At 55.8% G+C, this 43,884-nt stretch carries 40 protein-coding genes and 1 tRNA gene; 3 read left to right on the forward strand and 38 right to left on the reverse strand.

Translation table 11 applies throughout. From position 1 onward, the window contains the following. Positions 1-169 precede the first annotated feature (169 nt). A complete protein-coding gene (locus NUV48_10430; protein MCR4442555.1) occupies positions 170-910 on the forward strand; it encodes a FadR family transcriptional regulator in 741 nt (246 codons plus the stop codon). Between the two features lie 79 nt (positions 911-989). Then, positions 990-1,265, forward strand: a complete 276-nt coding sequence (locus tag NUV48_10435; protein ID MCR4442556.1) for a hypothetical protein — start codon at positions 990-992, stop codon at positions 1,263-1,265. 54 nt (positions 1,266-1,319) lie between these two features. Here NUV48_10435 and NUV48_10440 read toward each other — a convergent pair whose 3' ends face one another. From NUV48_10440 to NUV48_10605, 34 genes are all read right to left on the reverse strand, one after another. Continuing rightward, complete coding sequence (locus tag NUV48_10440) at positions 1,320-3,017, reverse strand: EAL domain-containing protein (GenBank protein ID MCR4442557.1); 1,698 nt, start codon at positions 3,015-3,017, stop codon at positions 1,320-1,322. Positions 3,018-3,211: 194 nt separating this feature from the next. Further along, entirely contained in the window at positions 3,212-3,964 is a 753-nt protein-coding gene (locus NUV48_10445; protein MCR4442558.1) for a hypothetical protein, read from the reverse strand. A gap of 24 nt (positions 3,965-3,988) precedes the next feature. Next, complete coding sequence (gene gatB, locus NUV48_10450; protein ID MCR4442559.1) at positions 3,989-5,431, reverse strand: Asp-tRNA(Asn)/Glu-tRNA(Gln) amidotransferase subunit GatB; 1,443 nt, start codon at positions 5,429-5,431, stop codon at positions 3,989-3,991. Beyond that, positions 5,428-6,900, reverse strand: coding sequence for an Asp-tRNA(Asn)/Glu-tRNA(Gln) amidotransferase subunit GatA (gene gatA / locus NUV48_10455; protein ID MCR4442560.1), 1,473 nt, complete (start codon positions 6,898-6,900; stop codon positions 5,428-5,430). The genes gatB and gatA overlap by 4 nt, the downstream gene beginning before the upstream one ends. A gap of 34 nt (positions 6,901-6,934) precedes the next feature. Beyond that, the gene (gatC, locus tag NUV48_10460; GenBank protein MCR4442561.1) at positions 6,935-7,219 is read right to left on the reverse strand and encodes an Asp-tRNA(Asn)/Glu-tRNA(Gln) amidotransferase subunit GatC; all 285 of its coding nucleotides are present in this window, start codon (positions 7,217-7,219) and stop codon (positions 6,935-6,937) included. Between the two features lie 45 nt (positions 7,220-7,264). After that, positions 7,265-7,597, reverse strand: coding sequence for a cupin domain-containing protein (locus NUV48_10465; protein ID MCR4442562.1), 333 nt, complete (start codon positions 7,595-7,597; stop codon positions 7,265-7,267). A gap of 47 nt (positions 7,598-7,644) precedes the next feature. Then, complete coding sequence (gene ligA / locus NUV48_10470) at positions 7,645-9,657, reverse strand: NAD-dependent DNA ligase LigA (protein MCR4442563.1); 2,013 nt, start codon at positions 9,655-9,657, stop codon at positions 7,645-7,647. A gap of 42 nt (positions 9,658-9,699) precedes the next feature. Then, on the reverse strand, positions 9,700-12,042 hold the full coding sequence (locus NUV48_10475; GenBank protein MCR4442564.1) for a UvrD-helicase domain-containing protein: 2,343 nt from the start codon (positions 12,040-12,042) through the stop codon (positions 9,700-9,702). A 197-nt stretch (positions 12,043-12,239) separates the two neighbouring features. Further along, positions 12,240-12,902: a bifunctional phosphoribosyl-AMP cyclohydrolase/phosphoribosyl-ATP diphosphatase HisIE gene (gene hisIE, locus NUV48_10480; protein MCR4442565.1), complete on the reverse strand. Its 663-nt coding sequence runs from the start codon at positions 12,900-12,902 to the stop codon at positions 12,240-12,242. A 2-nt stretch (positions 12,903-12,904) separates the two neighbouring features. After that, entirely contained in the window at positions 12,905-13,663 is a 759-nt protein-coding gene (gene hisF / locus NUV48_10485) for an imidazole glycerol phosphate synthase subunit HisF (GenBank protein MCR4442566.1), read from the reverse strand. Positions 13,664-13,668: 5 nt separating this feature from the next. After that, positions 13,669-14,394, reverse strand: a complete 726-nt coding sequence (gene hisA / locus NUV48_10490; protein ID MCR4442567.1) for a 1-(5-phosphoribosyl)-5-[(5-phosphoribosylamino)methylideneamino]imidazole-4-carboxamide isomerase — start codon at positions 14,392-14,394, stop codon at positions 13,669-13,671. Beyond that, positions 14,385-15,002, reverse strand: coding sequence for an imidazole glycerol phosphate synthase subunit HisH (gene hisH / locus NUV48_10495; protein MCR4442568.1), 618 nt, complete (start codon positions 15,000-15,002; stop codon positions 14,385-14,387). The genes hisA and hisH overlap by 10 nt, the downstream gene beginning before the upstream one ends. Next, on the reverse strand, positions 15,002-15,586 hold the full coding sequence (gene hisB, locus NUV48_10500) for an imidazoleglycerol-phosphate dehydratase HisB (GenBank protein MCR4442569.1): 585 nt from the start codon (positions 15,584-15,586) through the stop codon (positions 15,002-15,004). Before hisB ends, hisH begins: the two co-directional genes overlap by 1 nt. 19 nt (positions 15,587-15,605) lie before the next feature. Then, positions 15,606-16,247 carry an ATP phosphoribosyltransferase gene (hisG, locus tag NUV48_10505; GenBank protein MCR4442570.1) on the reverse strand — a complete coding sequence of 214 codons (642 nt, stop codon included), beginning with the start codon at positions 16,245-16,247 and terminating at the stop codon, positions 15,606-15,608. Continuing rightward, on the reverse strand, positions 16,237-17,430 hold the full coding sequence (gene hisZ / locus NUV48_10510) for an ATP phosphoribosyltransferase regulatory subunit (protein MCR4442571.1): 1,194 nt from the start codon (positions 17,428-17,430) through the stop codon (positions 16,237-16,239). The genes hisG and hisZ overlap by 11 nt, the downstream gene beginning before the upstream one ends. A 134-nt stretch (positions 17,431-17,564) precedes the next feature. Then, positions 17,565-17,867 (reverse strand): YerC/YecD family TrpR-related protein, encoded by a 303-nt coding sequence (locus tag NUV48_10515; GenBank protein ID MCR4442572.1) that lies wholly within the window; start codon positions 17,865-17,867, stop codon positions 17,565-17,567. 68 nt (positions 17,868-17,935) lie between these two features. After that, on the reverse strand, positions 17,936-19,702 hold the full coding sequence (gene pyk / locus NUV48_10520; GenBank protein ID MCR4442573.1) for a pyruvate kinase: 1,767 nt from the start codon (positions 19,700-19,702) through the stop codon (positions 17,936-17,938). 18 nt (positions 19,703-19,720) lie between these two features. After that, positions 19,721-19,921: a DUF2007 domain-containing protein gene (locus tag NUV48_10525; protein MCR4442574.1), complete on the reverse strand. Its 201-nt coding sequence runs from the start codon at positions 19,919-19,921 to the stop codon at positions 19,721-19,723. A 55-nt stretch (positions 19,922-19,976) separates the two neighbouring features. Beyond that, entirely contained in the window at positions 19,977-20,213 is a 237-nt protein-coding gene (gene mtrB / locus NUV48_10530) for a trp RNA-binding attenuation protein MtrB (protein ID MCR4442575.1), read from the reverse strand. A 22-nt stretch (positions 20,214-20,235) separates the two neighbouring features. After that, positions 20,236-20,721: a pantetheine-phosphate adenylyltransferase gene (coaD, locus tag NUV48_10535; GenBank protein ID MCR4442576.1), complete on the reverse strand. Its 486-nt coding sequence runs from the start codon at positions 20,719-20,721 to the stop codon at positions 20,236-20,238. Between the two features lie 150 nt (positions 20,722-20,871). Continuing rightward, entirely contained in the window at positions 20,872-21,069 is a 198-nt protein-coding gene (locus tag NUV48_10540; protein MCR4442577.1) for a twin-arginine translocase TatA/TatE family subunit, read from the reverse strand. Between the two features lie 84 nt (positions 21,070-21,153). Further along, positions 21,154-24,570, reverse strand: coding sequence for a DNA polymerase III subunit alpha (locus tag NUV48_10545; protein ID MCR4442578.1), 3,417 nt, complete (start codon positions 24,568-24,570; stop codon positions 21,154-21,156). Positions 24,571-24,649: 79 nt separating this feature from the next. Beyond that, entirely contained in the window at positions 24,650-25,981 is a 1,332-nt protein-coding gene (locus NUV48_10550) for a DRTGG domain-containing protein (protein ID MCR4442579.1), read from the reverse strand. Positions 25,982-26,083: 102 nt separating this feature from the next. Then, complete coding sequence (locus NUV48_10555) at positions 26,084-27,364, reverse strand: FAD-dependent oxidoreductase (GenBank protein MCR4442580.1); 1,281 nt, start codon at positions 27,362-27,364, stop codon at positions 26,084-26,086. 4 nt (positions 27,365-27,368) lie between these two features. Then, positions 27,369-28,349 (reverse strand): sulfide/dihydroorotate dehydrogenase-like FAD/NAD-binding protein, encoded by a 981-nt coding sequence (locus NUV48_10560; GenBank protein ID MCR4442581.1) that lies wholly within the window; start codon positions 28,347-28,349, stop codon positions 27,369-27,371. Positions 28,350-28,515: 166 nt separating this feature from the next. Further along, positions 28,516-29,100: a hypothetical protein gene (locus NUV48_10565; GenBank protein ID MCR4442582.1), complete on the reverse strand. Its 585-nt coding sequence runs from the start codon at positions 29,098-29,100 to the stop codon at positions 28,516-28,518. Positions 29,101-29,301: 201 nt separating this feature from the next. Continuing rightward, positions 29,302-29,378, reverse strand: a tRNA-Pro gene (locus tag NUV48_10570). Positions 29,379-29,469: 91 nt separating this feature from the next. Then, on the reverse strand, positions 29,470-31,020 hold the full coding sequence (locus NUV48_10575) for a stalk domain-containing protein (protein ID MCR4442583.1): 1,551 nt from the start codon (positions 31,018-31,020) through the stop codon (positions 29,470-29,472). A gap of 54 nt (positions 31,021-31,074) precedes the next feature. Further along, positions 31,075-31,359, reverse strand: a complete 285-nt coding sequence (locus NUV48_10580) for a hypothetical protein (GenBank protein ID MCR4442584.1) — start codon at positions 31,357-31,359, stop codon at positions 31,075-31,077. Positions 31,360-31,484: 125 nt separating this feature from the next. Next, positions 31,485-32,168 (reverse strand): hypothetical protein, encoded by a 684-nt coding sequence (locus tag NUV48_10585; protein ID MCR4442585.1) that lies wholly within the window; start codon positions 32,166-32,168, stop codon positions 31,485-31,487. Continuing rightward, positions 32,165-33,505: a DUF58 domain-containing protein gene (locus NUV48_10590; protein MCR4442586.1), complete on the reverse strand. Its 1,341-nt coding sequence runs from the start codon at positions 33,503-33,505 to the stop codon at positions 32,165-32,167. The genes NUV48_10585 and NUV48_10590 overlap by 4 nt, the downstream gene beginning before the upstream one ends. Before the next feature lie 6 nt (positions 33,506-33,511). Further along, the gene (locus tag NUV48_10595; protein MCR4442587.1) at positions 33,512-34,531 is read right to left on the reverse strand and encodes a MoxR family ATPase; all 1,020 of its coding nucleotides are present in this window, start codon (positions 34,529-34,531) and stop codon (positions 33,512-33,514) included. Further along, complete coding sequence (locus NUV48_10600; protein MCR4442588.1) at positions 34,531-35,631, reverse strand: hypothetical protein; 1,101 nt, start codon at positions 35,629-35,631, stop codon at positions 34,531-34,533. Before NUV48_10600 ends, NUV48_10595 begins: the two co-directional genes overlap by 1 nt. After that, a complete protein-coding gene (locus NUV48_10605) occupies positions 35,628-38,036 on the reverse strand; it encodes a transglutaminase-like domain-containing protein (GenBank protein ID MCR4442589.1) in 2,409 nt (802 codons plus the stop codon). The genes NUV48_10600 and NUV48_10605 overlap by 4 nt, the downstream gene beginning before the upstream one ends. A gap of 299 nt (positions 38,037-38,335) precedes the next feature. On the opposite strand from NUV48_10605, the gene NUV48_10610 reads away from it, so the two are divergent. Further along, positions 38,336-38,539, forward strand: a complete 204-nt coding sequence (locus NUV48_10610; protein MCR4442590.1) for a hypothetical protein — start codon at positions 38,336-38,338, stop codon at positions 38,537-38,539. 103 nt (positions 38,540-38,642) lie between these two features. On the opposite strand, the gene NUV48_10615 is transcribed toward NUV48_10610, so the two are convergent. The 4 genes from NUV48_10615 to nifS all read right to left on the reverse strand — a co-directional run bounded on the left by NUV48_10615 (position 38,643) and on the right by nifS (position 43,412). Beyond that, positions 38,643-39,125, reverse strand: coding sequence for a hypothetical protein (locus tag NUV48_10615; GenBank protein ID MCR4442591.1), 483 nt, complete (start codon positions 39,123-39,125; stop codon positions 38,643-38,645). Continuing rightward, entirely contained in the window at positions 39,122-39,505 is a 384-nt protein-coding gene (locus NUV48_10620) for a nucleotidyltransferase domain-containing protein (protein MCR4442592.1), read from the reverse strand. The genes NUV48_10615 and NUV48_10620 overlap by 4 nt, the downstream gene beginning before the upstream one ends. Before the next feature lie 441 nt (positions 39,506-39,946). Further along, entirely contained in the window at positions 39,947-42,178 is a 2,232-nt protein-coding gene (locus NUV48_10625; protein ID MCR4442593.1) for a heavy metal translocating P-type ATPase, read from the reverse strand. Positions 42,179-42,215: 37 nt separating this feature from the next. After that, the gene (gene nifS / locus NUV48_10630) at positions 42,216-43,412 is read right to left on the reverse strand and encodes a cysteine desulfurase NifS (GenBank protein MCR4442594.1); all 1,197 of its coding nucleotides are present in this window, start codon (positions 43,410-43,412) and stop codon (positions 42,216-42,218) included. Between the last annotated feature and the right edge of the window lie 472 nt (positions 43,413-43,884).

Consider the following 43,884-nt stretch of genomic DNA (forward strand, 5'->3'; position numbering starts at 1 on the left):
TATGCTTGATTTGCGATTAGAAAATCATAAAAATAGCTTACATCGCAAAAAGCTCGGTTTTTATTGGCCTTGACAAGAGTAAGAAAAGAATGCACAATTTAAATGGTCTATCCTATTTAAATCTATCCTAAATTTAATATCAGGTTAAAAAGGAATGTGATACCTCAAAATGCCGGAATTATTTGGTCCGATCAAAAGAATGAGAGTTGCGGAAGAGCTGGCGGCGCAAATCAAGCAAAGCATATACAATGGAACGCTTAAACCAGGGGATAAACTGCCAAGTGAAAGGGCCCTGGCCAAACGGTGCTCAACCAGCAGGGTCTCTGTGCGCGAAGCTTTTCGAATACTCGAAAAAGAAGGATTATTACTGATAAAACGAGGGGTTGAGGGCGGAGCTTTTATTATCGAGGTCAACAACAAAACGGTAGAAGACTCTTTGGGCGTCTTTTACCGGTACGGAGACGTTTCCTTTCATCACATTTCGGAAACCCGCTTGATTATCGAACCGGAAATTGCCAGGCTGGCCGCCGCAAACAGAACGGCCGAAGACCTGGAAAAAATAGAAGATGTGATTGAGCACGGCCAGCGGTTAATAGACCAGGGCGTATACGACGTGGACGCTCAGCTCAGGTTTCACTACATACTCGCCCAGACTTCCAGGAACCCGGTCTTGATAGCAATTTTAAATTCCGTGATATCCTACCTGGAAAAAAACGTGCCGCTATTGAATCCCAACCCGAACATTCAGAAGCACGTCAAAGACCAACAGGCCCATCAAAAAATATTTAACGCCATTGAATGCGGGGATGAGGAAGCGGCATTCCGTCAAATGAAAGAACACATCCTAACATTCGGGCTGATTTCTGCTGTTAACCAGGAGGTCCGGAACGGGAAACGAAAAGGCCGGTAACCCCCGGCCCGCAGACCCTCCAGCCTCAAGCGGTCACCGGTCCGGAAATTTTCCGGTGAGCAGGAAGGAGGAAAGTGAATTGGGATTTTTCTTTTATAATATGGGAGTTTTGGACGGCATCCCCAGCAAAATGCGCATTGAAACGGACAACATCACGGTCCGGCAGTTCATCCGGCACCTTTCCGCAACAGGCAAACCAAATGCGGCTGATATCATCCTCGACAATGCAAGCCGTGTAAAACCCGGATTTCTACTCATCCTTAATGGGACAAATATATTTGATCGCCAGGGCTTGGACACTATCATACCTAGCGAAGGGCAGCTACTATTGACAGTCGAGTTGTATGGAGGCTAAGAAACAAAACAAATAAGCGCCCATGCCGGGCGCCGGTTGAACAGCACGGGGCGTTCATTCCCCGTGCATCAGTTTATAAAAAGCATCCCAGGGCATCGGTTTATTGAACAGATACCCCTGCCCGTATCCGCAGCCCAGGCCTTTTATTATTTCCAGCTGCCGCTCGGTTTCAATGCCCTCGGCCACTACCTGGATGTCCAAGTCCTGGGCTATAGCCAGTACGGCCTTGACGATCTTTTTCTCTTTTTCGTTTTCTATCCGCTGGATGAATGACTTGTCGATCTTCAGCTTGTCAATGCTGAAACTCACCAGCCTTTTAAGAGAAGAAAAACCCGTCCCGAAATCGTCCAGTGCTAAAGGAATGCCGATTTTTTTCAGCTGTTCAATGTTCTCGTTCACAATAGCCAAATCGCCGGCCAAAGCGCTTTCTGTGATTTCAAATTCCAGTTCCCCTTCCTTCAGGCCATAATGGTCGATATGCCATTTTACCCTGGCCGCGAAGTTGCTGGCCTCCAGTTGTTTGGACGAAACATTCACCGCAATAGGCAGGCTGGAGTCCCCCGCTTTTTTGCACCTGATTATGGCTTCACACGCTTTGCGGAGAACGGCCTCTCCCAAAGCATGGATCAGCCCCATCTCTTCCGCCGCAGGGATAAACCTGTCCGGCGGCACGCTCCCCAGCAGCCTGCCATTCCACCTCAGCAGGGCCTCTGCAGCAACGATCCTCATGCTTCCCAGATCGATGACCGGCTGAAAAAACAGTTGAAACTCGTCTTTTTCCAGTGCATTCCTCATCTCGGCCTCGAGCAGGAAACGCTCTCGGATTTCCTTGCCCAACCCCGTAGAAAACAAAACCACCCGGCCATTATCGGCCGGGGACTTCTTGGCCTTGTACATAGCCATGTCGGCATTTTTAAGCAGGGTGGCGGCATCCTGCCCATGAGCAGGATACCGCGCAATGCCGATGCTGGCTGAAAGGTAAAATTCGTAGCCGTCAACCATTATTGGAGAATGCAGGACGCCCAGCATTTTACGGCCCATGTTCAGCAGTTCGTCCGCCCCATCAGGCCCCTGAACAACCGCCGCGAACTCGTCTCCCCCGTACCTGGCAAACAACGAACCCCTTGGCGCCGATCTCTTCAGCAGCCTGGACGCCTTCGCGAGCACCATGTCGCCAACGTGGTGGCCGATGGTATCATTGATTTCTTTAACGTTATCAAGATCAATAAACATTACAGCAAATGTCTTCTGTTCTTCCTCGGCCTGTATGATTAAACCTTCAAGCCGTTCAACGAAATGCCGCTTGTTGCACAACCCCGTGAGGTAATCCTGGATTGACTGCCTTTTCAGTTTCCTGAACAGTTTTTTGCGTTCTTTTTTCAGCCGTTCCACGTGTTCAATATTTATTACTGTGGCGCAGACCGTAGCCCCGTATGCATACAGCTCAACCTCGGAAAGAAACTCTTTCCCGCTTTTTTGTTTATGCAGCCAGCGAAACCGGTGGCAGCCAACTTTGCAAGCCGTCTCAATCATCCTGCGGCCCTTGGTTATTGACTCCTCGCCGTCCGGCTGGAACTCTGGCGAAAGTTCATAAGGCGGCCTTCCCAGTAATTCCTCCTTTGTCTTATAGCCGAACACCTTAACCGCCTTTCGGTTGCATAGCACGATCTTTTCTTGGTCCATGACAAAAAACGGCAGCGGGAACGTTTCTATCAACTGACCCATTGTGAGATCCGCCAATCTTTCAGGCATTTGCTATCCCTTCTTTCTCGCCTTCGCCCCATTCGCTTTTCCGCGGATTCGATGAAAAACCGGTTTGACTGAAATTTCTAATAACACATCAGTATTATATCACGTTACATACAGTTTTTATATGTTTTCATCGTTGCAGCCGCCAACAGCGGGCAGGGGACAAGTCCCCTGCCCGCATTATGGCCATGGTCAAATCACATATCAAGAAATTTTCCGGCCCGCAGGCGGAAAACAGGTTCCGGCACACTGCCGCGCTTCAGGAGTTGAAGCAGTTTCTCCTCTGGATAATCCATGGTTTTGAACAGGTACAGGTCCGCTTGGCAGCCGGCTTTGACGGCGCCCCGGTCCTTTTCTCCCAGCACCTCCGCCCTGAACGAGGTGAGACCGGCCAGCAGTTCTTTGACTCCGGTTTCTCCCGCCGGTTCCCTTTGCGGGACCAGGATCACCTTGGACCCGGCCGGGTACTCGCCACTCAGGCGCAAAAACATCTCGCCGGGGGATACGCCGAGCGCGCTGGCCGCTTCCGCCAGGCTGAGGCCGCGGTAAGGCCCCTCAAGCAAGTAAATCTCGCCTGCCTCGTAGCGGGGATAGCTGGTCTTCAGCAGGTGCTCCACGAACCCGTCCTCCTTGTTAAACTGCAACGGCCAGGGAATGGCCGTGAGGCCGCCGGCGTCAAAAACAGGCGAGTTCTTCTGGTTGATATAACCCACCCCGCAGATATAGCCGTCCCGGATGGCGATGTCTCCCCGGAACGGCCCGTTTTCGCCGGTCCCGTCCAGGATCCGGGCATGCTTGATCACCAGGTCGTAAGGCTCCGTGGCCCGGAAAAGGTAGGTGTACCCCTTGATTTTCAAACCGGCAAACACACCCAGGGAAAGGGCATAACTCATCAGCCCCGCCAGCGCTACAACCAGTAATCCAAAAAACCCGCTTTTCAACCGGGCCACACCCCTTGCTCCTTTCCCTGATAATCATAACCTTTCTTTGAGGAGTTTGTTCACCAGACCCGGGTTGGCCTGGCCCTTCGTTTCTTTCATGACCTGTCCCACCAGGAAACCCATGGCTTTCTCCTTGCCGCTCTTGTAATCCGCCACCGGCCCGGGGTTGCCGGCAATTACTTTATCGACAATCGCCGCCAGCGCCCCCTCGTCGGAAATCTGGGCCAAGCCCTGCTCGCTGATAATGGTTTCGGGGCTTTTTCCCGTCGCAAACATCTCTTCAAACACGGCCTTGGCCATTTTCCCGCTGATGGCCCCACTGGCCTGCAGCTTCAGCAAGGCTGCCAGATCGGCCGGCGCGATTTTGTTTTCCCGCATTTCCATCCCGCTGGCGTTCAACAGCCTCAGCAGCTCGCCCATGAGCCAGTTCGAAACCGTCTTCGGCTCGTTGAACTCCGCCGCCACCGCGTCAAAGTAGTCAGCCAGGTCCCTGCTGCCCGTGATGATCGACGCGTCGTATTCCGGAAGGCCCATTTCCCTGACCAGCCGCTCTTTGCGGGCATCGGGCAGCTCGGGAAGGGAGGCCTTAAGCTTGGCGACCCAGCCGGGATCAATGACGATGGGGACGAGGTCCGGATCGGGGAAATAGCGGTAGTCGTGGGCTTCCTCCTTGCTCCGCAGGGAGACGGTAACGCCTCTTTCCTCATCCCAGGACCGCGTTTCCTGGATGACGCGCCCGCCTTCCTCCAGTATTTCCCTTTGCCGTTTCGCCTCGTATTCTACCGCCCGCTGCAGCGAGCGGAAAGAGTTCATGTTCTTCACTTCCGTCTTGGTCCCCAACCCTTCAGTGCCCAGCGGACGGAGCGAGACGTTGGCGTCGCAGCGCAGCGAGCCCTGCTCCATTTTTACGTCGGACACGTCCAGGTACTCCAGGATTGACCTGAGCTTCTCCATGTAAGCCCTGGCCTCTTCCGCCGAGCGCAGGTCCGGTTCGGAGACTATCTCGATCAGCGGCACCCCCGTCCGGTTTAGGTCGACCAGGGAATAGCCGGAAGTGACAATGGAAGAACTGCCGTGCAGGAGTTTCCCGGCGTCTTCCTCCATGTGCACCCTGGTTATCCCGATCCTTTTGGTCCCGCCGCCGGAATTTATCTCCAGGAAACCGTTCCGGCAGATGGGCAGGTCATACTGGGAGATCTGGTAGTTCTTGGGTAAATCCGGGTAGTAGTAGTTTTTACGGTCGAATTTGCTAAAAGACGCGATCTCGCAGTTTAAGGCCAGCCCCGCCTTCACGGCAAATTCCAGCACCTTTTCGTTGAATACCGGCAACACGCCCGGCAGCCCCAGGCAAACGGGACAGACGTGGGTGTTGGCCTCGCCCCCGAAGGCGGTGGGGCAGGAGCAGAATATCTTGGTGATCGTCTTCAGTTCCACGTGAATCTCCAGGCCGATCACGGTTTCATACTGCCGGTTCATTCTTCCACCGTCCTTTCCAGCACAGGCCTCGGCCTGGTCAGGTCCGTCCCCTGCTCCAGGGCGTAGCCGGCGCGCATGAGGGTCCCTTCGTCGAACGCCTTCCCGATGAGCTGCACGCCTACCGGCCTGCCCCCGACAAGGCCAAAAGGAATGGAGAGGGCAGGAATCCCCGCCAGGTTTACCGGGATCGTGCAGACGTCAGACAGGTACATGGTGAGCGGGTCCGCGGTCTTCTCCCCCGCCTCGAAGGCCGGTGTGGGAGAGGTGGGAGTGAGCAGGCAGTCGTACTTCTCAAAAGCGAGGTCGAAATCCCGTTTCACCAGTGTCCGGACCTTCATGGCCTTGAGATAATACGCGTCATAGTAGCCCGAACTCAGGGCGTAAGTGCCCAGCATGATGCGGCGCTTCACCTCTTCGCCGAACCCTTGGCTGCGCGTCTTGCTGTACATGGAAACGATGTCGCCAGCCTCGACCCTCAACCCGTACTGGACGCCGTCATACCGGGCCAGGTTCGAGCTGGCCTCGGCCGGAGCAATGATATAATACGTGGGCAGGGCGTATCTGGTATGGGGCAGCGAAACCTCTTCGCAAACGGCGCCCAGTTTTTCCAGCGTTTCGGCGGCCCGTTTCACCCAGCCGCGCACTTCATCATCCAGACCTTCGCCCAGGTATTCCCTGGGCAGGCCGATCTTCAGTCCCCGGACGTCGTCAACCAAAAACCGCGTGTAATCCGGCACCTCGAGGGGGGCTGAGGTGGAATCCCGTTTGTCATGGCCCGCGATGACGTTCATGACCAGGGCGCAGTCCCTCATGTCCCTGGTCAGGGGTCCAATCTGGTCCAGGGAAGAGGCGTAGGCCACCAGGCCGTAGCGGGAAACCCTGCCGTAGGTGGGTTTTAACCCGATGACGCCGCAAAAGGCGGCCGGCAGCCGGATTGACCCCCCCGTGTCGGACCCCAGGGCAAAAACCGCTTCTCCCGCAGCCACCGCGGCGGCAGAGCCGCCGCTTGAACCCCCCGGCACGGCCCGGAGGTCATGCGGGTTCCTGGTGGCGAAAAAGCCGGAGTTTTCCGTGGACGATCCCATGGCGAACTCGTCCAGGTTGCATTTGCCCAGCAGCACGGCGCCTGCGGCCAGGAGTCTTTCCGTCACCGCCGCGTCGTAAGGCGGTATGAAATTGTATAGAATCCGGGAAGCGCACGTCGTCTTGATCCCCTTGGTGCACATGTTGTCTTTCATAGCCATGGGTATGCCGGCCAGTGGCGGCAGTTTCTCGCCGCGCGCCCTCTTTTCGTCGGTTTCGGCAGCCTGCTTCAGGGCCAGGTCCCCGGTAACGGTCAGAAAGGCCCTGACCTGGTCGTCAACCTCCTCGATCCGCCGCAGATAAGCCTTGGTCAGTTCAACGCTGCTTATTTCCCGTTTGTTCAACAGCTCGCCCAGTTCGTGAGCGGTCAGGCTTGTCAAGGACAAAGCGCCATCTCTCCTCTCTCATCAAAAGCTTCATCTATACCAGCCGCGGAACCTTGAAGCAGCCGTCTTCCTCTTCCGGGGCATTAGCCAGGGCCAGTTCCTTTGCCAGGCACTCCTCCAGCCTGTCTTCCCGGAAAACGTTTTTGAGAGGCAGCACGTGGGCCGTCGGTTCCACCCCGCCGGTATCGACCTGGTTCAAGACTTCCATGTATTCGAGGATCGCGCTTAAAGTTTCGGCATACTTTTGTTTTTCCTCGGCCGAGAGCTCCAGGCGGCTCAGCATGGCCACGTGTTCCACTTCCCGCACGCTTATTCTCATCAGATTCACCACCCTCGTTTCGCCGGTTAATTTCAAATGCCGCGTTCAAATATAGTCTTCCCTTACCGGGGAAAATGTTTCCACTGTGAGAGAATCTTCTGCAACTTCCACGCTGTGTTCTTCATTTCCCGGGATCACCCAGCTGTCGCCGGGTTTCAGGTCATGCCTCTCCCCGTTGACCGTCAATACGATGCGGCCGGCAACGAGATACCCGGTTTGCTCCTGGGGATGTTTGTGCGCCGGCAGTGCAGCGCCCTTTGACAGTCTGAACTCGCTTAACAGGGTGTTGTCCCCGTACACCAGCGTTTTCCGTTCGACGCCTGGCAGCATTTGCCTGTAGCCGGCTTCCCCCGCCCTGTTCACCTTGCCTCTGGACATGGTTCTTTCCTCCTCCCGTGAGTCTCGCTTGAACAGCTCTTAAATAATTAATCATGTTCCTGGCTTCGGTACTGCTCCAGCAACCCCTCCAATTCATCCTCGCCGATGATCTTTGGCTGCGCGCCGCCCGCGGCAAGCAGGGCGCGGGCCTTGTCCAGCTTGGAACCGGGATTCTCTCCCGCAATGACATAATTGGTCTTTTTGCTGACGCTCCCGGAGACATTGGCTCCCAGGCCGCTTAGAAGCTTTTCGATTTCGGAACGGGTATAGCGCCGGAGGGTGCCGGTCACCACCACTGTTTTATCCCGGAAAGGATTTTCCGCCGCGGCCCGTTTCGTTTCTTTCGGCTTCACCCCGGCCGCCAGCAGTTTTTCGATGCTCCTTCGTATTTTTTCATCCCGGAAAAAGCCGCTGATGCTGTCCGCCACGACCTCGCCCACGTCCGGGACAGCCAGCAGTTCTTCGCGGGTGGCCCGCATCAAGGCCTCCAGCGATAAAAAGGCGCGCGCCAGGTCGGTAGCGGTCTTTTTACCGACATGAGGTATGCCCAGGGCGTAAATGAAGGCGTCAAGTTCCGGCTCCCTGCTGTTTTTTATTGCCGAAATCAGGTTGGCGGCCTTCTTTTCCTTGAACTTCTCAAGAGGCAGGAGGTCCTCTTCCGACAGGCCGTAAAGGTCGGAAATCTCGCGGATGTTCAGTTTTTCAAAAAGCTGCAGGGCCGTCTTTTCATTGAACCCTTCGATGTTCATGGCTTCCCGGCTCGCAAAATGGACAATGCTTTTTACCAGCTGCGGTTTGCAGGAGAGCGAGTTTTCGCAATAAAGGTGCGCGCCGTCCTGGACCAGGCGCGAGCCGCACGCCGGGCAGCGGCCGGGAGGTTCAATTTCCTTTGTCCCGGCCGGCGTTCCTTCCGCCGCGCCCGTGATTTCCGGGATGACATCATTGGCCCGGCGCACAAAAACGCCGGCGCCGATCCGCACGCCCTTTCGCTGGATGTCGTCCATGTTGTTGAGGGTTGCCCGCCTGATGGTGACCCCGCCAATCTCCACCGGCTTCAGCAAGGCGGTGGGCGTTACCTTGCCGGTCCGGCCCACGTTCCACTCCACGTCCAGCAAGGTCGTCGCGGCGTCCCTGGCTTCAAACTTGTAGGCCGTGGCCCAGCGCGGGAATTTGATCGTGTACCCCACAACCTCGCGGATCCGCAAGTCATTGACGGCCACTACCAGGCCGTCAATCTCGAAGTCGTAAGAATCCCGCTCGGCGGCGGCAGCGGCTGTCGCTGCGATCACTTCGTCTATGCTCGCGCACTTCCTACGGTACGGGTGGACCGGCAACCCCTGTTCCTCAAGGAAAGAGAGGACCTCATCGTACGAGTTGAAAGGCGGTCCGTCCCAGTAGCCAATATCGTAGACATAGGCGATAAGCTTCCGGCGGGCGGTTTCCCTTACGTCCAGGTTGCGCAGGGCGCCGGCCGCGCCGTTGCGCAAATTTTTAAGCGGGACTTCGGCCCGGGCATTGTACTCGGCGAAGGCCTGCTTGGTCATGAGCGCCTCCCCCCTCACTTCCATCGAGTAAGGGCTCTTGATGCGCGGCGGGACCGTCCTGATGGTCCGCACCTGGGGAAGGATCTCCTCGCCCACCTCTCCCGTTCCCCGGGTAGCCGCGTGACGCAGCGTTCCTCCTTCATAGGTGAGATTGATGGTCAGCCCGTCGAATTTCAGGGTGACAATATAGGAAAGCGGCGGCAGCTTTTCACCGCTCTGGTCTTCGTATTCTTTGATCATCCTGAGCAGGCGCTTTTCCCACTCCCGGAGCTCTTTATCGCTCTGGACCTTGTCCAGGCTCCACAGCTTCGCTTTATGGACGTGCTTTTTGAACCCGTCCAGCACGGCGTCCCCGACGCGCTGGGTGGGCGAACCGGGCAGGACGACCCCCGTCTCCGTTTCCAGCGCCCTTAAACGGTCATATAGCGCGTCGTATTCGGCATCGCTGACCGTCGGCGCATCCAGCGTATAATACTCGTAAGCATAACGGTTAAGTTTTTCCACAAGCTCTTTCATTATTTCCAGTTTTTCCTGCTGGGACACATTGATCCCCCTTCCTCACTTCACCTTCCGCAGCGGGGCGTAACGGGTCAGCACCGTCTTGATCCCCTGCCCCGGAAAGGCGATCTGCAGTTCGGTATCCTCGCCCTGGCCGCGTGTGCCCACGATCACGCCCGGCCCCCACTTCTTATGTTCCACCTTGTCGCCGAGAAGAAAACCGAAATCGCCAGTACCGTGAAACGCTGCGGGAGGCGCCGCCGGCGTGGTCTTAAAAAAGCCTGTCTCTTTTTTATATTCTTCCCACAAACCCGGGGGTATTTCCTCCAGGAAGCGGGAGGGCACATTATAGCTCTTTCGCCCGAAAAGGTTGCGCTGCCGGGCATGTATAAGATACACCCTTTCTTTGGCCCTGGTCAAGGCCACATAGCAGAGCCTGCGCTCTTCTTCCAGCTGGTCGTCGAGCAGGCTGCGGGCATGCGGGAAGATGCCCTCTTCCAGGCCGGCCAGGAATACATTGGTAAACTCCAGACCCTTGGCCGTGTGCATGGTCATGACGACAACCGCATTCGCCTCTTCCTCGTAAGCATCCAGGTCAGTGACCAGCGCCACCTGGCTCAAAAAATCGCTCAACGATGGCTCGCCGGTCCGCTCGTCGTATTCCTGGGCAACTGTCAAGAACTCCTTCAGGTTCTCCACCCTGCTTAACGATTCAATGGTGTTTTCTTTAAGAAGCTCTTCCAGGTATCCGGTCTCGGCCAGGATCCTTTCAGTAAGGACTGTTACCGGGACCTCGCCCGCCCACGCTCGAAACCTTTCCAACAGCCGGGTAAACCCCGTGACATCCCTGGCGGCCTTTGGGTTCAAGCCCGCGCCGTCAGGCTGCTTCAACGCCTCGTATAAGCTGAGATTGGCGGACGCGGCAAACTCTTCGATTTTCTGGATGGTGGCCTCGCCGATGCCCCGGCGCGGCACGTTGACTATGCGCAGCAGGCTCACCCTGTCGCCGGGATTGACCAGCACCTTCAGGTAAGCCAGGATGTCTTTAATCTCCATGCGCTCGTAAAATTTTTGACCGCCGACGATCCGGTAGGGTATGCCTTTTTTCATAAACCATTCTTCCAGTACCCTTGACTGGGCGTTGGTCCTGATCAGCACGGCCGAGTCCTGGTATCGCCCGTTTTTTTCCACCAGTTCGATTATCCTTTCGCCTATAAAGCGGGCCTCGTCATGCTCATCCTCGGCACGGTACAGCAGAAGCGGCTCGCCTTCCGCGTTTTTTGTCCAGAGTGTTTTTCTCTTGCGCGCCCTGTTGTGGTCGATCACCCCGTTGGCGGCCGCCAGTATGCGGCCGGTTGACCGGTAGTTTCGCTCAAGCTTGATGACCCTGGCCTGGGGGTAGTCGCGTTCGAACTCCAGGATATTCCGCACGTCGGCCTGCCGGAACCCGTAGATGGACTGGTCGTCGTCGCCGACCGCAAACAGGCTGCGGTTCCTTTGCGCCAGCAAGTTGACAAGCATGTACTGGGCATGATTGGTATCCTGGTACTCGTCCACCAGGATATGCGAGAAACGCTCCTGGTACCGCTCCAGTACATCCGGGTGCTCCTTGAAAAGCCGCACGGTAAGCATGATGAGGTCGTCAAAATCCAGGGCGTTGTTTTTCTCCAGTTCTTGCTGGTACAGTTCATAGACTTTGACTCCCCGCTCCCGCCAGTAGTCAAGCGGCTGGCGCCGCGCCTCGGCCGGGCTTGTGAGTTCGCACTTGAACCGCCCGATCAGCGCGCAGAGGGCCCGGGGCGCAAACTGCTTTTCGTCCAGGTTTAAATCGCCCGCCGTTTTCCTGACCACCTGAAGCTGGTCCTGGTCGTCATAGATCGTAAAATCAGGCGTGTAGCCGAGCAGCGTTATCTCCTTGCGCAGGATGCGCACGCAGGCTTTGTGGAAAGTCATCACCCACATCTCGCGGGCGGCGCCGCCCAGGAGGTTTTCCAGGCGAGTTTGCATTTCCCCGGCCGCCTTATTGGTAAAGGTGATGGCCAGGATGGAACGCGGAGGCACCCCCTCGCCGTTGATGAGCCTGATTAAGCCGTGCGGCAGCCGCCCCGCCGTTTCTCCCTGGTTTTGGGCCAGCCAGTCCTTCATGACCCCGATGTCTTCCCAGGACAGCGAAACCGGAGGCTGCGGCTTGGGGTTGTATTCGGAACCGAAAAGATACAAGTGCAGCACCCTGTAAACCATGGCCGTGGTCTTTCCCGAGCCGGCCCCCGCCAGGCAAAGCACCGGCCCTTTGCCGCTCTCCACCGCCCTGAACTGTTCCGGGTTCAGGTGGGCAAAAAGCCGTTGACGGATAGTGTTCCTCAACTGCCAGTATTCTTCAACCAGCTTCATTTCACCTGCCACGATTTGTCCTCCTCACTGGAGCAAGTTTTGCCGAGCATATCCCGTTGCCTCACCATTAACATTTTATCACTGCCCGGGAAATTACTCATCAAAACTTTTTTGCATAAAAAAAATAAAGCTGGACATACTTAGAATGAACAACTCCTCTTATCTCCTCCACTCTATAGGTTCAGGGACCAGTCCCTGGACCTCTTTTTTTAATCGCCGTATTCAGCCTTCTTTTTGCCGTGCCGTTTGGCCAGCTCTTCCCAGACCGTTTTCAGTTCGATGTCCTTTTCCCTCAACATCACCAGCAGGTGGTAAAGCAGGTCGGCCGTCTCGTAGACGACGGCGCTTTTTTGGCCGCCCTTGGCGGCAATGACCACTTCGGTGGCTTCCTCCCCGATCTTTTTTAAGATCTGGTCCGTCCCCTGTTCAAAAAGCCAGGTGGTGTAGGAACCGGCCGGCCTTTTCTCTCTGCGCTCCCTGATCAGTTCCTCCAGCCAGGACAAAACCGCCCAGGCGGGAGCAACCTCTTCCCCGCTTTCCGCCAATGAGCGGTTGAAACAGGAAAAAGTGCCCGTGTGGCAGGCCATTCCTTCCTGGTGAACCTGGACCAGCAGGGTATCGGCATCGCAATCGTAATAGACGGCTGTCGCTTTTTGGACGTGGCCGGAAGTCTCCCCCTTGGCCCACAATGACTGGCGGCTCCTGCTGAAGAACCAGGTCCGGCCCTCGCGCAGGGTCCTTTCCAGCGCTTCCCGGTTCATGTAGGCCACCATCAACACCGTTCCGCTTTTTACGTCCTGGATGACGGCGGGTATCAGGCCCTTTTCGTCGAATTTCAGTTCGTCCATCACCGCCGCATTGATCGTTTTCATCTTCATAGCCGGACGGCTACCCCCTTTTCTTGCAGGTACATCTTCACTTCTTCAATGGAAACTTCGCCGAAATGAAAAATGGAAGCGGCCAAAAGGCCGTCCGCTTCTCCCAGCACCGCGCCCTCGTAAATGTGCTCCTTGCTGCCTACGCCCCCCGAGGCGATCACCGGGACGGCGACCGCCCTGCTCACCGCCCTGGTAAGCTCAAGGTCGTAGCCCTCTTTTGTGCCGTCGCGGTCCATGCTGGTCAGGAGTATCTCTCCCGCCCCCAGCTCCTCGGCCCGCCTGACCCAGTCAACGACGTCAAGGCCGGTGGACCTGCGCCCGCCGTGGGTGTACACTTGCCATCTCCCCTTGCCGGCGCGGCGCGCATCTACGGCCACCACGATGCACTGGCTGCCGAAGTGTTCGGCCCCTTCCTTGATCACCGCCGGGTTCTGGACAGCCGCGGTATTGACAGACACCTTGTCGGCGCCGGCTTTCAGAATGCGGCGCATGTCCTCGATGGTCCTGATGCCCCCGCCCACGGTGAAAGGAATGAAGACCTGCTCCGCCACCCTGGCCACCACATCGCTCATTATTTCCCTGTGCTCGGCGGACGCCGTGATGTCCAAAAAAACCAGCTCGTCGGCGCCGGCCTTATCGTAATAGGCCGCCAGCTCCACCGGGTCACCCGCGTCTTTTAGGTTCAAGAACCTTGTCCCTTTGACCACCCGGCCCTTTTCCACGTCCAGGCACGGGATAATCCGTTTGGCCAGCATATGTACTAATCCTCCATGATTTCAAGGGCTGTTTGCAGGCTGATCGCTCCCGAATAGAGGGCTTTCCCCATAATCACGCCTTCCACGCCGTACTTTTTCAATTCTTTCAGGGCATAGAGGTCCTCCAGCGAAGAAACGCCGCCGGAAGCGATCACTTTCAACCCGCTGGCCAGGGCCAGGCTTTTGGTTGCCTCCAGGTTGGGACCCCGTAAAGTACCGTCACGCCTGGTATCGGTAAACACGACTCTTTGGACGCCGAGCCCGGCGATCTGCCGCGCCAGTTCTTCCACCGTCATTTCCACCGTTGTCTCCCACCCTTCAATGGCCACCAGGCCGTCTCTCCCGTCGATGCCCACAACGACCCGCCCGCCGTAGTCCTGGCAGCAGCGGGAGACCATCTCCGGCCATAAAATGGCTGCCGTGCCCAGGATAACCCTGTCCACCCCCAGGTCAAGCACGGTTTTTACCGTCTCCGTGGTCCTGATGCCTCCCCCAAACTGCAACGGTATTTTTACAGCCTTCACCATCTCTTCAACAACGCCCAGGTTTCTGGGCGCGCCTGTAAACGCGCCGTCCAGGTCGACGACGTGCAGTCGCGGAGCACCCAGTTTCTCCCATCTTCTGGCCATTTCGACCGGTTCATCTGAATAAATCGTCTCCGTGCCCCTTTCGCCCTGAACCAGTCGAACACAGCGGCCGTCCCGCAGGTCGATCGCCGGAATCACTTCCATTTTCTGACCAACTCCCCGAAATTAGATAATATTTTTAGCCCGACACGGCTGCTCTTTTCCGGATGAAACTGCATTCCCCCGATGTTATTAAAGCACACCGCGGCTGGAAATTCCACCCCGTATTTTGTACGGGCGACCACGTGTGCGGGGTCGCAGCCGCTGGCGTAGTACGAGTGAACAAAGTAGACATAGCTGCCCGCTTTGATTCCCTCAAAAAGCGGATGCCTCCCGGCAAACTCCAGGGTGTTCCAACCCATGTGCGGTATTTTCAGTCCCTCCGGGAAACGCACGACTTTCCCCGGAAACAGGCCCAGACCTGCATGTTTCCCGTGCTCGTGCCCCTCTTCGAACAACAGCTGCATGCCCAGGCAGATGCCCAAAAGAGGCTTCCCGCCCGCTGCCGCTTCCTCAATGACCGGTATGAGCCGGTATCGTTTCAGGTTTTCCATCCCTTGGGCAAAGGCGCTCACCCCCGGGAGAACCACGGCCCGTGCCGCAAGTATCTCCTCCCGGTCGCGGGTCAGGACCGGCTCCAGCCCGGCGAACCTCAAACCGTGCACGACGCTGGCCAAATTGCCCGCATCGTAGTCAAGGACGGCGGTTTTCACTATATGACCCCCTTGGTGGAAGGGATGGCTTTTCCTTCAATCCTGGCCGCTTCTTTCAACACCCGGCCCATCCCTTTAAACACGGCTTCGGCGATGTGGTGCGAATTTGTCCCGGCCAGCAGCCGGATGTGGACGGTCATCTTGGCCGAGACGGCAAAGGCCTTCCAAAACACCTCCACCAGCTCGCTGTCAAATTCGCCGATCTTCCCGCAGGGGAAGCTGACGTCATAATAAAAGCCGGGCCTGCCGCTTATGTCCACGGCGCAGAGAACCAGGGTCTCGTCCATGGGCAGGGCAAGCGAAGCATAGCGCGCGATGCCCTCCTTTTCCCCGAGGGCCTCCAGAAAAACCTGGCCCAGGCACAGCCCGACATCTTCCACGGTGTGGTGGAAGTCAACTCCTTTATCGCCCCGGGCTTCCACCATGAGCCCGAAGCCGCCGTGCCGTGCAAAAAGGGCCAGCATGTGGTCGAAAAAACCGATGGAGCTTTGGCCCTGCAGCATCCCGTCCCCGTCCAGATTTATTTCGCATTTTATCTTGGTTTCGAGGGTCTCTCTTTCCGCAAACCCTTTGCGCGGGTTCATCTTTTTTCCTCCTCCTGCCTCAAATGTTTTCTTTAATCTTGCCTACCAGGTCGTTGATATCCGCCGCTTTCAGTCGGTAGCTGGCCCGGTTGACCACCAGCCGGGCCGAGGCCTGGCCGATCTCTTCCAGGGGAACGAGGTCATTTTCCTGGAGGGTTTTTCCGGTGGACACGATATCCACAATCAATTCGGAAAGCCCAACCCGGGGAGCCAGCTCCACGTTGCCGTGCAGTTTGATTATTTCTCCCTGGACGCCTTTTCTCTTGAGGTATTCCCCGGCCACGGCGGGAAACTTGGTGGCGACCCGCACGCCGGGCTTCCAGGGATAACACCCTTCCAGGGAAAGGCTCTGCCGGGGCGCAGCGGCCACAAAGCGGCAAAACCCGAATTTCAGGTCAACGAGTTCATACAAATTTTTGCCGGCTTCAATGATGCTGTCCTTGCCGACGATGCCCAGGTCGGAGGCCCCGTGTTCCACATAAGTGGGAATATCGGTCGGCCGGCAGATGATAAAACGCACCCGGTTTCCCTCGTCCTCAAAAACGAGCGTCCTGGCCTCATCGGACAAATGGCCGGTGTTCAGCCCGGCCTTGCCCAGGAGGTCGGCAGCCGGCCGGAACAGCTTGCCCTTGGGCAAGGCAATGGTCAGTCTATATTCCATCGTTCCTGCCTCCCGCCCACCTTATTAACTTCGCGCCTTTTTCGCGGGCCATCCTCTCGGCTTCGCCCCGCTTTAAGGCTCGCAGTTCCAGTATCACCGGGCAGCCCTGGCTTCGCAGCTCCCTGGCCTTTTCCAGCAGCCTGCGGCGGTCGCTCTCCTTTTCACTGCCGGCCGCCAGGAGAACCGGAGCCTCGTTTTCCTCTCCGCCCGGCAGGCTAAGGAGCAGGCGCTCAACCCCCAGGGCGAATCCCGTAGCCGGGCAGTCCCGCCCGAAACGGCGGAGGAGCCTGTTATACCGGCCGCCGCCGCCGATGGGATAACCGATTCCCGGCGTGTAAATCTCAAACACCATCCCGGTGTAATACGCCTGGCTGCGCAACGTGCTAAGGTCGACCTGGACGAAAGAAGAGCATCCGTATGCGTCTAAAAGCCCGGCGATGCTCCCGAGCTCCGCAAAAACAGGCTGGAGGCAGGCAGGCGCCCGTGCCAGCAGGCCGTCAAGATCAGCGGGGGCAAAGGAGCGGGTCAGCATGTCCACCAGGCTGTCGCTTTTTTCCCCGGGCAGGCCTGCCCTTTCTAAAAAATGGTGCAGGCCGGCAAAGTCCTTTTCCAGGATCAGGCCGCGCGCCTCGTCCAGGGTTCTTTCCTCCAGGGACAGGCCAGACAGCAGGCCGCTCAAGATGCCCATATGACCAAGACTGATCGTAAAATCGGTCAGACCGCTCGCTCTCAACGCTTCCACAGCCAGGGCCAAAACCTCGCTGTCGGCTTCGGGCCCGTCCTGCCCAATCAGTTCCGCCCCAGCCTGGGTAAACTGCCGCTGGCGGCCGGCCTGGACAGCCTCGTAGCGGAACACGTCGCAGCCGTACATGAGGCGCCATGGGGGGACACCCGTCATCTTGCCGCCGACCACGCGCGCAATAGAGGTGGTAACTTCCGGGCGCAGGGCAAGAATGCTGCCGTCGCGCTCGATCAGTTTGTAGAGCTGGTCCGGACCCGCGCCAGTCTCTCCCTTGGTCAGGACGTGATAATACTCCAGCAGGGGAGTGGAGATTTCTTCGTAACCCCACAGGGCCATTTTCTCAAGTATTGTATTCACCAGCCGCCGCTTTCGGCCCGCTTCCGGGGGCAGCAGGTCGCGCATGCCGGCCGGTACCATCAGGTTGTTTTCCGGATTTATCATGACGTACCCTTCTTTATTACGTTAAAATGTTAATAAGGTAATTAAGTTAATTGTATGAATAGGTTTAACAATTGTCAAGGACCAGGGCTGTACAAAATGAAATAAAATAAAAAACTACCGCCGGGCGGTAATTTTTATCGGGCAGCAGCGTCCCCGCTTGCCTGGGATGTTCTCTTTTCCTTCAGCCTGTTCAAAATGAGCCGGTAGCCGTCGGCCCCGAAATAGAGGCAGCGTTTGACCCTGCTGATCGTGGCCGTGCTCGCGCCGGTTTTCTCGGCGATTTCGGTGTATGTCCTTTCCCTGTCCAGCATCTTGGCCACTTCCAGGCGCTGGGCCATGGCCTTTATTTCTCCGACAGTGCAAATGTCTTCAAAAAAACGGTAACACTCCTCTTCGTTCTCCAGAAGCAGGACGGCCTCAAACAGTTTATCCGTCATTTCGTCCTTCAGCCGGCTGAAGTATGTCACGTCAGGACTCACCCCTATCCATAAATCCGGTTCGGTTTTTACAGGACCTGCGCGCTGCCCTTATAAATAAGACCGCGAGCGGGGTCTACGGTGATTAGCGGTGTCCCTTCCAGAAGGGAGGTCGCGTTCTCCACTCCCACAATAACCGGGATCCCCAGGTTCAAACCGACAATAGCGCCATGCGAGGTCAGCCCTCCTTCTTCGGTCACCAGGGCGGCCGCCTTCTCCAGGGCTGGCATAAAGCTTTTATCGGTGGAGCGGGTCACCAGGATATCGCCTTTCTTGATCTTCGCCGCGGCTTCGTCGGCGTTGACGGCCACCACCGGCCTGCCGACAACCGAACGCAACCCGATGCCCGTACCCTTGGCCAGGACTTCTCCCACGGTATGCACTTTGAGCAGGTTGGTCGACCCCGGTATACCCACCGGCACACCGGCGGTGATAACCACCAGGTCGCCGTTGCTGATGCGGCCAGCCTGGAGAGCAGTTTCCACGGCCGTCTCCAGCATTACATCAGTTGAAGAGCTTTCCGGGCACAGCAGCGGATACACGCCCCACACCAGCATAAGCCTGCGGAAAACATTCTGGTTCGGCGTCACGGCGATGATTGGAGCGGCGGGCCGGTACTTGGACACCATCCTGGCCGTGGACCCCGACTTCGTGGCCGTGATGATGGCCGCCGCGTTCAGGCTGTGCGCCGAAGCGCAGGTGGCGTAGCTGATGGCCTCCGTCGTGCTCTGAGCAAGGCCTGACGCTTTTTGGCGGCAGAGTTCCGCCCAGTTCAAAGACTCTTCGGTGCGCAGGGCAATCCTGGCCATGGTTTCCACGGCAAGCACCGGGTATTTCCCCGAGGCCGTTTCGCCGGACAGCATAATGGCGTCCGTCCCGTCGTAAATGGAATTGGCGATGTCGCTCGCCTCCGCCCTTGTCGGCCGCGGGTTCCTGATCATGGAATCAAGCATCTGGGTCGCCGTAATGACCGGCTTGCCCGCCGAATTGCACTTCTCGATCAGTATTTTCTGGACGATGGGCACCTCTTCGGCCGGGATCTCCACTCCCAGGTCGCCGCGGGCCACCATAATCCCGTCGGACACCCTGATGATCTCATCCAGGTTGTCAACCCCCTGCCTGTTCTCGATCTTGGATATTATCCAGATGTCGGAGTTTTTCTCCTCCAACACCCTGCGGATGGCCAGCACATCGTCGGCGCTGCGGATAAACGAAGCGGCGATAAAGTCCACTCCTTCCTCTATCCCCAGGTTAATATCCTCAATGTCCTTCGGGGTCAGGCCGGGAAGATTGACCTTCACGCCCGGCGCGTTCACTTTTTTCCGGTCGCTCAAGGGCCCCCCGTCCTCAACCAGGCAGTGTATCTCCGTCCCTTCCACCTTTTGGACCCGCAGGGAAATCAAGCCGTCGTCGAGCAGGAGCTGCGTTCCCGGTTCGACGTCCTGCGGCAAGCCTGCGTAATTGACCATAATCCTTTCCCTGGTGCCGAGGACCTCCCGGGTCGTAAGAACGACCCGCTCCCCTGCTTCAAGCTCTATTTTCCCGTTTTCCAGAAGTCCTATCCTTATTTCAGGCCCTTTCGTGTCAAGCATGATGGCCACGGGCAGTCCCGTCTCCCTGGAGGCTTCCCTTATGCTGGCTATCCGCTTTTTATGCTCCTCATGGGTCCCGTGCGAGAAATTCAACCTGGCGACATTCATTCCCGCCTTCAACAGTTCTTTTATGACGGCGATTTTCTCGCTGGCGGGGCCAATCGTGCAGACGATTTTAGTTTTACGAAAAACAGGCGCAGTCAAGCGCCTCACCTCCATTAATCAAACAGGCATTTTGCTGTTGATGATCTCGTGGGCTTCTTCAGCTTCGGATTTGGGGACCAGCACCTCCACCGTTCCCGAATCGCCGGGACAGTTGATGCCGGCGGGGCGAAGCATAACCAGGAGGCCTTCCCTGGTTAAAAGGGATTTAATCTGTTCGGCTGTTATCCGGTCGGAAGAGATATATACCACTTTCCACACATCAAAGCCCTCCCAACGATAAAAAATATATGAATTCATGTGCGCGCAGGAAGTCTTAATCGCCGGATTCAATTGTGCCGTACCTGGTTAAAATCCGGGCTCTGCCGCGTATTTTTATCGCCGAGGTGTGCTCGGTAAATTGCGCGACCATCACCTCGCCGCGGTCGAGTTTCTCGGAGTGATGAAACTTCGTGTCTTTCCCCCTGGTTAACCCGCTGATGGTTACCCCGTTGTCCAGGGCCTTGACGACAATGTAGTCATCATATGCCTCCCATGAGCCGACCCGGTCCATTTCAGACGACCTCCTCCCGTCATTAACCGTTTTGGTTGTATTTCTTCTGCAGGTTCTTCTCCACGACCTGCGGCACCAGTCCCTTGACGGACCCTCCCAGGATGGCGACCTGCTTGATCACGCTGGAACTGAGGAACGAGTACTCGCCAGAAGTCATCAAAAAGAGGGTCTCCAGGTTTTCATTGAGTCGTTTGTTCATCGCGGCGATCTGCATCTCGTACTCGAAATCGGTCACCGCCCGCAGTCCACGGATTAGGGCCTGTCCCTGTCTTGCCCTGGCAAAATCGGCCACCAGGCCGGAGAAGCTCTCAACTTTGACGTTTTTCAGGTGTCTCAAGCTCTCTTCCATCATCTGCAGCCGTTCGCTTACTGAAAATAAGGTATTTTTATAATTGTCTGCCGCAACCGCCACAATCACCTCATCAAACAGTTTGCAGGCCCGCTCGGCGATATGTATGTGCCCGTTCGTAACCGGGTCGAAGGTCCCGGGATAGATGGCTCTGCGCAACTTTTTCCCTCCATTTTCTCTCTATTCCCATTTTCTCACAACAAACGGGTAATTATTCCCCACGCCAGCCAGGGGAGCAAACAACCGTCGTAAATTGATAATTTCGTGAAGGCTTTATATTATCCTGCTTTGTTTTCTAAAAATATTGCCCTATTCTTTTCTTTCTTCCTCTTTCATCTCGTTTATCTCGTTCTTAAAAGTGTCTTCCGCTTTTTTCAGCGCGCTTTTGAATTCCCCGATGCTCTTGCCGATCGCTTTCCCCACTTCCGGCAGCTTGCCCGGGCCAAAAATGATCAGCGCAATAACCAGCACCAGGATCAGCTCAAACGGACCGATATTGCTGAACATCTCCAACCGCCCCCTTTTATATAAACAATTATATCACAACAGGGCGGCGCCAGAAGACAGTGACAAAAACTGCCGTTCCCGCCCTCACTTTTTGACAATGCTGACGGCGTCAACTCCCAGCAGCGACTCCAGCTCCTTCAAGAGGTTGGCGGTAACGCTCACCCAGTACCGCGAATCGCTGCGGATCAGTTTTTTAGTGCCGGGAAAATACAAATAAAGCGGTGTGTTGCCGCGGTATCTTTCCACCACGGGGATCAATTCCTTCCAGACGCCGCTCTCGTTAAGGTAAGGGGGGATCTTCAGGTAGAGGCTTTCCTGCCGGGCTTCCTCTTTCCCCGCCAGGAATTCCATGCTCTCCACGAACAGCCTGGGCTTGTCTTCCTGGAGGCTCAATTTCCCTCTGACCAAAAGCGGCATGTCTTCCTGCAGCAGCCTGTTGTATTTCAACAGGCTTTTGGGAAACAAGAGGGCCTCAATGCTCCCTGTCAGGTCCTCCAGGATAAAATAGGCCATGGTTTCGCCTTTTTTCGTTATCGTGCGACGGATGGCCGAGATAAGCCCGGCAAGACACACCATTTCACCGTCCTGCCCCGGTGAAAGTTCCTCTATCGCGTGCGTGACAAACCTGTCAATCACCTCTTTATACTCCGCCAGCGGGTGGCCGCTCAAGTAAAGGCCGAGAACTTCCTTCTCCATCTGGAGGATCTCTTTTTCCGTAAAATCACGCACCCGGGGAAGAGGGACAGCCGGGTTGAGATCATTCTTTTTGCTGGTGAAGTCAAACAGGGACAACTGGCTGGAGTTTTTATGGCGCTGCCAGGCCATGCCCTGGTCAATGCAAATGTGGAGCACCTCCAGCAGCTGGGCCCTTGTGCCCGGAACGGAACCGAACGCCCCTGCCTTGATCAGGTTTTCAATCATGCGGCGGTTGAGATGGGTCAGGTCAACCCTTTCGCAGAAGTCCTGCAGCGAAGAAAACCGCCCCTGTTCCCTCTCCTTGATAATAGCCTCGATGGCCTGGTGCCCGACCTGTTTGATGGCCGCCAGGCCAAACCTGATCTTATCTCCGCTGACGAGAAAGTTTTCGGCGCTCTCGTTGACATCGGGGGGAAGAATGGCAATCTTTTTCTGGCGGCACTCTTCTATATAAAAGGGCACCCTGTCCTTCGACTCCATAACGCTGGTCAAAAGAGCGGCCATAAACTCCACCGGGTAATGCGCCTTTAAGTAAGCCGTCTGGTAAGCCAAAAGAGCGTAAGCCGCCGAATGGCTCTTGTTGAAACCGTACCCGGCAAAGTACTCCATCAAGTCAAATATTTTCCCGGCCGTGCCCTGGTCAATACCTTTTTCCCCTGCTCCTTCCACAAACTGCTGGCGCAGGCCGGCAATGATTTCCGGCTTCTTTTTGCCCATAGCGCGGCGAAGCAGATCGGCCTCTCCCAGGGCGAAACCCGCCAGCTCGCTGGCGATGCGCATCACCTGCTCCTGGTAAATGATCACCCCGTACGTCGTTTTGAGCACCGGTTCCAGGGCCGGGTGAAGGTAGCTCACTTCCACTTCACCGTGCCGGCGCCTGATAAATTCTTCAATCATCCCGCTGCCCAGAGGACCCGGCCGGTAAAGGGCCACCAGGGCGATCACATCTTCAAAAGTGCGGGGTTTCAGTTCCCTGAGGATAGCCCTCAGCCCCGAGCTTTCCAGCTGGAAGACCCCGATGGTGTCCCCCTCGGAAAGAAGCTGGTATGTCTTTTCGTCTTCCAGAGAGATCGCCGACAGGTCCACCTTGATCCCGCGGCTTTTTTCAACCAGCAGGACGGCGTTGTTGATCACCGTCAGGGTGCGCAGCCCCAGCAGGTCCATCTTGAGAAGCCCGATTTCCTCAACCGTGTCCTTGTCAAACTGCGTGCAAATCAAACCCTCGGAAGTCCTCTGCAGGGGCAGGTACTCGACCAGCGGCTCCGGGGAAATGACCAGCCCGGCGGCATGCGTGCCCGCATGGCGGGGGATCCCCTCCAGGGCCCTGGCCACGCGCAGCAGTTCCTTCACGCTGTCATCCTGTTCCGCCAGTTCCACCAGTTCGGGAGAGACTTCCAGGGCCCTGGCGATGGTCATACCCGGTTCCGGCGGTACCAGCTTGGCCACTTTGTCCACCAGTGGCAGCGGGACCCCCATGGCGCGGCCGGTATCGCGAATGGCGGCCCTGGCGGCCATGGTGCCGAAGGTGATGATCTGGGCCACCCGGTCCGCGCCGTATTTCCTCACCACGTATTCGATGACCTCGCCTCGCCTTTCGAAACAAAAATCGATGTCAATATCCGGCATGCTCACCCGCTCGGGGTTTAAAAACCTTTCAAAAAGCAGGTCGTACTTGAGGGGATCAATGTCCGTTATTTCCAGGCAGTAGGAAACCACGCTCCCCGCCGCAGACCCCCGGCCAGGCCCGACAAAGATGCCTTTTTCCCGGGCAAACCGGATAAAATCCCAGACAATCAAGAAATAACTGCTGTACCCCATTTTTTTAATGGTCGCCAGCTCGTAATCCAGCCTCTTTTCCTGTTCGCCCGTTGCAGGCCCGTACCTTTTTTGCAGCCCCTTGCGGCAGAGCTCGGCTAGGTAACTGTCGGCGGTGTGCCCGCCAGGAACCTGGTAGCTGGGCAGGCGGCTTTCGCCGAAAGTAAAGTCCACCCGGCACCTTTCGGCAATCGCTTCGCTGTTCTTAATGGCCTCCGGGTAATCGCCGAACAGCAGTTTGATCTCGTCGGCCGACTTGAGATAAAACTCATCCGTTTCAAAGCGCAGGCGGTCCTGGTCCTGCAGCGTTTTACCCGTCTGGATGCAGAGCAGGATGTCCTGGACGGGAGCGTCTTCCCGCCTTAAATAATGCACGTCGTTGGAAACCACCAGCGGGATGGCGCACTGCCGGGAGATGGAAACCAGGCCGCTGTTGACCTTGGGCTGCCCGGCCAGGCCGTGGTCCTGCAGTTCCAGGTAAAAATTGTTTTCGCCGAAGATTTCCCTGTACTCCAGGGCGGCCTTTTTGGCCTCTTCTTCTTTTCCCGCCAGGATAAGGGACGGCACCTCGCCGGCCAGGCAGGCGGAAAGGGCGATAAGCCCGCGGGCGTGTTTCCGCAGGAGTTCCTTGTCCACCCGCGGCTTGTAGTAAAAACCCTCCAGCCCGGCCAGGGAAACAAGCTTCAACAGGTTCCGGTATCCTTCCTGGTTTTCCGCCAGCAGCACAAGGTGAAAGGGGCTGTCGTCCAGGCCGGACACCCTGTCCCTGAAGCTGCGTGGAGCCACATAGACCTCGCAGCCGATGACCGGTTTCAGTCCCGCCTTCTTCGCCTCCTTGTAAAACTCAATCACGCCGTACATCGTGCCGTGGTCAGTAATGGCCAGCGCTTTCATTCCCAGGGCGGCAGCCTGGCGAACCAGGTCCGGGATTTTGGCGGCCCCGTCCAGCAGGCTGTAGCATGTATGCGTATGCAGATGAACAAAGCTCACCCCAAAAACCTCCGGTTGTCCTTTTCCATTCTTATTGTACCAAATATCCTGCCCGGCAGGAGAATAAAAAAAGACAGCTTCACTTTTTGACGATGCGGGCATGAACGACGCTTTTTACTTTCAACTTGCGGTTGCTGTAGACATCCACCTCCACAACGCACGTTTTCTTTTCCAGGTGGATGATTCTCGCGTACACCTCGACATGGTCGCCGACGGCCACCGGTTCCATGTGGTAGAGGGAAATGTTGCTGACAAGGCTCTCCAGCCTGAGTTGTTTGCGGAGGGCGATATAGGCGATGGTGGAAATGATCGTCACAATAACCCCGGGGCTTGCCGCCCCGTACTCGTTAATCATGAACTGGGTTATCTCCCCGGCGATCTTGACGCCCTCTTCCCATTTTTCCAGTTTGAAGCCGCTCATGACCAAGTTGTCCACGGTTTCTCCCACATGCGGCTGTTTTTGAACCTGCTGAAAGGCGGCCAGGATGTCCTGCCTGCTGACAACCCCGACCAGCCGCCCATCTTCCACGATGGGGACAAGTTCAAAGCCTTCCCAGAGCAAAACGCGGGAGAGGTGGGTCAGGAGGGTGCGGCGTTCCACCTTGAGCACGCCCTTGGTCATCACCGAAAGAATGCTGGCGTTCCTGTCGATCCCCGCCACATCCACGGCCGTCACGATCCCTATGACCATCATGTTCTGGTCAACAACCGGAAAGCGGCTGTGGCCGGTTGTTTGGGCCATGCGGTGCCAGTCGGCCACAGTCGCGTCGGAAGGCAGGTAGTCCACATCCCTGACCATGATGTCTTCCACCCGGATAAGTTCCTTTTCGGTCAGGCGGTCATAGACGGCCCTGTTCATGAGGGAAACGGCCTCAAAAGCGTCATAAGGGCAGGAGATCACCACCAGTCCCTTTTCCTCGGCCTCCTTAAGCAGTTCCTCCCGGATTTTGAAGGCGCCGGCAATTATGAGATGGGCTTCCTTGCGCACCGCAAGCTCCTGAAGTTCCGCAATATTTCCGACAATGAGCACGGCGTCCTTCTCCAGGTATTTTTCGATTATTTCAGGACTGTTGCAGCCCAGGACAAACCGGGAAGGCGCTCTTCCCAGGCCGTTTTGCCCGGTAAGGATTTCGCCTTCCAGGATAAGGGCTATTTCTTTCAAGGTCAGGTCCTCGATTTCTCTTTCTTCCTCAGCCTGGATGCGTATCGTGCCCACCTTGGGTATGGAGCTTACCAGGCCCCTGGCTTCAGCCTCCTTGATCGCCCGGTAGGCCGTACCCTCGCTCACTTCCAGCTCCCTGGCTATCTGGCGGACAGATACCTTGGTATTTATTTCTAGAGACTTTATGTAACGGATAATCTGCTCATGCTTGGTCATGCTGTTGGCCATAGAATCCGCGGTTCCCTTCATCCTCTTCACCTCTGCCCGCTTGCGTTCTCGTTCGCTTTAAGTATATCAGAACAGCCCGCTCGCTACAACATTTTCCCGCCGCCTGTTGTATAATAGAACAATTCAGAGCAGCTTCACCTCGAAGATTCCCCGCAAACCGATTTTTTCCACCCGCTCCTCTATCGCCTGCCGGTCGGTGGAATACAACCCCTGTTTGAGCATGTGCTCAAAATATTTCCCCCCGGAGAAGGTGTAGCGGTTTTTTAACCCTTCCGGCACGCCGAGCATTTCGTTGGCATAAGCGATAATATCTCCCCCGGCCAAAGACCTGGGAAGATTCAGCAGCGGCATGCCCAAAAACAGCCTGGCGCTGTTGTGCCCCGCCAGGGAGCCTGTAACTATCGCTTCGGTATGGCCCACAAACAGCCCGGACTTTTCCCCGGCGCACAGCAGGTTTTTCACGCCCTCCACCTTCATGCCGTTGTCGCGGGGAGCCATCGACAGGTAGCGGATCGAATTGCCCCTGCCTCCCGAATAAGGGTCGGCATACCGGGCGTTCTCCAGCCCCTTAATTTTTCTCAACTTTTCCAGGGGGTAATATGAAGTCATCAATTTGACATAACCGGTGTCCAGGAGGACCACGTTCTCGGCAAATTCTCTCAGGGCGTACTGCTGGCAGACCTTGTAACCGAGTTTTTCGAAACTGACGTCTTCGCCGGGAACAGGCAGAACCGCCACCCCTTCTTTTTCCAGGCACTCAACGATTTCCGGAGCAAGCGATCCCTTGCTCAGCTTGCAAGAACCGCTCATAGCCCCGTACGAGTCGTCGCCGCGCTGTCCCAGAAGGTCTTCGACGCCTGCCCGCCGGCTGATGCTGATCCGGGGGCCGTACGTCGGGCAGCGCAAAATGCACATGGAACAACCGTTGCCGTACCGCAAGCAGTTTCCCATAGGGCCGGTGGAACCTGTTGTTTCAATGAAAACATCGGCCTCCACCCACTCCTCATCAGCAGTTAAAAGACCCTTGATCCTGGAGCCGTCCATTTTAACGTCAACGGCCCTTGTTTCAAATCTCAATTCAATCCCCATGCTCTCCAGCTTCCTGCGGACCATCGGCTCAACCAGGTTCACGTCATAGAGGCTCGCGTGCCTGTGGCCCGGAAAGTCAACATCCTTGTGACGCGCGGCCTGGTCCGTGATCTCGATCAGTTCCGGCGCTCCCAGGAGTTTTATTTCTTCGGCAGCCGTGAACCGCCCGTTGTTTCTCATGATGCCTCCCACGTTTCCCAGGCCGAGCAGCAGGTCGGTTCTTTCAAGAACGGTGACCTCCGCTCCCGCCTTCCTGGCGGTAAGGGCTGCCGCGCAGCCTGACCAGCCTCCGCCAATAACAACAACTTTTGCCATCCTCTTACCTCCCTCCGTAAATATCCACCGGCCCCAGCTGGGTTTTGCACGTCTTGATCCTGCTGCCGTCGGCCAGCCTGGTATGGCAGCTGCCGCAAATCCCTTCGCCGCAGCAGACCCTGGCGTCGTTGGAGCAGGCAAAAAAGGTCCCGGCGCCCATTGAGGCCAGCAGCCTGCCCACTCCCTGGTGGAGTTTTTCCGAACCGCCGGTATAAACTAGCCGCACACCCTCTTCCAGCACCTTTTTCTTGATGTACTCCAGGGTTTCTTCCGGCACGTCAAGCGTACCGGGCTGTAAAACAGACCTGTGAACAACCTCGCACCCCAGTTCCCGGAAATGCTGCTCGGCAAAATTCACTCCCCCGCGTCCTTTATCCAGCACAACTTCGACTTCATTGCCGGCCGCAACGAGTTTCCTGGCCACCGGCAGGGCCGGGGCCTGCCCTATACCCCTCGTGACAAGAAGCGCCCTGCTGTTGCGCAGTCCCTTGATGTACTTGAGCCCCAAAAGCCCATTCCAGTAGGGGCCCCTGACCAGCAGTTCTTCTTTTATCTTTTTCAGGGCTTTTGTTTTGACCCCGCGTATTTGCACGGCCGCAGTCACTGTTCCCGTTCTTTCGTCCGTCGTCATAACGGACATGGGCGTGTCAAAAAAAGCGGGTTCCTCCGTGCTCCTCAAAAAAACATAAGCCCCCGGCTGGTTGAGTTCCCTGGCCAGAGTCGAATTGGTTTTAAACTTTAACAGCATCACGTTCTCGGAAAGAAACTGTTTCTCAATGAGACGGGAGACAAAACTTTTCCTTTGCTCTTTTATGCGTTTCCGGTTGTTCACATACTCCTGGTAGATGCAAACCCCTTTCCAGTTCGTGCAGTCGCAAAACGTCCTGCCCTGCAGCTGGGAACACATTATGCATTCGCCTGTTTCCGCCAGATAACACGGGCAGTACTCCGTCCCGGCGTCAATACATTCAAGAACCTGGCACATTTTTTACACCCCCCCTTACGTTTATTAAATTATTACGAACAGCACAAAAGGTTCCTCAGGATCAACCATAACGGCAAAAAATAAAAAGCCACCATGACGGTGACTTAACAAGAGGCGGCCGGTATTCGTATCCCTGCGGGCAGCACACCGGAAACGGCCGCCGGGGCTACCCGTTATCCTCCAGGTCGGGGTGCCAGTACAGGGTCTGTTCATGGCCGGAAACCCCGGCAAACTCGGGCAGCAGTTTGGAGTATTTAAACGCGAAGTTGAAAAACAGGTGGATCTCGGGCTTGCTCCGGTCGTAGGAACGAAGGATGACCTTGTCCGGGTAGAAGAGGTACTGGTAGTCCTTGTCGCGCCATCCCAGGCGAATATTGCCGATGATCAAATAAACGTTGCCCCATTCATCAATGGAAAAGTCGTTGATGATCCCCCTGCCCACTTCCAGGGTCCCGAAGCGGAAGCCGACGGTATGGTCAGGTTTTCCCATGAAGGTTGAAAAATGCTCCAGAATAAACCGGCAGGGCAAGCTGACTTCTTCCAGGAGCCTTCTTTCTGTCGCCAGTTTTTCCAGGAACTTTTTGAAGCGCAGGGCCTGGGGGTGGTTTTCCTCCTCGGTCAGCCCGTACTTGTCCTTGCAGTGCCAGAGGTTCCTGGTTATTTCTTCTACCGCTTCCAGGTAGCGCCGGTCCCGTTCCTCCCGCTTTTCCAAAGGTTTCACCTCTTCTGGTTTTCTCCTCGCCATATACATAGTATACACCACCCGGCGGCAACATTTCCACAATAACCATATTTTAGACTATGAACAATATGACAGTTTTTTTCGGCAAGACCGGCATGACCGGCGCTGCTTCCCCTTGAGCGCGGCAGTCATACTGGGGGAAGAAAAATGAACAGGGTGAATGCAAAAATAAAAAGAGTATCTACGGTCGAATACTCTTCTTGTTTCCAATGGTCGGGGCGGCGGGACTTGAACCCACGGCCTCATGGTCCCGAACCATGCGCGCTACCAAACTGCGCCACGCCCCGGCTTTCTTGTGGATTTTTCATAACCAGTTACTTTTTTATTATATGCGCTCATTGAGGAATAGTCAAATACATCCATAATCTGGCATTCTCATCAATGCAGGTAATTGTAGCCGTTGAGCGGCGGCGCGGTCCAGAGGTTGTAGTCATTGTCGGGCAGGGGCTGGAGGTTGTTCATGTCGTACCGCCCGCGGTTTGGGTTGTAGCTGTCGTAGAATCCATTGTCAAACTCGTAGACCTGCCCCGTATCGGGGTCGTACAGCCGCTCGCGTCCCAGGATGGCATCGCTTCTTTTTTCGGACAGGATGTCCTCCGTGCGGTTCCTGTTTTCCCAGACCTGCATGATGGTATCGGAGGTGCTGCTCAAAATCTGGCTGGTCCTGAATATTCCCTGCCAGACCTGGTTCTGGTTTTGCAGGCAGCGGTTCAGGTACTGCTGGCTGAAAGCAAAACTGCGGAGGGATTGAAGCAAGTCGCTTTCACAGCCGCGAAACTCGTCTTTTTGGGCGGTCATCCCGGTAAACATAAAGGCATAGCCGATCCCTCCCCCCGCCATGTTGCAAAAAGGCAAAAGCGGGGCCACCGATACCGAGAAGAGCCCCTCGCACAGCTTGCCGCCATGCTTGAACAACGCCCGCATCACCGCCGCCTTCCCGCCTGTAAACGGCGTGGAAAACGGTTCGCTGGAAATGATTTCGACATCGTCCAGCGAAGAAAGCTCCGGCATGAATCCCTGGGCTATCCTGGTCGCCATGAAGGCGTGGAACTGCTGGAGGAAATTTTCAGGGGTCAGGGGGTTCACAACCGGCACGTCTATCCACTGGATGGGATAACCTCCCATGCTCATGTACCACTGGTCCAGTTTCCTTTGCTCTTCCAGGAGATACAACGGTCCCACCTCGCCGCAGTAAAAGATCTGGCGCGAGGTTTCGCCGGGGTCCCTGATGAGGAACGAAAACGTGCTGCCGTCTCCCGCCGTTTTTATTTGCCACCCCGCCGGCATGTTCACGGTAAAAATACCCCCGTTGTACGGTATAAGCTTAAGCGCAAGGGTTCCGGCGCTCGCCTGCTGCTGTGGCGCATTCTCTTGCCCGAAGCCGGCGATGATGGCCTGGATCAGTCCGCTGTCCGCTCCCGCGTCCAGGATGCCGTCGCAGTCGCTGATGACGATCAAGCCCCCGCTGTAGAAAACCTTTTTCCCCAGGGCTTCCGTAAGCGCCCGCAGCGGGATGAAAGTCCTGTTTTCCAGGCTTTCCGCCGGCACGTCCAGGGTGGACTGCCGGCCGTTGACGGTTATCTGCCTGCTGCCCAGGACCATTTTGACCGTCCGGTCGGAGTAACCAACGGTAACCGTTTTAGTCTCCGCGTCGTAATCCACCCGGGCGCCCAGGCTTTCCGCAATAAAGCGCACAGGCACCAGCGTCCGGCTGTTTTTTACGACCGGGCTGGCGTCCAGGGTCTTTACCGCGTTGTTTACGAAGGCGCTTGAGCTTCCCGTGTATAAAACAACGGCCTCTTTGAGCCTGGCTGCAGCCGCGGCCGGCAAGCGGGCCGCCGCGCCTGCAGCGGGGGAATAAAGCGCCAACAGAACGAAGCAGGCGCCGGTAACGCAGCAAACAATTTTCCGCCATACGCTTACGCTCATTCTATTCACCCTCAATGTCAGTCTGTATTAGACAAGTTATTCAACAGCGCCAATCTAACACTGGCCGCGGAGCAGCCGCCGCAATCTCATCCCGTCTTTCAGACCCTGCTCGTACATCGCATCGCAGGCCAGCGCCCGCATCAGGTTAATTACGCTCTCGTATTCTTCCAGCAGTTCCCGGGCTTCCGCGGGCAGGCGGCTGCGGATGCTTTTGTGCAGCGCAATGGATTTGGCCGACAGTTCGCGATATTCGGAATTTGAAGAAACTATGCGGCGGCCGATTTCCTCGGTGCGGGAAGAGATGAAGTTGCGAAAGTGGAATTTAAGGGAAGAGAGCATGGGAAAGGCTCCTTCTTTTTTATTGCCGCTATAACTATGTTATACCTTAACCGGCAAAAAAACAATATCCGGCAAATGCTCAATCTCCAATCTCGACGTGATGCCGTCTTTGTACCCGCAGCGGTTCAGGCAGGGCCTTTTCGCGCCGGGCCTGCCAAATGCGCGTAAAGGAGGGCCGCAAAGAGGAGGATGCCGGCCAGGGCAAGCAGGGCGGGCGATATATTGGTCAACACATCAATCCTGTTAATGATTTCATCAAAGCGCGCCAGGACCAGGCAAAAGGCGGTTGTTGTAAAAAATGCCACGGCCAGCGCCAGGGCAAGGAAGCCGGTTTGACTGTTAAAAACCGGCGAAACCTCATCCCTGCCGAGACCGCCCGATATTACAGCGTCATATTCCTTTTCCCACCGGGAAACAAACCATATGACCAGGCAGCCCCAAAGGACGAGCAGGCACAGGACTGCGGTTTTTGGAGCGGCGATGCCGGTCTGGAAAACCAGCGGGAAATGAAAGAGGTATTGAACAAGAGCGGTTATCCAGTTCATCTTGGAATAACCCGCCGCCGCGACAAAACAAAAGAAGCCGCAAACCAGGAAGAGAAAACCCCCGGCATCGCCCTTCACCAGGCTGATCAGCAAAAAGTAAACGGCGACAAACAGGGTAATGTAAAGGAACATCCGGGCGCCGGCTCCGAAAAAGGGGCTGGCCAGCGCATATACGCTCGTCGTCGAAAAGCAGTAATAACTCACGAGATAGACGCAGGGAAAGCAGAACGCTTTTATGAGTCTCGCCAGGACCCTGTAGCTCATCTTTTCACCACCTGCTCAAGAAGGGCCTGGGCAAAGCCGCTTTTTGCGGGATCCCAGTCCACCCATATGACGCCGTTGTTCATCTTGCGGGCCAGGAAATTATTCCTGCTCTCCAAAAGTTCCGCGCCGGCGGCAAAAGGCCCCTCCAGCGATAAAAGGCCGTAGCCGTTGATATTGATGACCATGATGGTCAGTTTCCCGCGGGCAAGCCCGGTGTATTTCGACATTTCCCTTATGCCCGCGGACAGCTCACCGGCATTGGCGCCTGTCAGCCGCGTAACGATAACGCAAAGCGGCCTGCTCCCCGCAAGGTACCTTTTGTACTTGATTACCGTTTCCCGCAGGGAGAGGGCCGGGATGGGCGCCTTGTCACCTGCTTGTTCCGGGTTGCCGGCAACGACGTTCAGTCTTAAAATGCTTTTCAGGATCTTGTAATGCTGCTTTTTACCCGCCCCGGGATGGATAAAATGATGCCCCCGGTTGTAAGCGCACAGGGCGACGATGTTGTTCTGCTTAAGGTAGTAGTCAGCCAGCCCGCTGACGGCTTCCAGAGAACAACCGAACACGTTTTTTATGTTCGTCCCGACCCGCATCGCCGGCGAATTATCGAGGAAAATCCAGACAACCTTCCGGCCTTCTTTCTCATACTCGTTGATTACCGGCTGCGTGCTCCCCCGGCAGACGTTCCTGGCGGTCGCTTTCCAGTTGATGAACTTGAAGGGGTCCCCCGCGCTATACTGCCGCAGTTCTTTGAACTCAAGAGTGGGAAGACCCATTTTGGACATTGCTCCCAGCGGGAGCGGGATTCTGGAAACCGCGGCGGTATTTCTCAGTTTTTTCAGGTCGGCAATCCGCGGTTTGACTTCCAGGACCTGCAGAGCCTGGTATATTTCCCGGAGCGGTTCGCGGAAGCGCAAAAAATGCCTCGCTTCCAGGGAAAGGCAGTTGAAATGGTAGGTTCCGGCCGCAGCGCATTTTATGCTGTAAAACATTTTCACGGCCTTTGGTTTCAAGCCTTTCCAGATGTATTTGACATTGCTGCCGCCGACGAGTTCAACATTGGAGGGGATCTTGTCGGATATTACCACCACCCCAATGCCTGAGCCAACCGAGACTTCTATGGCATTCGAAAACACCTCCCCGGCAAACACGGTGTCGTTTGTTTTTGTCCTCTTTACGGTTATCCCTCCGGGCTGCCGGACAAACATCCCCCCAAGGACGAGTAAAACAACCGCCAGCGAAACGCTGACAAAAACCGTATTGGCGAAGGCGACCCCCAAAAGCAGAAGGAGGGAAAACAGTTTTACAACGCCGGCAAAGGTCGAAGTGAGCCTCATTTATCCTTACCTCGGAAGAAAGTCTTTGGGGACTTCGGTATTTGACACGATCTCATTTATTACTGCAGCCGGGTCAAGCCCCTCCAGCGTGTGCTCAATGTTCAAAATTATCCTGTGGGAAAGCGCGTCGGCAGCAAACATCTTGACATCGTCCGGGATGACGAAATCCCTGCCGCCGGACAAAGCGCACGCCCTGGACAGCTTAAGAAGGGCAAGACCCCCGCGGGGGCTGGAACCAACCCTGATTCTCTGGTTCTCCCTTGTGCCTCTCACGATCTCCCCGATGTACTTCAGGAGGTTGTCGTCAACATATACTTTTTCGGCCTCCTGCTGGAGACTCACGATGTCCTCCTGCCGCACAACCTGCTGGATATCGCCGGTCGGGTCGTCCTTCTGCCAGGAAATCCGCCTTTTCAGTATCCGGCATTCCGCAGCGAGGGTTTTCATATACCCCATGGAAAGTTTCATGAGAAAACGATCCAGCTGGGCTTCAGGCAAAGGATAAGTGCCCTCGTTTTCAATCGGGTTCTGCGTGGCCATGACTACAAAAGGAGCGGTCAGCCGGTGAGTGGTCCCTTCAATGGTGACCTGTCTTTCCTCCATCGCTTCCAGGAGCGCGGACTGGGTTTTGGGCATGGCCCTGTTGATTTCGTCCGCGAGAAGGAAGTTTGTAAAAATGGGGCCCTTTTCCAGTTCAAAGGTTGATTTTTCGGCCTTCCAGATTTTTGTTCCCACGATGTCCGACGGCATCAAATCGGGCGTAAACTGGATGCGGTTCCAGTTGCACCCGGTCGCTTTGGCCAAAATCTTTACCAGGAGCGTCTTTCCCAGTCCGGGGTTATCCTCGAAGAGGATATGGCCGTTCGCTATGAAACCGCACAATACTTTTCTCAGGATGGCATCGTCGTCCGCGACGAAATACTCCAGGGCCTTTTCAATTATTTTTTGGCACATGTCCCCGGCTTTTCCGGCATCCATCTGCAGGTCCTCCTTTTTTCTTCTTACTTCCTTATTTTCTTCTTTCATTAACTCCTTTTTAACTTGTCGATCATAGCCGCCAGCACGCTTTCACGGTTTTTCCGGTTATCTTTTTCAACCTGGCGTTCCCGCCACTTTGTTGCCATCAACGGTGCGGGTTGATCACTGTATTTAAGGAAATCGTCAATGACGGCGCCTATTTGTTCGAAGGCCAGCCCCCTCTTCAATCCTTCCTCCACAACCGCAATAAGGATGTTCCTCTTGTCGCTCCGCTCAATAAAATCGTTGATACAAGAGGCGATTTCGGGAAGCTCCCGCCCGGCATCCTGCTCAACCACCAGCCTGTGTTTTTTCCATTCCTGGGGGGGCGTTTGCTGCGTAAGGCTGTCGATGCTCTTCACCGCACGCCTGAACAGGACAAGGCACAGGAGAACCAGCACAACCCATTCCACCGTCGCCAGGTAGACGTTCCCCTCCAGGTGCGGCCTGGCTATGGAAACGTAGGCGGCAAGCAGCAGAAAGGCGAAAAATTTTGCGGGCAGCCTTGTGCCGATCCATTTCCCGGCCAGCGCGATATAGTAATTTGTTGACAGGGCGGCAGGGGAAAACAGCGCGCACACCGCGGCAAAAACCATCCCCCCCAAGACCAAGTTGGCCAGCGCGGCAGTTATTGCGCCGGTCACCTTGAGGATTCCCGAAGCGGCCATGATCAGGTTCCTGGCCAGGAAAGCGGATACCAGGAGGACCAGGCTTTTTAACACAGCCTGCAGGCAGGGCCGGCCTGATGTGAAGTGCGCCAGCACCCTGTAGAAAACGAGAACAGCAGTCAGCGACAGGACGTATATTCCTGCCAGCCTGAGCCCCTGTCCAGCTTGGTCGTTAATGAACAGCAGGTAAACCGCGACCCCTGCCGCAAGCCACCTCAGGCTTCCGCAGAGGGTCTCAACAAAACTGCCCCTGAAAACGAAGGCGATTGTTTTGGAGACCAGGGTTAAAGCAAGGAAGACAAGGAGGGGCAGTACCAGGTGCCGTGTCCCCCGGTCGCCGAAGTAGATAAGGCCGGCAGCCGCCAGCGCGATTAAACTGGCCATAATTCCGGCCAGGCCGGGTTTTTTCTCTCCTTTGGCCTTATCGTTTTTACTACTCATTTTGCACTCTCCAGGAAAGTTTTTATCTTTAAATAGGCCGGGTAAAAGGCTTCATAATCCGTCCTTTTAATTTCCCGCAGGCTGTACGCCGCTGTTTCGAACGTTCCGACAAGCAAATCAACCTGTTCTCCCAGTTTTGGACCAGTTTTTTCCTTTATTATATCTCCCAGCTCTCTTGGAGTCAGGCTGCCGGCAAACGACCCGCCGTTTTTCCTTATCGACAGAAAGAGGTCCCCGGCCAAATTCATTATCTCCTCCCTGTATTCGACGATCCTTATTTTTCTTTCACCTTCCGTATTCTTGTTTTCATTATTAATCGCCTTTATCTCGTACAGGCCTTTTCTTTTAAAGCAGCAATGGTAATGAAAACACGGGGACTCTTTTTCAAAATCCAGGGCTGTTTTTTCGGTTTCCCCGATCCATGCCGTATAACCGTCTGCCGATTGCCTGAATTCCTTGCCTTTGCGGAATTCTACCAGCAGCTCTTCGCCTGCGCCCCAGACATCAGGCAAATTGGGCTTTATCAGGGGAAAGAGGACCTCGATGCCGTTGAGCGCTGCGCCGCCCCCTGCCGCGGCGGCAGGGCATGCCTCTTTTATGCTGGCCCCTGCCGTCAGCCTTCTTTTTCTAAATTTTTTCACATACAGCGCGGCAGTGGTTGAAAGCGCCGCAAGCACGACAAATGTTATAACCTTCCTTGCTCCCGGGGGAAAATAGACCTCCCGGACGTAGATTTCCCCGCTCGCCTCCGCAGGGAGATGGAACTCGTCGCCGGCAAAAGCCAGGTAATACCTCCCGGCGTATTTTTTCACAAAGCAGTAATCCGCAGCAGCCTTTTTGGTCTTATCAATGCCGGTCTCGAGCGCGAACATGAAATTCCCGTCCCCGTCCGTCTGCGTCTCCGCGGCGGCGAACGTGAGCGCCTGGCTTTCGCCGGACCTTACCGCTATCCTGCGGGCGGCCAGCGGTTTGCCGGACGCTTTTTCCTTCAGGCGGCCGGAGATCCTGACCTGGTTGTTTCCGCCCGCGCCGGAGGAAACCTGGAGTTCAATAACCGTGGCGGACATGACCTTGAGGAGCGGGTCGCTCCATGAAGACCTGAACCGGTTGTTCTCCAGAGTTTGCGCGACAACGTGGTACCGGCCCACCTCCGTACCGGGATCGACGGGGAATTCGCCGGAAAACCGCCCGTTGAAAAGCGTGCACTTGCCGATGGAGAGACAAGGATCATTCTTGTTCTTTTTCAAGTAAACCAGAACCACCAGACCGCTGGCCCTGCTCCCGTCTTTGGAGGTAACCGTGCCTTTCACCGTAAAAGTGTCGCCCTTTAAAGTTTTCTCGCTTTCCACCTCCACCTGCGTGCCGGTGGCAACAGGCGGGGTGTAAAAGCCCCTGACGCCGGCCGCGTCAAAACTGATCCAGCCTGCTTTTTCAAAGCGTGTTTCCCCGTAAACATAAAGCTGGTCTTCATAGACAACCTGGTATTCTTTTTGTGGTTCAACCCGGTAGCCGGTAACAATTCTCGCCGGCAGGCCCGCACACCTTGCCAGGACGACCAGGGCTGAATTAAAATCATAGCTTGAGCCCTGCCCGGCCTCAAACAGGAACCAGTCAACGGCGTCCCTTCCTGCAGGCGCTTTACGGGGTTCATCACTCAGCCTGTAGTTCTTTTTCAAGTAATTTTCAATCGCCTTTAATTTGAGATAGGGCTTATCACTGCCCGCCGTAATTTTGCCGGCAAGCCGGGCCACCCTGTCCGGCAAGCCGGGAGGCAGTTTAAGGTATTTGTCTTCCGCCGGGCATTCCAGGTCCCGCAGTCCCTGGTTGTTTTTGCCGGCGAAGACTTCGAAGGAAATGCTGTAACCGGCCTCCGGGGGCGTCCCCTCCGCAAAAACCTGCCGCTGCGGCAAAAACAGGGCCTCGCTCCCCTTAAAATCGGCCTTGACCACGTTCGTCACCGCGGGGATGTATTTTACCCCGGCATCGATCGGCTTGATGCTGATGCTGCCTTCCTGGAACAGGCTCCTGTCTCGCCCCGCGCCCGCGTTTTCAGGAGAAAAAGGCACGGCCTTTTCTTTTTCACCGGAATCCCACGCGCCGTCCTGGTATATTTCCCCAACAGTGCACCGCAGGAAGGGCTCAAGGGGTTTCCCCAGTATCTCGTAAACAGGCTTATGAAGGCGTTCAACCTCGCCGGCCGGCACAAACGGGGAATCGCTTGTCCCCGGCCGGGCAGCCTTGCCGCCTGTTGGCGAAGTTCGATCCGCGGTTTGGCCGCCGGAACCGCCGCCTGCGCCTGCGCCGGCGCCAGGACCGGCTGGCTGGAAGAGATTAATGGCGACAATGATTAGGGCTATCGAAATGAACGCCGCGGAAATGACAAAAGATTGTGTAATTTTTTGCACCGGAATTCAATTTACCTCCCGCGCATAACCGGGTTCCGTATTTTACAAGGGTTTGCGTCACCTTGACCGCCAAACTCGGGAGCCCCGGCCTGTCATATTTTTACACAAATCGCCTCTCCTGAAAAATTCTGCGGGGTTTGTCTTTTTCCTGCTGGATGGCAGAAATTAAACACGATTTTTATGTATCCTGTTTACATTATACGATATGCAGTATACAATATAATTAAGATGATTAAGGAATACAGGGTATTCCGTTTTACGGCTTGTTGTTCAACAGGAATACCGGGAAGGAGCAGCCTATGAGAGCGGAGTGTTGGGAATACCGCAGCCTGGAGTGCCTGGCTTACTGCCAGACGCAGGATAACTGCCGCGCGGCATGCGGTCTTCAGCCTCCGGACGGGGAAGACGATCCCGTTCCCGGGCCGGCCGCAGGAAGAGATGCCTATCAGGTGTTTTTCCTGGACAGGAAGATGCTGCCAAAAACCCCCGTGACAGTTAAATAATTATTGAAATAATGATTGAATTCAGCGAGTACAACAAAAGGGCGGATAACCTTGATCCGTCCTTTTTGCACTCTCGACTGTTGACAAATCTTGCTCAGATTTACTATTGTTTTTTACCTCGTGCTTCAAGAAAAGAAAGGAAATCTTCTAATTCATTTTTCACGCGATTGAAAGTTTTAGGTAATTTATTCACTAAAGGTGCCATCTTGCTACTCGAAAGACGGACGCTATATACATTTCTTACAACATGACGAAAACCTCTATATTCATCCAGGGTGTTTCGAGTTTCTTTAGAAATAACAAGAGGTCTTACCAGTTCGATTTCCGTCGCCATTTGGCGCAATAGTTCCTGATGCCAGATATCTCCCTTCGGCCTCGATTGGTCCACGTTTGCGGCAATCAATTCAAAAATCCTTTCAAGCGCAGTATAAAAACTATGGAGGTTTAAAGCTACACTGTCCAAGTAAAACTCATCGCCAGTTTGCTTGAAACGCTCCCATCCAGCCTGGGTACGTTCAACAGCTTTTTTAACTTCGGAAAGTTCTTCACGAATCCTACTGACAAGAGTTAGATATTCTTTGTTCATACTTCGATTCCCTCGGTTTCAATCGCTTTCCGCAAGGAGTCCCCGCACTCTTTAGCATCAACCAAATCAACGTTGAAATCTGTAGTTAAAGCAGTTACTGCTCCCACCGCCGCATAAAATTGTTCATCAGGGATACCCCATGCCGCCAAGTCAACATCAGACCACCGTGTAAACCATGAACGGTTGGCTAAAGAGCCAAACACAACTACTTTTTTGGCAGCGAAATTATCTTTTAAAAGTGCCGCAGCTCTCTTGGCCAGCTCCCAGGCCTCCTGATAACGTTTAGTTAAACTTGCGTCGCTTTGCGAAAAATCGTCGGTAAATGTTAGAGGGTATTTACTTGTGTAATAGGTAGTCACGCCCTCAGGTTTTGTGCTCATTTTTTGAGCCTCCTTCCGTCTGATGCCGGATACCACTAAATGTATTATTGCAGCAAGTAATTCCTATCTTTCTTGGGGCATCTGCAAACTAAAATTTAGGAGGAAAGACCTTTTGTAAAATCATACCATATCTCTCCCCTAACCTCAATATTAAGAGCATTCCATATCCATCTTGTCGGCAATTTCCATCATAGTAATTTATTCCTTGGACATGGAACTGGAATCAATAGCCGGCCCAACGCCACCAGTTGCCTGGACAGGAGCCCGCGCTCCGGAAAGCTGTATGTAATCGACTGCGCCACCCTTGAAATCACCGACGTGCGCGTTCTGGACAACCAGCCCACCGCCCTTGCCGTCCACCCCTCGGGCCGTATAGCGGCCGTATCCAACTTCCGTGACAGGAATATCGAATTTTACAGGGTTGAAACTGAAGAGAAATAATCAACTTCCGGCAAGCCCGGCCGGGCGGTACCGCCAGCGCTTCAGACGCAGGGCGTTGGAAACCACGGAAACGGAACTGAAAGCCATCGCGGCGCCGGCAATAACGGGGTTCAACAAGCCTGCCGCCGCCACCGGGATGCCAAGGGTGTTGTAGACGAGCGCCCAGAACAGGTTTTGTTTGATATTGCGCATGGTGGCGCGGCTCAGGGCAATGGCCGCAGGGATGCCCCGCAGGTCACCGCCCACCAGCGTGATGTCGGCCGCTTCCACGGCCACGTCGGCGCCCGTCCCGACGGCGATCCCCACATCGGCAGCGGCCAGGGCAGGGGCGTCGTTGATGCCGTCGCCGACCATCCCCACTTTCTTGCCGCCGGCTTTAAGCTTTTCCACCTCGCGGGCCTTCTGTTCGGGCAGCACGCCGGCCAGGACGCGGTCAATCCCCACCTGGGCGGCAATGGCCCGGGCGGTCCGTTCGTTGTCTCCCGTAATCATCACGACCTCAATCCCCATCGCTCTGAGCTGGTCCACCGCCTCCCGGGAATGCTCCTTCAACGTGTCGGCAACAGCGATGACCCCTTTAAACTCACCGTTGACCGCCAGCAGCATGGTCGTCTTGCCTTCCCCTTCCAGCCGGGAGATGCTCTCCTCTAAGCCTTCCGTGGGCACGGCCTGCTGCTCCAGCAGTTTCCTGGTCCCTATAAGGACGGTGCTGCCCGGCAGGCGGGCCGTTACGCCCAGGCCCGGGACAGCCTCAAACCTCTCGGGGTCGGGTACGCTCCCGCCCATCTCCGCTTCGGCTCTTTTTACCACCGCCCGCCCCAGCGGGTGTTCGGACCTTTTTTCGGCGACGGCCGCAATTCGCAGTATCTCGCTGCTCTCCAATTCGCCGGCACTCGATATGTCCGTGACTTCCGGTTCACCCCTGGTTATCGTTCCCGTTTTGTCCAGCACTACAATATCCAGCCGGTGGGCGTTTTCCAGGTGCTCGCCTCCCTTGAACAGGATGCCCATCTCCGCGCCCTTGCCCGTCCCCACCATAATGGAGGTGGGAGTGGCCAGACCCAGCGCGCAGGGACAGGCTATGACCAGAACGGCGGTGAATTTCAGCAGCGCTCCGGTAAGGTTTCCGGGTTCCAGGACGGCATACCAGAGAAAAGCAGCGGCAAAAGCCACCGCGATAACGGCCGGCGCGAAATAAGCGGAAATCAGGTCAGCCGTCCTCTGGATGGGAGCCTTGGAACCCTGGGCTTCTTCCACGGCCTTGATGATCTGGGCCAGGGCCGTGTCTTTTCCAACCCTGGCGGCCTCGAACTTGAATGTCCCGTGCTTGTTGATGGTCGCGCCAAAAACCGGGTCCCCGGCCTTTTTTTCCACCGGAACGCTTTCCCCCGTCAGCATGGACTCGTCGACAGCGGAAAACCCTTCCCGGATGGTCCCGTCCACGGGTATTTTTTCGCCCGGCCTCACCACCACCAGGTCTCCAACCAGCACTTCTTCAACAGGAACATCGATTTCCGTCCCGTGGCGAACGACACGGGCTATTTTAGCCTGGAGCCCCGCCAGCTTTTTGAGGGCTTCCGAGGTTTTCCCCCTGGCCACGGCCTCCAGGAGCCTGCCCAGTAAAACCAGCGTGATTATTATCCCCGAGGTTTCAAAGTAAACGTGCCTTTCCCCGATCCGGTCGCCCCAGAAGGTAACCGCCAGGCTGAAGAAATACGCCGCGGAAGTGCCGAGCGCCACCAGCACGGCCATGTTGGCGCTTTTGTTTTTCAACGAGTAAAAACCGTCCCGGTAAAACTGGGCGCCGGCAATAAACTGGACCGGCGTGGCCAGGGCCAGCTGGAACCGCTGGTCGAAGACGATGCCCGGCACCCAGGTCCAGCCGAACAGGTGGGCCAACATGAACAGGGCCAGGGGCAAAGAACAGGCGGCCGAAAAGAGAAACCAGTTTCGCTGCCTTCTTATCTCCATTTGCCGCGCCCGGCGTTCCCGGTCAGGATCAGTCACCTCTTTTGCTTCCGCTGTTCCCACAACCCGGTAGCCCAGCTTTTCCACTGCGTTCTTAAACTGCTCGACGCCCGTCGCCCCCTGACGATATACAATGGAGGCCCTTTTGGTGGCCAGGTTGACGGACGCCCGTTCCACACCGGGTATGGCGTTGAGTTCTTTTTCAATCCTTGCCGCGCAGGCCGCGCAGTTCATCCCCTCGATTTGCAGGCTGCTTTTTTCCATGCCGGCACCCGCCTCCTCCACGCCAACAATGCAACCGTCAGTTTTGCCAGGCGCACTCGCCGCATTCCTTTTTCCCGCCAGGGTAAAGGGGGGACATGGCCCTCAGCCGCTTTACCACCTCCGGGAAAATTTCAAGAACATAATTAATGTCTTCTTCGGTAGTGTCTCTTCCCAGGGTCATCCGCACCGCACCACGGGCCAATTCCGGGCGGATTCCCATAGCGACGAGAACGTGAGACGGTTCGAGCGACCCCGAGGTGCAGGCCGAACCGCTGGAAGCGGCAATGCCCTTCATATCGAGGGAAATCAGCAGGGATTCGCCCTCCACAAACTCAAAGCTGAAGTGCGCGTTCGACGCCAGGCGCAGCTCCGGGTGGCCGTTCAGGCGGACATGGGGTATGCGCTCAGTCAGGCCCCGGACCAGCAGGTCTCTCAAGCGGGCCTGGCGCTCCGCTTCTTTTTCCATTTCCCGGCCAGCAAGTTCCGCCGCCAAACCCAGCCCTGCGATGCCGGCCACATTCTCGGTTCCCGGCCGCAGTCCTCCTTCCTGTCCGCCGCCGAAATGCAGCGGCGCGATCCTGACGCCCTTTCTCACATAAAGAAAACCAATCCCCTTGGGCGCGTATATTTTATGCCCGGAACCGGCCAGCAGGTCAATGTTCATCTTTTCCACATCAATTGGCAGCTTGCCGAACGACTGCACGGCATCCGTGTGGAAGATGATCCCGTGCTCCCTGGCCAGGTGGCCTATCTCCTCCAGGGGCTCGATGGTCCCCACCTCATTGTTGGCATGCATGATGCTGATCAGGATGGTAGCAGGAGTAATGGCCTTTTTCAGGTCCTCCACGTTCACCAGCCCGTAACCGTCCACGGGAAGGACGGTTAGGTCGTAACCCTGTCTTTGCAGGTTCCGGCAGGTATCCAGGACCGCGTGGTGCTCAACGGCCGAGGTGATGATGTGCCTGCCCTTCCCGCTGTTAGCCAGGACCGCGCCGGTGATGGCCAGGTTGTTGGCCTCCGTGCCTCCTCCCGTAAATACGATCTCCTCGGCCCTGGCGTTGAGCAAACCCGCCACCTGCCGGCGGGCCTTTTCCACGGCCGCCCTGGCCTCGCGGCCAAAAGCGTGGATGCTGGACGCGTTCCCGTAATTTTGCGTCATATATTCGGCGACCACCCTGGCGACCTCTTCCCGCACCGGGGTCGTCGCCCCGTGGTCCAGGTAAACCTTCCTCATCCTGGGAGTCATCTCCTTTTTTTCCGTATAAGTTTATTATAAAACGAAACGGAAAAATTATCAGGGAGAATGTCATGAAAACACTTGATGATATTTATTTTACGTCCAATTTTTTGACAAACCAGAATGGATAATTTTCGACCGGGAAGGTAACGTCTTGCTTTCCTGTTCCATTATACTTTCCAACTCAACCTATTTTGAAAATGCGAATGAACTCGTAACGCCGGCAATTGTTCTGTATGAAGCGAGTAATCTTGCTCATTAACCTGCCGATTTTTATTTATGTCCAGAACCACCCCAACTGTGTTTTGCTGTAATGCCAAAATCCGGTGAAATTTTATACAATGTAGCTGTGGCGCAGGAGATAATAAGTTATAATTTTAACAGGACTTATGCAGTTCCAGGATAATATTCCCAGTTCCACAGCCTGAATTCTAAATTATTTGGCCAAAATTTATCAATAAGCCATGCC

This window comes from Peptococcaceae bacterium, assembly GCA_024655825.1.
Taxonomy (GTDB): domain Bacteria; phylum Bacillota; class Peptococcia; order DRI-13; family PHAD01; genus JANLFJ01.

Bases quoted from the DNA above. Each gene is read 5' to 3' on its own strand.
- NUV48_10430 (MCR4442555.1), top strand. From the start codon at position 170: ATGCCGGAATTATTTGGTCCGATCAAAAGAATGAGAGTTGCGGAAGAG.
- NUV48_10440 (MCR4442557.1), bottom strand. From the start codon at position 3,017: ATGCCTGAAAGATTGGCGGATCTCACAATGGGTCAGTTGATAGAAACG.
- gatB (MCR4442559.1), bottom strand. From the start codon at position 5,431: ATGAACCGGCAGTATGAAACCGTGATCGGCCTGGAGATTCACGTGGAA.
- gatC (MCR4442561.1), bottom strand. From the start codon at position 7,219: ATGAGAATAAGCGTGCGGGAAGTGGAACACGTGGCCATGCTGAGCCGC.
- NUV48_10465 (MCR4442562.1), bottom strand. From the start codon at position 7,597: ATGTCCAGAGGCAAGGTGAACAGGGCGGGGGAAGCCGGCTACAGGCAA.
- ligA (MCR4442563.1), bottom strand. From the start codon at position 9,657: ATGAAAGAGCTTGTGGAAAAACTTAACCGTTATGCTTACGAGTATTAT.
- hisIE (MCR4442565.1), bottom strand. From the start codon at position 12,902: ATGAAAACGATCAATGCGGCGGTGATGGACGAACTGAAATTCGACGAA.
- hisF (MCR4442566.1), bottom strand. From the start codon at position 13,663: ATGCTGGCCAAACGGATTATCCCGTGCCTGGACGTGGAAAAGGGCCGG.
- hisA (MCR4442567.1), bottom strand. From the start codon at position 14,394: ATGGAAGTGATTCCGGCGATCGACCTGCGGGACGGCCGCTGTGTTCGA.
- hisB (MCR4442569.1), bottom strand. From the start codon at position 15,586: ATGAACCCGCGCAAAGGGTTTGCGGAAAGAGAGACCCTCGAAACCAAG.
- hisG (MCR4442570.1), bottom strand. From the start codon at position 16,247: ATGGAATATAGACTGACCATTGCCTTGCCCAAGGGCAAGCTGTTCCGG.
- hisZ (MCR4442571.1), bottom strand. From the start codon at position 17,430: ATGATAAATCCGGAAAACAACCTGATGGTACCGGCCGGCATGCGCGAC.
- NUV48_10515 (MCR4442572.1), bottom strand. From the start codon at position 17,867: ATGACGGATAAACTGTTTGAGGCCGTCCTGCTTCTGGAGAACGAAGAG.
- mtrB (MCR4442575.1), bottom strand. From the start codon at position 20,213: ATGGACCGGGTCGGCTCATGGGAGGCATATGATGACTACATTGTCGTC.
- NUV48_10540 (MCR4442577.1), bottom strand. From the start codon at position 21,069: ATGTTCAGCAATATCGGTCCGTTTGAGCTGATCCTGGTGCTGGTTATT.
- NUV48_10550 (MCR4442579.1), bottom strand. From the start codon at position 25,981: ATGAAGGGAACCGCGGATTCTATGGCCAACAGCATGACCAAGCATGAG.
- NUV48_10555 (MCR4442580.1), bottom strand. From the start codon at position 27,364: ATGGCAAAAGTTGTTGTTATTGGCGGAGGCTGGTCAGGCTGCGCGGCA.
- NUV48_10560 (MCR4442581.1), bottom strand. From the start codon at position 28,349: ATGTGCCAGGTTCTTGAATGTATTGACGCCGGGACGGAGTACTGCCCG.
- NUV48_10565 (MCR4442582.1), bottom strand. From the start codon at position 29,100: ATGTATATGGCGAGGAGAAAACCAGAAGAGGTGAAACCTTTGGAAAAG.
- NUV48_10575 (MCR4442583.1), bottom strand. From the start codon at position 31,020: ATGAGCGTAAGCGTATGGCGGAAAATTGTTTGCTGCGTTACCGGCGCC.
- NUV48_10580 (MCR4442584.1), bottom strand. From the start codon at position 31,359: ATGCTCTCTTCCCTTAAATTCCACTTTCGCAACTTCATCTCTTCCCGC.
- NUV48_10585 (MCR4442585.1), bottom strand. From the start codon at position 32,168: ATGAGCTACAGGGTCCTGGCGAGACTCATAAAAGCGTTCTGCTTTCCC.
- NUV48_10590 (MCR4442586.1), bottom strand. From the start codon at position 33,505: ATGAGGCTCACTTCGACCTTTGCCGGCGTTGTAAAACTGTTTTCCCTC.
- NUV48_10595 (MCR4442587.1), bottom strand. From the start codon at position 34,531: ATGAAAGAAGAAAATAAGGAAGTAAGAAGAAAAAAGGAGGACCTGCAG.
- NUV48_10600 (MCR4442588.1), bottom strand. From the start codon at position 35,631: ATGAGTAGTAAAAACGATAAGGCCAAAGGAGAGAAAAAACCCGGCCTG.
- NUV48_10610 (MCR4442590.1), top strand. From the start codon at position 38,336: ATGAGAGCGGAGTGTTGGGAATACCGCAGCCTGGAGTGCCTGGCTTAC.
- NUV48_10615 (MCR4442591.1), bottom strand. From the start codon at position 39,125: ATGAACAAAGAATATCTAACTCTTGTCAGTAGGATTCGTGAAGAACTT.
- NUV48_10620 (MCR4442592.1), bottom strand. From the start codon at position 39,505: ATGAGCACAAAACCTGAGGGCGTGACTACCTATTACACAAGTAAATAC.
- NUV48_10625 (MCR4442593.1), bottom strand. From the start codon at position 42,178: ATGGAAAAAAGCAGCCTGCAAATCGAGGGGATGAACTGCGCGGCCTGC.
- nifS (MCR4442594.1), bottom strand. From the start codon at position 43,412: ATGAGGAAGGTTTACCTGGACCACGGGGCGACGACCCCGGTGCGGGAA.